Here is a 57,671-nt window from a genome sequence, read left to right as displayed (position 1 = left end):
GAACGCGGCCGCTTCGCTGACGGTCAGGTCGAGTACATCGGCGATGTTCAGCGCGCGGCCCGCGCGCTCGATGCGCACTTCGAGAATCTCGGCGCGGTAGCGGCTGCCGTCGCAGTCCGGGCAACGCAGGTAGACGTCGCTCAGGAACTGCATTTCGATGTGTTCGAAGCCCGAGCCGCCGCAGGTCGGGCAACGGCCGTCGCCCGAGTTGAAGCTGAACGTGCCGGCGCCGTAGCCGCGCTGCAGCGCGAGCGGCGCCTTCGCGAACAGCTTGCGGATTTCGTCGAACGCGCCGACGTAGCTCGCCGGGTTCGAACGCGTGGTCTTGCCGATCGGCGACTGGTCGACGAACACGACGTCGCCGACCTGGTCGGCGCCCGTGAGGCTGCGAAACGCACCCGGCGACTCGGTCGCCTTGCCATGATGGCGCGCCATCGCCGGGTACAGCACGTCCTGCAGCAGCGTGGATTTGCCGGAACCGGATACGCCCGTTACGCACACGAGCCGCTGCAGCGGAATCTCGACCGTGACGTCGCGCAGGTTGTGCTCGGTCGCGCCTTCGAGCACGATGCGCGGCGTGTTCGCATCGACCGGACGGCGCGCCCAGTTCGACGCATGCGCGACCTGCTTGCGGCCGCCGAGATACTCGCCCGTCAGCGTGTGCGCCGAACGGATGTCGGCCGGCGTGCCGTCGTACACGATCGTGCCGCCGCGTTCGCCCGGGCCAGGGCCCATGTCGATCAATCGATCGGCCGCGAGCATCACCGACGGATCGTGCTCGACCACGACCAGCGTGTTGCCCGCGTCGCGCAGCCGGTGCATCGCCTCGACGATCCGCGTGAGATCGCGCGGATGCAGCCCGATGCTCGGCTCGTCGAGCACGAACAGGGTTTTCGTGAGCGACGTGCCGAGCGCCGTCGTCAGGTTGATCCGCTGCACCTCGCCGCCCGAGAGCGTGCGGCTCTGCCGATCCAGCGTCAGGTAGCCGAGCCCGACGTCGCACAGGTATTTCAGGCGTGTGCGCACTTCGGCGAGCAGCAGCTTCAAGGCATCGTCGAGCAGCGCGCTCGGCAGGACGATGTCGTCGAAGAAGCGCCGGATGCGCTCGATCGGCAGCAGCATCAGGTCGTGCACGGTCAGGCCCGGCAGCGCTTCGAGCTGCGCGCGGCTCCAGTCGACGCCGCGCGGCATGAAGCGATCGGCCGGGGCTAGCACGCCGTCGGCATTGTCTTTCGAGCCGAGCCGCCATTGCAGCGATTCCGTCTTCAGGCGCGCGCCGCCGCACACGTCGCACGGCGTGTAGCTGCGGTATTTCGACAGCAGCACGCGGATGTGCATCTTGTACGCTTTCGATTCGAGGTAGCCGAAGAAGCGCTTCACGCCGTACCACTGGCTCTGCCACTTGCCGTTCCAGTCCGGCGAACCGTCGACGACCCAGTCGCGCTCGGCCTCCGTCAGCTCGGACCACGGCACGTCGCGCCGGATGCCGGCCTTCGCCGCGTAGCGCATCAGGTCGTCCTGGCACTCTTTCCACGCGGGCGTCTGCATCGGCTTGATCGCACCGCCGCGCAGCGTCTTGCGCGCATCGGGGATCACGAGGCCGAGATCGACGCCGATCACGCGGCCGAAGCCGCGACAGGTTTCGCACGCGCCGTACGCCGAGTTGAACGAGAACAGCGCCGCTTGCGGCTCCGCGTAGCGCAGGTCGCTATCGGGATCGTGCAACCCGGTGGAGAAGCGCCACACCTGCGGCTCGGCCACCGCGTTCTCCGCCTCCGGCGCCAGCACGTACACGTTCGCGCGGCCACCGCCGCGCTTCAGCGACGCCTCGATCGCCTCGACCACGCGCACCTTGTCGGCCTGCTGCACGCGGAAACGGTCGGCCACCACGTCGAGCACCTTGCGCGGCCCGGTGGGCGACGCGACTTCGCGCTGCGCCTGCACGCGCGTGTAGCCGCTCGCCGACAGCCACTGCGCGATTTCCTCGTCGGACACCGCCTCCGGCAATTCGACCGGGAACGTGACGACGACGCGCGGATCGTCCGCCTGCGTGCGCGCGACGAGTTCCGCGTAGATCGTCTCCGGCGTGTCGTGCCGCACCCGCCGCGCGGTCTTGCGGTCGAACAGCTCGGCCGCGCGCGCGTACAGCAGCTTCAGGTGATCGTTCAGCTCGGTCATCGTGCCGACGGTCGAGCGCGAGCTGCGAACCGGGTTGGTCTGGTCGATCGCGATCGCGGGCGGCACGCCGTCGACGCGCTCGACCTGCGGGCGATCCATCCGGTCGAGGAACTGCCGCGCGTACGCGCTGAAGGTTTCGACGTAGCGCCGCTGGCCTTCCGCGTACAGCGTGTCGAACACGAGACTCGACTTGCCGGAGCCCGACGGGCCGGTCACGACCGTCATTTCACCGGTACGCAGGTCGAGATCGAGATTCTTGAGGTTGTGCTGACGTGCTCCGCGAATGCGGATCAGATTGCTGGATGACAATTTGCCTGCCCGTCTGAATGAGTTAGCCAGAGTTCACGGTGCCGGAACGCTGCGGCGGATGCCCGCAGGCGCGGCGCGGGCCGCGACAAGTGATGCCCGCGCGGCCCGAGTTCGACGGATACTATACTGTATATTCATACAGTTTTCCATGAACCGGCGAACGCACTAAAGCGCTCCAGATCATTCCTGGCATCGGGGCGGCAAAACGGGTTTGTCGTCCGCGCCCCGGCGACGTCCGCCCCGAACGCCAACCGGCTCAGCCGCCGCCCCCCGTCGCATACGCAATGCACGTGCGGGCGAGCACGTCGGTCGGGTCGACGAGCGTGGCCCGACTGCCGTCGCGCGCGACGTACTCTCCGCCCGGAAGCAGGAGCGGCAGCTCCGTACACCCGAGCACGATCACGCTCACGCCGTCGGCCATCAACGCCTCGACGGCGGCGCCGATATCTTCCTCGCACCGTCCGGTCGTGAAACCGGCCTTGACGCCGTGCTTGCCGTAGATCGCCTCCATCACGCGCGCCTGCAACGCCGACGTCGGCGCGACTTGCCGGAGCCCTTGCGATTCCAGCGCCTTGTCGTAAACGCCGCTTTCGATCGTGCCGGACGTCGCCAGCACGCCGACCTCGCGCAGCGTCGGCCAGGTTTCGCGCAAGTGGGCGACCGTCACGGTCAGCATGTTGACGATCGGAATCCCGAGGTACGGCTGAATCCGTTCGACGAACGCGTGCGCGGTATTGCACGGAATCGCGACGACGTCCGCACCGCCTTCCTCGAGCTTCTTGCAGGTTGCGTACAGCGAGATCGTCGGGTCCGCGCCGGTACCCACCAGATTCTCGGTCCGATCGGGAATCTGCGGATTCTGTTCGACCAGCAGTTTGATATGGTCCTGATCGCGCGACGCCGGCGTGTTGCGCACGATCTTGTCCAGAAAATCGACCGTCGCGGCCGGGCCGACGCCGCCGACCACGCCGATCTTGAACGCCGCCGCGCGCGAATCCGGCTGTCCGGTCAGCGCGTACCGCGCATAGGCCAGATTCGAATCCACGAGCGGCACGCGCCGCGGACCGATTTCATCGGCGACCAGCGCGATCTCGGTCAGGCCGGGCACGATCACCTGCACGCCCCGATCGATCAGATCGTCGCACGCGCGGCGCAACAGTTCGACCGGACGCCCTCGAAGATTGCCGCGTTTGATGCCGTCGGCGCCGTAGATGGCTTCGGTCACGAGGTCGATCCCGCCGTGCGGCCGCGGATAGACGACTTCGAACCGCGGCGACGGAAAATACGCATCGAAAAGCCGCTTGTCCCGCACGTAGTCGGACGCCAGCACGCCGATACGCGTCGCGGCCGGGTACGTGCACCGCACGTGGCTCCGAACCGCTTCGACGATATCGACGATCGGCAGGCTGGTATTCGCCTTCAGCTCGTCGATGAACGTGTGGCTCAGGAAGCATGGCAGCACGACGGTCGTCACGCCGCGCTTCTCGAACTGCCGGATCATGTCGAACACGTACAGCTTGCGTTCGATGGTCGCGGCACTCCCCGCTCCCGCGCCCTTGAACGGGTATTGCTCGAAGATCACTTCGGGGTGTGCTTCGTCCGACGACGCAGGCGTCGCCTTCACCATCTTGAAGAACACGTCGGCACCGCCCAGCGGCCCCAGGCCGCCAACCACGCCGAATTTGCGCCGCGCGTTCACGTGGTCCGTGCGCATCATGCTTTCAGCTCAGGTTGATCGAACCCGGCATCCCGCGGCTTCGCGGCGCGCCGCTCCTCCCACTTCGCGATCACCGCCGTCGCCACGCTGTTGCCGATCACGTTCGTCACCGTACGGCCCATGTCGAGAATCTGGTCGATTGCGAGGACCAGCGCGACGCCCGCCGCCGGCAGATGGAACATCGGCGCGACCGCCGCGACCACGACCACCGACCCGCGCGGCACGCTGGCCATCCCCTTGCTGCTCAGCATCAGCACCAGCAGCATGAACACCTGCTCCGACAACGGCATGTGCACGCCGAATGCCTGCGCGATGAAGAGGGCGGCAAACGCCTGATACATCATCGAGCCGTCGAGGTTGAACGCGTAACCCAGCGGCAGCGTGAAGCCCACCACCTTCTTGTCGACGCCGAACTGCTCGAGCTGCTCGGTCAGGCGCGGATACGCGGCCTCGCTGCTCGCGGTCGAGAACGCGATCAGCGCGGGTTCGCGCACGGCCTTCAGCAGGTGCCCGATGCGCCGCCCGAGAAACAGGTAGCCCACGCCGATCAGGATCGCCCAGAGAACGAACAGCCCGAGATAGAACGCGCCGATCAGCTTCCCGTACGTATGGATCACGTCGAGGCCGCGCAGCGTGACCGACGAAGCAATTGCACCGAACACACCGAGCGGCGCCGCACGCATCACGTAGTTCGTCAGGCGCAGCATCACCGGCACCATCCCGTCGATCGACTGGATCACGACGGCCACGCGCTTGTCGCGCTTCAACGCACTCAGTGCGATGCCGAGAAACACCGAGAACACCAGGATCTGCAGGATGTCGTTGCGCGCCATCGCGTCGAGCAGGCTGGTCGGGAACGCGTGCGTGATCACGTCCCGCGCGTTCAGCGCCGCGGTATTCAGCCCGGTGTCGACCTCGCCGGCGGCCGGCGTGAGGTTCAGGCCGGCGCCCGGCTGCAGCACGTTCGCCATCGCGAGGCCGAGACTCAACGAAATCAGCGACGCGCAGACGAACCATCCGATCGAGCGCAGGCCGATGCGCCCGACGTCGTCGCCGCCGTCCATGCCGGCCAGCCCGGACACGAGCGTCACGAACACCAGCGGCGCGATGATCATCTTGATCAGCCGCAGGAAGATGTCGGTGACGATCGAGAAGTAGCCGGCGATCGTTTTCAGCGTGGCCGGGTCCGCGATATTCGCGTGACACGCATAGCCGGCGACGACACCGGCGATCATGCCGACTGCGATGCTCAAGGTAAGGCGATTTTTCATGTCCATTCGTCCCTGGATGGCGCCGTGCCGCCGAAAGGCGGACGAGCGCGGCGAAGAAGGCCGCGCGACGCCGGTCATGCGTCGCATTTGCCGTTGGAACGAATGGTAGGGACGGTCGATAAAACGGTGATGCCGGTACGACATGGCGGTATGCGAGCCCCGCATAACGCGGGGAAACCCTGTCTCACGCGAGCCGTGAAGGTGTCGTGTGCAGGTGCTGCCAGAGCGTGTCGAGGAATTCGCTGCGGTTGGACACGTCGCGATACACGCGCAGCTCGACTTCCAGATTCCACGCCGCCGGCCCGGCCGGCACGAGTTCGCCGGCCGCCAGTTCGGCGGCGATCGCGCTGCGGGGCAGCCATGCGACGCCCTCGCCTTCCATCACGAGTTTCTTCAGCACTTCGGCCATGTCGGACTCGTAGTGCAGTTGCAATGCCGGCGCATCCGATGCGCGGCCGAGCAGTAGCGCGAGGCAGCGGCCGAAGTAGCTGGTTTCCGTATAGGAAATCAGCGGCAGCGGGTTCTGCTTCGTGCCGGGAAGACGAAAAGCCGGCGCCGAGCGGCGGTTCGGCCGGCATGCCGGCATCAACGTGTCGAGCCCGACGGTCAGGTGCGCATACTTCGCGGGATCGAGATGAAGCGGCAACTCCGGATGGTGGTACGCAAACATCAGCTCGCAGTTGCCGTTGACGAGCATCAGGATCGAATCGTGGACATTGGTCGGAATGACGCGCGCCCGCACTTCGCCGAAATGCGGTGCGAGCGCCTTGAGCCAGCCCGGCAGGAAACTCAGTGCGATCGTGTGGCCCGCGGCGATCTGCAGGCTCTTGCCGGCGATCCGCTGCTCGGTGCGGATGATGGCGCGGGTGTCGAACAGGCGGCTGAGCACGTCCTCGGCCGTCTCGCGAAACAGGCGCCCCGCCGGCGTCAGCACCGGCGGAAAGCTGCTGCGATCGATCAGCTCGGCGCCGATCCACTGCTCGAGCGACTGGATGCGACGGCTGAAGCCCGACTGCGTGACGTTACGGAACTCCGCCGCCCGGGAAAAGCTTTGATATTGAGCGAGGGCGAGGAAGTCCTCGATCCATTTGATTTCCATGTCGGCCCTGGAGAGGTGCGCGGGAGGAATCGGCCTGCGCGCGGCGCTCGGGTCATGGTGGCGCGCCGGCCGACGAACGCTCACATTGTATGTGCTCGTCGCGGCCGTCCGCGCTCTGAAGCCAGTGCCCGCAGCCGAGGGACATGCATGCGGCGAGGCGGACGAGCGCGCCCGTCGCGCGGCGGCCGTGACGCCGCGTTCGAGCGTGCACGACATCGCCGCCTCGCGGTCAACGCTTCGGGCGACCGGTCGGGCGTGATGTCGTGCTATGCGGGTTTGCGCAGCGGCTTCAGCAAGTGCCGCAAGCCGTTATGGTCGATCTCGTGCATGAGCGCGAGCTGGCGGCCGAGTTCGCCGCGCGGGAACCCTTCGCGAGCCATCCAGTTGAGGTAAGGTCCGGGCAGGTCGGCAATGAGTCGGCCCTGGTATTTTCCGAAGGGCATGGTGACGGCGACAAGGCGCTCAAGATCGGGGGCTCGCATGCGCGTATTGTGCACGGCTTTCCGCTCGCCCGCGCGTCGCGGCCCCGCCGCGCGCCCGCCGGGCCACGCGGCGGGCGCGCGGCCGCGAATCCGGCCCTTCATGGCAGGCCGAATCGACGGGCCGGCGCCGGTTGACAGCCGTGATTCGCGTCGGCCGCCGACTTCCTTCATGCCTGCTAGACTGGAATTTCCCCCTGCCAACCATGGAGGGAATCATGATGTCCACCTACGTCGTGAAGACCGGCGAGCAGTTTCTGTGCACCGCCGAGGACGGCGATATCGGCATGGCGCCCGCCATCGAAGATGCCGCATCGTTTGGTTCGTATGATGAAGCGGAGAAAGTCGCGAGCGCGCATGCCGACCCGGGATACGAGATCGTGGCCGTCTGCGTGATCAGGCACTGAGCGCCGCCTTACGGCCCGGTGCGGATGGCGATCCGCGTGCCGGACGCAAGTCGTCGTGCGGCGGCGGCGTCCATGCGACGAGCACCGCTTGCACACACCGCGACGGGCCTTTCCCGCCGCGGTCGTCCGCGCCGAGCATCATTGCCGCAAGCGAGCCGTCCGGCTTCGACGGCCACGCTTGCGGCAAACTGGTCGCAGCGTCCTACTTCTGCAGCGAGATTTCCACGCGACGATTGCGCGCGCGCCCTTCGGCGGTATCGTTCGATGCCGCCGGATTGGCTTCCCCGTGACCGGCCGCGGCAAACGAATCCGCCTTCAGCCCGTGTTCGCGCAAGTAGGCGGCGACGGCATCCGCCCGGCGCTTCGAGAGCGCCTGATTGTGCGTATCCGAACCGGTCGCGTCGGTATAGCCGTCCACTTCCACGCGGGAGAAATGCCGGTCGGCCTGCTGGTTCAGCAGCTTGTCGAGCGCGGCGGTGGCCGCAGCCGTCAGCACGGCCGAGTCGGTCGCGAAATACGCATCGCCGGTCAGGCTCACCTTCTCGACCGGCGCGGGCGTCGGCGCAACGGCCGCGGCAGCCGGCGCGGGTGCCGCACCGCACTGGAACACGATCGAATGCGGATCGGCGCCGTCGCGGTACGGCGTGGTGGTGTCGACGAGACGTACGGGCTCGTTGCCGCACATGCGTGTCGCGACCTTCATGCAGGTCTTCGCGGTCGACAGGATGCCGTGGCAGTCGACCTGGAACGTCCGGATGCCGTTTCGCGCCTGCAGTTCGTAGGCGTTGTACGTCGGCCCCGATGCACTCGAACAGGCCGTGAGGGAAACGACGGACGCCAGCAGGGCAAGATGGATGTTTTTCACTTGATTACTCCGAGAATGCGATGGGCGCAGCGTGCGGCGCGGCCGCACGCGCATGCGTTTGCGTTCGGCGCGGTCCGCTCCGGCAATGCGTGCCGGAACGAACCGCTGCGCGCGATCACTTCCACTGATACAGCATGCCCGCGCCGACGACGCGCTGGCTGCCGGCGAAACCGCCGTTCACCGTCGCCTTCAGGTTCTCCGTGATGCGCGCCTGCACGCCGACCGCCATGGCCTTCTGGCCCTGGAACGTCGCCGTGCCGACCCCCATCGCGAAGTTCGAATCGCGGTCCATGTGCGGGATCGACGCCATCGCGGCGGTCGCGGCGATCCCCTCGCGGGCCATCGAATCGGTCTGCTGGATCTGCTGCTGCATCTGCGTGAGCTGATTGTTGACCGTGTTCAGCGACTGCGTGAACTGGTTCGATACCGCATTCAGCTGGTTCACGTTCACGGCGTCGGTGCCCTGCGTACCGGCCGCGACATTCACGACCTGCCGCGCCGAATCCGCCGAGCCGACCGCGACGACGTTCGAGCGACCGCCGTCGTTGCTGCCCGTGCCGAGCGCGGTCGAGTTGTTGCCCGATGCGGTCGAACCCACGCCGATGGCTGTCGAGCCGTTGCCCGACGCCGTCGAGCTGTTGCCCACCGCCGTGCTGTTCGAGCCCGATGCGACCGCCCCCGAGCCGCCCGCCGACGAATTCGAACCGCTCGCCCCCGGCGGCACGTTGCCGCCCGGCGGGTTCGTCGTGTACTGCCCGCCGAGGTTGGTCGTGCGCTGGTCGATCAGTGTCGTCAACTGGTTCGCGACCGAATCGAGCTGCGACACGTTCACCGCGTCCGTGCCGCTCTTGCCGGCGGCCAGGCCCGTGATCTGGCGATTGCCGACGTTGATTTCGCCGGCCGACGACTGCGGGCTGCTCAAGCCGTACGCGACGTAGTTCGTCAGCGCGCCGACCGTGGTCAGCGAACCGGCGCCGAGCGCCACGCTGTTCGCGAACGTCGCGGATGCGCCGGCGCCGAGCGCGAGCGCATCGGTCGCCGTGCTGCGCGCGCCCGAGCCGAGCGCGACGCTGCCGACACTGACCGCCACCGCATTCGCACCCTGCGCGACCGACTGCGCACCGGTTGCCGTCGCGCCGCTGCCCAGCGCGATCGCATCGGCCTGCGCGGAACTCGCCGCCTGCCCGATCGCGATCCCGCCCGGCGCCGTCTGGTCGACGATCGCGCCGTTGCCGATGCCCACGCCGTTGTCGCCGTTGACGACCGTCGTCGGACCGACCGCGATCGATTCGGCGCCGACGGCCAGCGAATCGCCCGCCGTCGAATTCGCGTGGAAGTACTTCTGCCCCGTGACCGCGAACGACTGCAATGCGCCGGTCAGCTGCCGCACGGTTACCGCGTCCTGCTGGCCGGTGCCGTCCGCGACGTTGGTGATCTGGCGGTACGTCCTGTTCGTCGCATCGCCGACCGACACTGCGCCGAGCAGCGTCTGGTCGGTCGTGTCGTACGGAATCGACGCGCTGCCGTTGCGGATGATGCCCGACGACGGCACGGTTGCGCGATCGGCGACCGAACCCGAACCGAGCGCGATGCTGCCGTTCACGCGCGAGATCGCGTTCGGGCCGATCGCGACGCTGTCCGTGCCGAGCGCCTGGCTGTCGGGCGCGGTCGAGTTCGCGTGGAAATACTTGATGCCGTTGGCGTTGATGTTGTCGATCGCGGAGCCGACGTTGTTGTTGATCGTCGTGGAGCCGTCGCTGTTGTACGTCACGTACGACGGCGCGGAGATCGTGCCGGTCGTCGGATCGTAGGTGGCGCCGCCGCCGATCGCGCCGGCCGTGCTGTTGCCGAGGTTCGTGTTGTTGTTCGCGATCGAGCTCAGGCCCGTCGACAGCGAACTGATCCCGGTCGACGTGGCGGTCGACAGCGAGGTCAGGTTGCTGTTCGTCGAGCTCAGGCCGGTGGACAGCGAACCGACGACCGTCGAGGTCGACGTGGACAGCGACGTGATCGAACTGTTGGTCGAGCTCAAGCCGGTGGACAGCGAGCCGACGACGGTCGAGGTCGACGTGGACAGCGACGTCAGATTGCTGTTGGTCGAGCTCAGGCCGGTGGACAACGAGCCGACGACCGTCGACGTCGACGTGGACAGCGACGTCAGGTTGCTGTTCGTCGAGCTCAGGCCGGTGGATAGCGAGCTGATGCCCGTCGACGTGGACGTCGACAGCGACGTCACCGTGCTGTTGGTCGAACTGAGGCCGGTGGACAGGGAGCTGATGCCCGTCGACGTGGACGTGGACAACGACGTGATGCTCGACGCCGTCGACGTCGACAGCGAATTGACTGCCGTGTTCGTCGCGGCGAGTTGCGACCCGTTGATCGCATCCGTGCTCGACGAATCGATGCGCCCGGCCGCGACGTTGGTGATCTGGCGCTCGCTGCCCACCGCACCGACGCTGACGACGCTGGTTGGGTTGATGCCGTTGAAGTTGTACGTGACGCCGCCGATGACCGCGCTGGCCGTCGGGTTCGGCGCGGCCGTGGTCGAGCCCGAGCCGAGCGCGACATCGTTTGCGTTGTTGGCCACGGCCGACGCGCCGAACGCGACCGCTCCCGCCGCCGCCGCCGTCGACGTATTGCCGAGCGCCAGCGACCCCGTGCCCTGCGCGTTGTTGGTATTGCCGATCGCCACCGCGCCGTCGCCGTTCGCGGTGTTGTTCGAACCCATCGTGACCGCGCCGGTGCCGATCGCGCTGCTCGGATCGCCGATCGCGACCGCGCCATTGCCGCTCACCGTCTGGCCGAAGCCCAGCGCGACGGCGCCGACACCGCCCAGCACCTTCGAGCCGTAGCCGCCCGCGACCGAACCCGTGCCTGCTGCCGCGGCGACCGAGTTGGAATCGCCGATCGCGACGGTCGAACTCGCCGCCGCGACGCTGTTGATACCGACCGCCGTCGCATTCGTGGCCGACGCCGTCGCCCCCGGCCCCAGCGCGGTCGCGGATACGCCGCTGCCGAGCGCAAGATTGCCGAGCGCCACCGAAAACTGCTGCGTCGCGGTCGACTGCACGCCCATCGCGATCGAACTGAGACCCGACGCATTGGCGTTCAGGCCGAATGCCTGTGCATTGTCCGCACTGGCCGCCGTACCCGAGCCCATCGCGATCGAACTGGTGCCGAGTGACTGGGTGCCCGAGCCCGGCACGCCGGCGATACCGCCCCAACCGATGGCAATCGACGACGTACCTTTCGCACCGCTGTTCACGCCCATTGCGACGGCCGAATTCCCCGAAGCCAGTGCGCCGCTGCCCAAGGCGACGGCGGCCGAGCCTGAACTCGTCGACTGGTTACCGAGCGCAACGGCACCGGTGTCCGTGGCATGCGCCGAAAAGCCGAGCGCGATACTTTGCGCGCCGGAAGCGAGGGACCCGAGCGCGAGCGCAGCCGCATACTGGCCGGAGGCCGATGCATTGTTCCCGAGCGCGACGCCTGCCAGGCCGTTCGCGGTCGCGCCGCTGCCGATCGACACCGCGCCGCTTTGCGTGGCCTGCGACAGATTCCCGATCGCGACCGCAAAGGGACCCGAACCGATCGCCTGCACGCCCATTGCCACGCTGTTGACACCGTTCGCTTGCGCGTTGATGCCGACGGCCGTCGAACCGTCGGCCATCGCATGCGCGCCCGGGCCCAGCGCCGTGGCCGACACGCCCTGCGCCGTCGACAGATTGCCGACGGCGGTGGAATTCACCTGCGCGGCGGTCGATCCGTTACCGATGGATATCGAGCTGACTCCCCCGGTGGCCGTGCCACCATCCGGCGCGTACTGTGCATGCGCATTCGCATGGAACAAGCCGAGGCAGGCGGTCGCCGTCAGCACGGCCAGACTCAGCACCGAAGGTGCCGGCGGCTTGCCCGCGTGCATCGCGGTTTCTCCGTGTGCGGCGCATTCCGGCGCGCGCTTCGACGACGCAACACGCTTGCCGCGTGCCCGGTCAAGCTCCGAAGCCGCAACCCAGGCCCCCAGTGCTTCGTTCCAGATCGACTTGAACGACTTGTTCATCTTGTGTTCCCTCGGTTCTCATGTGCTGGATGACGCAACAGCGAACGCGGCGTCAGGCGAAATGCGGACCCTCTCCGCTTTTGTCTGCCTCGCGACGCTCCGCCTCTTACTTCGCATTACTAATAAAGACTACGAACAGCGCTGCACGAAACGCTCGACCCACATCGCGATGGCACGATCGATCGGCGCGCATGCCCGTTCGGCATGATGCGCGATGGCGATCGCCGGTTATCGATTCACGGAAGTCGAGATCGCCTGCCCGGCGGCGACATGGCGCACGACGCGTCGCGAATCCGCACACGCGTACACCGTCGCACCCGCCGAAGGGCGACTTCGAATCTCATCGGAAAAACGTCGCTCGGACGCTGGACGAACGGACCCCGGCCCGCATCGCGGGCGGCCCGTCATCTTTCATTCAGGCGGCGAAAGGCGCCATCCTGTCCCCGGGTCTGCGGCATGCGCCGCCGGATCGCTGACGCTGACAGCCGGCACCGGATCGATCGACCCGACGCCCTGACCTGCCATGCTTGTCGTATTCATATTTTTCGTATCCGCCTGATTCGACAGAGCACCGCGCGCCGCCGCCGGATCGATCAAACCGCCCGGCGACTCACGCGAAGTCGCTCACCCCTTTCCGTCCGGCCGGCGACGGTTATTCCGGATTTCCGGAAAAACCGGCCACTCACCGAACGACCCCGGCATCGAATTAATCGATCGAATTTACTTGACGATTTCTTCTCGCCCGATGCCTCAAACCCAGCCCCGTCCCGTCATTTCGCGACTCATCTTGTATATCGAAAATTCTCGCGAATTATGACGTTTGCATTACCCTCGTGCCCTCTATTCTTTTGTTACCGCCTTCTCATTATCCGGGAATACCATCATTCAATGTGACATTGAAAATTGGCTACCCGGAAAGCAACGGCGACAGCAATCTTTACGGCAGCCGGAAGCATCCAGAGAACCGATTCCAGCCGCGCTGGAGCTAGTGTGCCGACATTCGTCCAAACAAACCTTTTCCTGAGCGGACAAATACTTTTCCGGAGCGGACGGTATTTACATTCATACACATTTGCAGGAAATCCGATTTTCCGGAAACATGAATGCACGCCGGGATTACATCGAATTTAGTCGACCGGCAAGTAATCGGAGAATTCGATTTACATCCTCGTCATCGGATTTCGAAACCGAGAGCATAAATTCATCATCCGGGCCATTTCCATTCTTGAAATCATTTAACCGGAAATAAAGACCGTAATTTCACAAATCGATTCGGCATATTTTTCCGACTTGTTTTCCGGAAGAACGGACCAGACCTCCGCGCACCCGCGATGCCGATGCGACAAGCCCACACGCGCCGCACGGAATCCCACCTTCGACACTATTGTCGGCATATAATTTTTTGCAACAATCGTTCAGATTGCGATGCCTCCGACCTGACAGGCCACTCCCCTCCAACGCGTTCGCAACCATGTCATCCCGCTTGTCCAGTTCGGCGTCGCCACGCACCACGCCGGATCTCGCCGGCGCCCATATTCTTATCGTCGACGACCGCCCGAACGACCTGCGACTCCTGACCGAGATCCTGCGCACCGCCCAGTGCCGGATCAGCGTCGCGTTCGACGGGCTGCAGGCCTATCACCGTGCGCAGGCCATCGCGCCCGATCTGATCCTGATGGACGTCCGCATGCCGCGCATGGACGGTTTCGCCGCGAGCCGGCTGCTGGCGTCCACCCCATCGACGCAATCCATTCCGGTGATCATCCTGACGGCCGCCGGCGATCTCGAGGATCGCATCGCGGGGCTCGAAACGGGCGCGATCGACTACATCGTCAAGCCGTTCGAACCGGCGGAAGTCATCGCGCGAATCCGCAATCACCTGAAGCGCGTGCGACGCAGCCAGCCGTTCGCGCACCTGCCCGAACTGCCCGACAACCGCGACGCGGCGCTGGTGCGCGCGGCAAGCGACGTGCTGCTGCGCGACTTGCGCCATCCACCGGCCCTCGAGGATCTCGCGAAGCAGGTCGGCACGCACGAAAAACGGCTGTCGCGCGCATTCCGCGACCATCTCGGCCAGACCGTATTCGAGTACCTGCGCGACACGCGGCTGCGCGCCGCGATGCACTTCCTGTCGGAAACGTCGATGGGGATCGGCGACATCGCGGAGGAAATCGGCTTTTCCACACCCGGCAATTTCGCGACGGCGTTCCGCGAACGCTTCGGCATCACGCCGTCCGACTGGCGGCGCCAGCGCCACGCGGTCGACTCACCGGCCGCACCGGAGGGGCGCCACGGCGATGCGTAGGCACTACGCGGCATGGGCGGCGGGATGTCGCACGTTGCTCCTGCTTCTGGCGGCGCTGGCCGTCACGTGCGCGACGGCCCGTGCCGCGACGACGCCGAATCCCGCGCAACTCGAAGCCGTAGCGGTTTTCGAAGACACCGGCACGACGCTGTCCGTCGACGAGGTCGCCGCCCGGCTCGCCGAGCCGTCGCTTCACCCGGCCGCCACGGCCCGCACTGCATTCAACGTGACGTTTTCGCGCTCGGCCTGGTGGGTCCGCGCGACGCTGATCAACCGCGACAGCGACACGCGCCCGCTGGTGCTGGCGATTCGCGATGCGCGCGTCGACCGGGCCGACTTCTATGTCGACCGGCACGGCCAATGGATGCTCGAGCGCAGCTTCCCGACCGACCGCGGCGACGCGCGCGACGCGCCGTCGCGCTACCCGACCCTCGACGTCACGCTGCGTGCGGGCGAACAGCTCCCCGTGCTGATCCGCATCACGTCGCGCAAGGAAATGCGCCTTGCGCCGGTCGCGTTCACCCGCGACGCGTGGATCGCGCAGGAACTGCACGCGTCGATGTGGAACTTCGGGTTCTTCGGCGGGCTGCTTGCACTCGTCTGGTGCGCGCTGCTGATCGGCTTTTTCTCGCGCAGCGGCGTGTTCCACACGCTGGCCGCACTGACCCTGAACACCGCGCTGTTCGAAGCCGCGTACCGCGGCTATCTCGCGATGCTCCTGGCGCCGGGCGCGCGCGAGTGGTCGACGCGCGGCGAAACGATCTTCGCGTATCTGTCGGTCGCGTGCTTCATCGTCTTCATCCTGATGGTCTCGCATCGCGAAAAGGCGAAGATGCCGATGCGCGCGGTGTACGTGGTGTTTCTCGCGCTCGAATGCGCGGGGATAACCGGCGCGGCGTTCGGCGATCTGGCGACGTTCGCCTGGTTCTGCCTGTGGCTGAACACCGTGCTCGCGATCGTGAACATCAGCATGGCGCTGATGCTCGTGATCCGGCGCACGCCGACGGCGCGCGTGATGCTGATCGCGGTCGCGTTCGCGACGTTCAACATCCTGATCCGCATGCTCGACGGCCGCGATGCATTGCCACCCGTGCTGTCGTGGATCCGGTCCGACGTCTATCCGAACCCGGTCATCGCGATCATCGGGCTCGCGACGCACCTGCTCGTGCTGGCCGCGTGGATTCACCACGTGGGCCGTCAGCGCACCGAGGCACGCAAGCGGCTCGAACACTGGCAGCTCACCGAGCAGGATCGGCTGCGCGACGAGGTCGCGCGGCGCACGGTCGCGCTCAACGACGCATTGCAGCAGTCGAAAACGCACATGCAGCAGAAGATCGAGACGCTCGGCTACGTCAGTCACGACCTGCGCGCGCCGCTGTCGACGATCAACGGCTATGCGAAGCTGCTGCTGCAAGGCGCGACGCGCAGCCAGGCGCGGCTGATCCGGTCGATCGACCGCAGCATCCGCTACCAGCTCGCGCTGATCGACGAATTGCTCGCGTTCACGAAGGCCGAACTCCACCCGCTCGGCGTCGCGCCCGACCGCACCGACCTGCCCGGGCTGCTGGACGACATCGGCCACTACGCGCTCGCGCTGTGCGCGCAGCAGGACAACCGGTTCATCTATCGGCCCGTCACGCCGCTGCCGCGCACGGTGCTGATCGACGGCATCCGGCTGCAACAGGTGCTGCTGAACCTGCTGTCCAACGCATCGAAATTCACGCGCAACGGCACGGTCACGCTGTCGGTTCACGCATCGCGCGAAGGCCATGCATGGCGCCTGCTGTTCGAGGTCGCCGATACGGGCATCGGCATCGACATCACCGAGACCACCGACATCTTCCGCGCGTACCAGCAGGTGCAGGCGGTGAACGGCGGCACCGGGCTGGGCCTGTTCATCGCGCAGCGCATCGTCGCCGCGATGGACGGCGAGCTGGCCGTCGCGAGCCAGCCGGGGAGCGGCACGACGTTCTCGTTCGCGGTCGCCGCGCCGGCCCTCGGTCATGCGCTCGCGCCGGTGTCGGGGCTCATCAGGCGGTTTCGTTCCGACGACGAAGCGGAACCGGCCAGCGCCCCGCTTGCGATGCGCAGCCCGCCCGCCGATGCGCTCGCCGAGCTGATCGTGCTCGCCGGCGAAGGCCGGCTGACCGATATCGAGGAATGGCTCGGCCAGTATGCGGACGAGCCCGACCATGCGCCGTTCGTGCAGGAAATGCGCGAGCACCTCGATGCGCTGGATCTGCCCGCGATCGAAAAACTGGCCGGCTCGCTGAAACGCACGCGCGTCGCGGATACGTCGTTCGACACCGAGGCGGACGCCGCCGGCCCGGCCTGACGGCGCCGCGCCGCATGCGGCCGGCATGCGGCCGCGTGCATCATTCCACCGCGGTTCGCCCGCGCTGTCGGTCGCGCAAGGGGGAAGGAATCCCCTACGACCGCCGCATCGTCGATACCAGCGCGATGTCCTCTTCGGGCGGCGCCGGCCGCGCGGGCGCGGCGGCATGCGTCGGCCGCTGCGCGCCGAGCCCCGTGCCGCCGGTGCGGCGCCGCGTCGCGTGCCGCTCGATGACCCGCTGCAGCACGCAGAACACGCACAGCAGCGCGCCGATCACGATCCGCGTCCACCACGAACTCAGCGTGCCGTCGAACGTGATCAGCACCTGGATCGTGCCGAGGATGCCGACCCCGAACACCGAGCCGATCACGTAGCCCACGCCGCCCGTGAGCAGCGTCCCGCCGATCACGGTCGCGGCGATCGCGTCGAGCTCCATCCCCTGCGCCTGCAGCCCGTAACCCGACAGCACGTAGAGCGTAAACACCACGCCGCCGAGCGCCGAACAGAAGCCGCTCAGCGCGTAGACGCCGATCTTCGTGCGCGCGACCGGCAAGCCCATCAGCAGCGCCGAGCGTTCGTTGCCGCCGACCGCATACACGTTGCGGCCGAAGCGCGTGAAATGCGCGACGTAGATCGCGACGGCCAGCGTCGCGAGCGCGATCAGCGCACCGGCGCTCAGCATGCCGCCGCCGACCGGCACGCTGATGCCCGCGATCGCATGGAACGCCGGCTCGTTGATCGTGATCGACTGCGTCGTGATCAGGAAGCACGCGCCGCGCGCGAGAAACATCCCGGCGAGCGTGACGATGAACGGCTGCAACCGGAAATAATGGATCAGCGCGCCCATCGCCGCGCCGTACAGCGCGCCGAACGCGAGCACGAGCGGCACGATCACCCACACGGGCCAGTGCAGCCGTTCGGCGCCGACCGCGCAGAAGATCGTCGTCAGCGCAACGACCGAGCCGACCGACAGGTCGATCCCGCCCGACACGATCACGAACGTCATCCCGATCGCGACGATCAGCAGGAACGCATTGTCGACGAGCAGCCCGGTCAGCACCTGCATCGAGAAAAAGCCCGTGTACATCACGGACCCGAAGCCGAACAGCACGACGAACAGCACGATCGTCACGACGATCGGCAGAGTGCGCGGATCGGCGAGCCGGCCAAGGAAACGGTTCATCGCGGCGTCGCTCCGGTGGTGGTGGCGCGCGATCGCGCGGAAGGCAGCAGCCGCGACGCGTGCCGGACGAGCAGCGCACGCGCCGCGTCGGACTGGATCAGCGTCACGACGATCACGACGACCGCCTTGACGACGAGCGTCGCCTCCGGCGGCACGCCGATCGAATAGGTCGTGTAGGTGAGCGTCTGGATGATCAGCGCACCGAGCACCGAGCCGGCGAGACTGAAGCGGCCGCCGAGCAGCGACGTGCCGCCGAGCGTGACGGCGAGAATCGCGTCGAGTTCGAGCAGCAGCCCCGCGTTGTTGCCGTCGGCGCTGCGCACGTTCGAGCTCGCGAGGATGCCCGCGAGCGCCGACATCACGCCCGAGCACAGATACACGCCGAACACGACCGCGCCCGAGCGCAGCCCGACGAGCCGCGTCGCCACCGGATTCACGCCGATCGCGCGAATGAACAGCCCGAGCGCCGTGCGGTTCACCAGCAGCGCGGTCGCGCCGATCGTCGCAAGCGCGATCCACACCGCGCACGGCACGGTCGCGAGGTAGCCGCCGCCGAGCGCGAGGTAGCCCGGCGCGCCGATCGGGATGATCTGGCCGCCCGTCAGCAGTTGCGCGACGCCGCGCCCGGCCACCATCAGGATCAGCGTCGCGATGATCGGCTGCATCCCGACGAAGGCGACGAGCAGCCCGTTCCACGCACCGGCCAGCAGCCCGACGCCGAGCGCGGCGGCCAGCGCCGTGCCGACCCGCGACGGGTCCGCCTCGAGCACGATCGCCGCGGCCGCGCCGGCGATCGCGACGATCGCGCCGACCGAGATGTCGATCCCGCGCGTCGCGATCACGAGCGTCATCCCGAGCGACACGATCACGAGCGGCGCCGCGCGGTTCAGGATGTCGATCGGCGCGCCGAACAGGTGGCCGTCGAGCAGCACGATCGACAGGAAGCCGGGACGATGCGCGACGTCCAGCGCGAACAGCAGCGCGAGCGTCAGCACCGGCCACGCGAGCGAATGACGAAACAGCGTGCGCAACCACGTCATGACTGGCCTCCCGCGATCAGCCGGTAAACCTGCTCCTCGGACGCATCGGCGCCGGTCAGCTCCGCGACCTTGCGCCGGTCGCGCAGCACCGCGATCCGGTGGCTCACGCGTACGACCTCGCCGATCTCCGACGAAATGAACAGGATCGCCAGCCCCTGCGCGCACAGCGCGAGCACGCGCTCCATGATGTCGAACTTCGCGGCGACGTCGATGCCGCGCGTCGGCTCGTCGAGAATCAGCAGCTTCGGGTCCGTCGCGAGCCAGCGCGCGAGCAGCACCTTCTGCTGGTTGCCGCCCGACAGCAGCCCGATCGGCTGCTCGGCGTCGCGTGCCTTGATGCCGAGCCGGGCGATATACGTGTCGGCGATCTCGCGCTGGCGCGCGCGCCCGATCAGCCGCCACCAGCCGCGCCGCGCCTGGAGCGCGAGGACGATGTTCTCGCGGATCGACAGCGCGGCGACGATGCCTTCCTTCTTGCGGTCTTCCGGGCAGTACGCGATGCCGTTGCGGACCGCATCGTGCGGCGACGCGAGCCGCCTGCGCGCGCCGTCGATCTCGATCGCGCCGGTATCCGGGCGCGCCGCGGCGAACGCCAGCTGCGCGGTTTCGGTGCGGCCCGAGCCGAGCAGCCCGGCCAGCCCGACGATCTCGCCGGGGCGCACGTCGAGATCGAGCGCGCTCATCATTCCGCGCCGGCCGACCCGCTGCATCGACAGGAACGGCGCGGCGGCCGCGGCGGTACGCTCGACCGCCGCGGCGCCGGCCTGCAGCGTGTCGGACATGCGCTCGCGGCCGGTCATCTTCGCGACCAGCACGTCGACCGGCAGGTCGCGCGCCAGGTACTCGCCTTCGCGCTCGCCGTTGCGCATCACGGTGATCCGGTCGGACACCGCATAGGTCTGCTCGAGAAAATGCGTGACGAACAGGATCGCGATGCCCGACGCCTTCAGCCGGCGCAACACGTCGAACAGCCGCGCGACCTCGCCGTCGTCGAGGCTCGAGGTCGGTTCGTCGAGAATCAGCACGCGTGCGTCGACCGACACCGCACGCGCGATCGCGACCATCTGCTGCACCGCGATCGGATACGCGTCGAGCGAGCGCGTGACGTCGAGCGACAGGTCGAGATCGGCCAGCGCCGCCCGCGCGCGCGCATGGATCGTGTTCCAGTCGATCACGCCGCGCCGCATCGGCTGCCGGCCCGCGAAGATGTTCTCCGCGACCGACAGGTTCGCGCAGAGGTTCACTTCCTGATACAGCGTCTGAATCCCGGCCGCCTCGGCCTCGCGCGGCGCGGCAAAGCGCACGGGCTGGCCGCCGACGCGAATCTCGCCCGCATCGTGCGCATGCACGCCGGTGAGCACGTTGATCAGCGTCGACTTGCCGGCGCCGTTCTGGCCCATCAGCGCGTGGATCTCGCCCGGAAACAGCCGGAAATCCACGCGCTGCAGCGCGCTGACACCCGGAAACGACTTGTCGATGCCGATCATCTCGACCACCGGCGCACGCTCCATGCATCCTCCTCGAAACGTCGCCGGGCGGTGGCCGGCAGGCCGCCGCCCGTGCGGACAGGTCAGTACTTCCGGGTCGGCAGCACCTGCGCCGCGACGTTCATCGGGAACACCGTTTCGTTGGTCACGATGCGCTTGGGCAGCGGCTTGCCGGCGACGACGTCCTTCACCGCGCTCATCAGTTGCGGGCCGAGCAGCGGGCTGCATTCGACGTCGACGTTGATCTTGCCCGCGATCATCGCCTGGAAGCCGCCCTTGGTCGCGTCGAACGACACGACGCTCACGTCCTTGCCGGGCTTGATTCCGGCCTCTTCCATCGCCTGGATCGCGCCGAGCGCCATGTCGTCGTTGTGCGCGTAGACGACGTTGATCTGCTTGCCGTAGGTCTTCGCGAACGCTTCCATCACCTGCTTGCCGCCGGCGAGCGTGAAGTCGCCGCTCTGCGACGCGATCACCTTGAATTTCGGATTGTTCTTGATCACTTCGAGCAGGCCCGCGCGGCGGTCGTTGGCCGGCGCGGAGCCGACCGTGCCCTGCAGCTCGACGATGTTGATCGGACCCGGGTCGTTCTTGTAATGCTCTTCCATCCAGTGGCCGGCGCGCCGCCCTTCCTCGAGGAAGTCGGAGCCGATCATCGTCACGAACAGCGACGGATCCTTCACGTCGACCGCGCGGTCGGTCAGGATCACCGGGATATGCGCGGCCTTCGCTTCGGTCAGCACGGGCTCCCAGCCCGATTCCACGACCGGCGAGAACGCGATCACGTCGACCTTCTGCGCGATGAACGAGCGGATCGCGCGAATCTGGTTCTCCTGCTTCTGCTGCGCGTCGGAAAACTTCAGGTTGATGCCGGCGTCCTTCGCCGCGCCCTTCACCGATACGGTGTTCGCGGTGCGCCATGCGCTTTCCGCACCGACCTGCGAGAACCCGAGCGTGATCGGCTTTTGCTGCGCGTGCGCGCCGGTGGCCAACACCGCCGTCGCCGCGACGATCGCGGTGGCCGCCAGCTTCCTGATGAATGTCATGGTCCGTCTCCGATGATGTCGTTGTGTGCCGCGGCGCTGTTGTGTTTCTGCGTGGCGCTGGCGCGGATCGGGCTGCGCCGGCCGGCATGTCCGGTCGGCGCGGCATACATGCCCCGCATCAGTCTAGGAACAAGTCCGATAACCTTCCAATGAAATATTGGATTGAGGCGATACCGGAATCGGCATACGTATAAACACCTAACCACGGAATCGCCCGCGCGGAGGCGGCGCACGGTTCTTGCTCCGTCGCAATGGCGGTTCGCACCCCATGCCGGGCGGCCGCCCTTCACGCGAACCCAAAGGAGACAAACATGATCGCTGCCCGTGAACGTGGGTCGCCGCGCGCCGACGTCGCCGCCGGCCGGCGCCTTCCGACATGAAGCAGCCCGCTTCGGGCGCCGCCGGGCCGCTGCGCCATGTCGACGACCGTCGCCCGGGCTATACGCGCCGGCGGCTGCGCAACGGCTTCGCGTATTACGGGCCGGACGGTGCGCGGGTTCGCGATGCCGACGAAATCGCCCGCATCGACGCGCTTGCGATTCCGCCCGCGTACACCGACGTCTGGATCTGCATGGACCCGCGCGGTCATCTTCAGGCAACGGGCCGCGATGCGCGCGGCCGCAAGCAGTATCGCTATCACCCGCAGTGGCGCGCGACCCGCGATGCGAACAAGTACGCGCGGATGGCCGCGTTCGCGCGGGCGCTGCCGCGCATCCGCGCGCGCGTCACCCGCGATCTGGCGTTGCCGGGCATGCCGCGCGACAAGGTCGTGGCAACCATCGTCCGCTTGCTCGACACGACGCTCGCGCGGATCGGCAACGCCGAATATGCGCGCGAAAACGGCTCGTACGGGCTGACGACGCTGCGCAAGCGCCATCTGAAGATCCAGCCCGGCCAGGTGCGGCTGCGCTTCGCCGGCAAGAGCGGGATCGAGCACGACGTGACGGTCGACGATGCGCGGGTCGCGCGCATCGTGCGACGGTGCGCGGAACTGCCCGGTCACGAGCTGTTCCAGTATGTGGACGACGACGGCGCACGCCATCCGGTCGGGTCGTCCGACGTGAACGACTACCTGCGCGAGGCCGGCGGCGCCGATTTCACCGCGAAGGATTACCGGACCTGGGCCGGCAGCGTGCATGCGCTCGGGTTGTTGCGGCGCGTGGAGCATCGCGGCGTCACGCACGCCCGCAAGCAGATCGTCGAGACCGTGCGCGCGGTGGCCGAGCTGCTGCGCAACACGCCGGCCGTGTGCCGGCGCTGCTACATCCATCCGGCGGTGCTCGACGCGTTCGAGGCCGGTACGCTCGCCGCGCTGGCGGTCCGACGCACGCCGCGCGGCCTGCGTGCGGACGAAGCGGCGTTCGTGGCGTTGCTGGTGTCCGCGAGCCGGCGAATGGCGAGATGAGCGTCCACGCCGCGCCGCGGCCCGACGGGGCGCAATCGGGGCCGCTTCCCCGGCGTGTCGTTTACCACCGGTTTCCAGGCGCATGACCGATAGCCGCTCGCCCCCGTTTCTCTAAACTGGTTCGCACAACACACCTGCCCGGTGTCGTCCGCTGCGCGCGCCACGCCACCGGCATCGAGGCACCCCCGAGACATCCGCCTTCGCTGTCCGTCGGTCCGCACGCCCCCGCTTCATTCCCGCCGGCCGGCTGCCAAGGCAATTCCAGGAGAGTTCATTGAGCCCGTCGCAAGCGCACCCCGCGAAAGCCCGGTCTTCGCGCAAGTCCGTCAAGCTGGATGACATCACGATCGTCGACCCTGCCGTCGTCAAGCGCGCGGTCGGCGCCATGGCGTTCGGCAATGCGATGGAATGGTTCGACTTCGGCGTCTACAGCTATATCGCCGTCACGCTCGGCAAGGTGTTCTTCCCGTCCAGCAGCCCGTCCGCGCAGTTGCTCGCCACCTTCGGCACGTTCGCGGCCGCGTTCCTCGTGCGCCCGCTCGGCGGCATGGTGTTCGGCCCGCTCGGCGACCGTATCGGCCGCCAGCGCGTGCTCGCCGCCACGATGATCATGATGGCCGCCGGCACCTTCGCGATCGGCCTGATCCCGAGCTATGCGTCGATCGGCATCATGGCGCCCGTGTTGCTGCTCGTCGCCCGCCTCGTGCAGGGCTTCTCGACCGGCGGCGAATACGGCGGCGCCGCCACCTTCATCGCCGAGTTCTCGACCGACAAGCGCCGCGGCTTCATGGGCAGCTTCCTCGAGTTCGGCACGCTGATCGGCTATACGCTCGGCGCGGCCACGGTCGCGCTGTTGACGGCCACGCTGTCGCAGGACGCGCTGTTGTCGTGGGGCTGGCGCGTACCGTTCTTCATCGCCGGCCCGCTCGGCCTCGTGGGCCTCTACGTGCGGCTCAAGCTCGAGGAAACCCCGGCGTTCAGGAAAGAGGCCGAAGCACGCGAAGCGGACGAACGCGCGCGGCCGAAGCAGCGCTTCGCGACGCTGCTCGTCGAACAGTGGAGGCCGCTGCTGCAATGCGTCGGCCTCGTGCTGATCTTCAACGTGACCGACTACATGGCGCTGTCGTACCTGCCGAGCTACCTGTCGGCGACGCTGCACGTTCGCGAATCGCACGGGCTCTTCATGGTGCTGCTCGTGATGGTGCTGATGATGCCGATGACGCTGTACGCCGGGCACCTGTCGGACAAGGTCGGCCGCAAGCCGGTGATGATGGCCGGCTGCGTGGGCCTGCTCGCGCTCTCGGTGCCGGCGCTGATGCTGATCCGCACCGGCGGCATGCTGCCGATCTTCGGCGGGATGCTGATCTACGGCATCCTGCTGTCGACGTTCACGGGCGTGATGCCGTCGGCGCTGCCTGCCCTCTTCCCTACGCGCATCCGCTACGGCGCGCTCGCGATCGGCTTCAACGTGTCGGTGTCGCTGTTCGGCGGCACGACGCCGCTCGTCGCCGCATGGCTGGTCGATCGCACCGGCGACCTGATGATGCCCGCGTACTACCTGATGGGCGCGTCGTTCATCGGCATCGTGTCGGTGCTTGCGCTGCGCGAGACCGCGCGCCAGCCGCTGCCCGGCTCCGGGCCGTGCGTGGCGAGCCGCGCGGAAGCGCTGAGCCTCGTGCGCGGCGGTGCCGACGGAGCGCGTGTGCGCGACCGGGAGTTCACGCCGGTCAGCGAGCGTGCGTGACGCGGGTCGATGCGGCGCCGCGCGGCCTGCGCGCGTGTCGCCGTTCGCGTGACCGTCAGTTCGACGGCAGTTGCTGCGTGTCGAACCAGTCGAGCAGCGTGCGCGTGACGAACGCGGGATTTTCCAGGTTCGAGATATGGCCTGCGTCCGGCACCAGCACATGCTCGCAGCCGATCACGCTCGCCGTCTTCACGGTTTCCGACGGCGGGCGCGCCATGTCGCCCGCGCCGCACATCAGCAATGTGCGTGCGGCATCGAGTTCGGCCAGTGCCGGCAGCGTGTCGGGGCGGCCGAAGATCAGCCGGCCGAGCGGCGCGATCGATTGCCGCAGCCGGTCGGCGGGCAGGTTCGCGAGCGCATGGCGAAACGCCGTCGGCACCGGATCGTCGAGATTGACATCCGGCCGGAAGAACAACGGCACGATCGCGTCGAGCAGCGGCGGCGCGATGCGGCCCGCGGCCTCGATCGCATCGAGCATCGCGAAATAGCGCATGCGCGTCGCATCGGGTTCGGCCTCGAGCGACGCGTCCATGATCACGAGCGAGCGCACGCGCTGCGGCTCGCGCAGCGCGAGCCGTGCGCCCCACATGCCGCCGACGCTGAGCCCGACGATCGCGCACCGTTCGATTTCCAGCGCGTCGAGCAGCGCGCTCGCATGCGCGGCGAGATCGTCGAGCGTGTGCGTGCCGTCCGGCAGCACGCCCGATTCGCCATGCCCCCACAGGTCCGGCACGATCACGCGATACCGGCGCGACAATGCGTCGATCTGCGGCGCCCACATCGTCGCGTCCCACAGATAGCTGTGCCCGAGCAGCACCGGAAAACCGGCGCCGTGATCGTGGTAATGCAGGGTACTGCCTTGGATGCTGTGTGCGGGCATGCTGTCTCCGGAATGTCAGGACTCGGCGGTGACCCGGAAACGGGTGCCGCGGTCGGCGGCGTTCTGCGACGAACGCGAAGCGGCGCATCATCGCACAGGTTGCAGGTATCGCGCATGACGGCGCGCATGACGCTCTCGCCGCGCCGCGTTACCCGACGCGTCATCCGACGCGATACATCGGCAGCACGTTGCTGCCGGGCGTGTCCGGCTCCGTCGCGAGCGGATGACACGCTTGTTCGAGCAGCCAGTTGGTCAGCACCGCGATGTCGAATTCGTTGCACGCATCGGGGTTCTGCACGAGCACGTAGCTGCCCGATGCTACGGTGCAGTGCGGGAACAGCTCGACGAGCCGCCCCTGCTTCAACAGCCCGTCGACCAGCGGCCGCCTGCCGATCGCGATGCCGTGCCCGTCGACCGCGGCCTGGACCAGTTGATCGTACTGGCTGAAGTGCAGCGCGCCGGCCGGCCGCAGCCGCGGCACGCCCAGCTCCTTCAGCAAATGGCTCCACCCGTGCCAGGGCCATTCGCCGCGCGGATCGTCGAGATGCAGCAGCACGTGCTTGTCGAGGTCGGCCGGCTTCATCGACGCGGCGTCGCCCACCGCCGTCATCAAACTCGGGCTGCACACCGCCACGACACGCTCGCGAAACAGCACGTCCGTATCGTCGGTCGACGTATACGGGCCGGCATAACGCACGGCCAGGTGCAAACGTTTGCGTTTAAGATCTTCAATTTCGCTCGTTGCGGACACGCGCACGTCGATGTCCGGATAGCTGGCGCGGAACGAACCGAGGCGCGGAATCAGCCACAGCGCGGCGAACGAAACGGTGGTCGACAACGAAATGGCGCGCTGGCCGACACTCGACGACAGCTTGCCGACCACCGATTCCAGGTCGGACAACGCGAACGAAATCGCGTCGTACAGCTCGCGTCCCTTGTCGGTCAGCGTCAGCGAACGAATGTGCCGATGAAAAAGCTCGATCCGAAGCTGCTCCTCGAGCGCCTTGACCTGCCGACTCACGGCCGATTGCGTGACGTTGAGCTCCTGCCCCGCACGCGTGAAGCTCAAATGGCGCGCCGCGCATTCGAAGCCTCTCAGGAAATCCAGCGAAGGCAAACTTCTCAATCGCTTTGCCAATCTCACATTAGCCATACCGCCGCCTCAAAGTTGCACCCATCGACAGGCAAGTTGCCTTTCGTCTCCCCTGATTCGTTTCTCCCATTTGGATTCGGAAACGATTTTATATTGAAGCATGGATGCATATCATTCTTATTTTCAATCGTGACACTTGTATTTATCTATCAATTTTCGTCGTGTCGATATTCTTACACCAACATTATCAAGTAGTGATTTTGTAAATTAATATGCGAACGAATCGAGCGTACCAGGATGGTTGTTAAATTCTCGTAAAAACAGTCGATTACGGGCCAAATTCGGCGTCATTGCGACGATTACGCCGCCATGGCAGAGGCAGCGCCCGAGGCCTACAATTCGATTTCAATCAGCCGACTTTTTCATTTTATTTTCCGGATTGCGAAACACAAACAGTCTGCAACATACACGCAAAATGCCATTTAAATCCGGAATTCCGTGTTTATTAAAAAATACTAAACGGATGAAATTCGTTCTTGCCATGCGGTTCGAGTAATTGATGAACGGATTATGTCCGGAAATGAATAATCCGCCGGCCGGCAGTGCCGGTCAGCGTGCAGCGGGTTCGCCTGTCGGCCGGAATCCGGCCCGAAACGCGCGACGGCAATACGTGTCGATCGCTACGGACCGTCCGCCGCGCCATTCGTCCGCGGCGTCACTTCGCGGCGGTAGCGGTTCAGCTCCTGCGCGGTCGCGAACGTGCGCTCGAACAGGATCGACAGGTTGTGCAGAATCCGCTCGACGACCTTCTTCTCCCACTCGCCGTCGAACCGGATCTGCTCGTCGAGCCAGCGCTCGAGCCATTCCGGATCCGGCAGGCGCGACTGCACCGTGTCGCGCGGGAACAGCGCCTGGTTCACGTGCAGGTTGGTCGGGTGCAGCGGCTTCTCGGTGCGGCGCGCCGAGGCCATCAGCACGCCGATCTTCGCGAATGCGGCGCGTGCGACGTCACCGCAGTTGTTCAGCGCTTTCTTCATGTAGCGCAGGTACGCGCCGCCATGACGCGCCTCGTCGCGCGAAATCGTTTCGTAGATCTGCTTGATGACGGGCTCGGTATGCCAGTCGGCCGCGCAGCGGTACCAGTGGTTCAGGCGGATTTCGCCGCAGAAGTGCAGCATCAGCGTCTCGAGCGGCGGCGCCGGATCGAACTGGAAGCGCACCGCGTGCAGCTCCTCTTCGGTCGGCACCATCTCCGGCTTGAAGCGGCGCAGGTATTCCATCAGCACGAGCGAATGCTTCTGCTCCTCGAAGAACCACACGCTCATGAACGCGGAAAAGTCGCTGTCGTGCTGGTTGTCGCGCAGGAACATTTCCGTCGCGGGCAGCGCCGACCATTCGGTGATCGCGTTCATCTTGATCGTCTTCGCCTGCTCGTCGGTGAGCAACGAAGCGTCGAACCTGTCCCACGGAATGTCCTTCTCCATGTCCCAGCGGACAGCTTCGAGCGACCTGTAAAGTTCGGGATAGAGCATCGCGGTCACCGTCGTCGCAAGGCATTCGGCGCCGGTGGTCATGCCGATTGCGTGGACGCCGGCGCGACCGATTCGGCATCGGGCTCGCGATCGTCCCGATCGTCCTCCACCGAGCGCGGCGACAGCCGGCCGCGCAGCAACGCGTAGTAGAACTGCCGATAGGTGCGGTGGTAATAGCGGATGCGCGGCGCGATCGCGCCATGCAGGTCGTGCAACCGCTCGATCGGCAGGCTCGGCATCATGTGATGCTCGACGTGATAGTTGTTGCCGTTCGTGAACCATGTCATGAATGCGTTGCTCTCGATCGTCCGCGTGTTGCGGAACGGGTCGGTGCTCGTCAGGTCGCAGCGGTAGTGCTCGGGCATCTCGACCAGCGCATGCACGGGCGCCGCCACGCATACGAGCGGCACGACCCACACCCAGACGGCGAACCAGGTGTGCAGCGCGAACGACAGCGCGGCGAGCAGCGCGATCGCCGCGGCCATCAGCAGGTAGTCGCGGCGGATCGCGCGCGACACGAGCGCGTTGTCGCCGAAGCGCGCGCCCGGCACGACGAGCTTCACGACGTTCTTCGCGAACTGGATATAGTGCGCGGCCATCGACAGCCGCCACGCCCACAGCCCGACATTGACGACGGGGCTCGCGCCGTACTGATCGCCGTAGTCGAAGAACTCCTTGTTCTCCGGCGTGCCGAGCAGCCGGTGATGGCGCAGGTGGCTGTCCTGGTATGCGTGGAACGACACGAGCATCGGCATGCCGAGCAGCACGCCGAACACCATGTTCAGGCGCTTGCTGCGGAACCCCTGGTAATGCAGCGCCTGGTGCTGCAGCTCGACGCCGTGCGCATACATCGCGCCGAGCAGCAGGATGCCGACGACCTTCAGGATCACGAGCGCCGACAGCGCGAACATCATCCCGTGCGCGATGAGCGCGACGTACACCGCCAGCTTCAGCGAGAAGACCACGCCGCTCGGGCGGCTCTTCATGTCTGCAACCGGTTTCGAGCGGGCGACAAGCGATGAGGTGACGGACAAGACGCTCTCCTTGAGCCGGACCCTGCCCGGCACGATGACGCGGCGACGCTGGCGCGCTGCCGGGATGCAATTCTTCTGTGAGTCGATGTTTCGGACAAACGAATTTTCCGAACGCATTGCATGACGCCTGCGCATGAGCGAACCACATCGTGAACTAGACGACCGGTCGAATGAGACCGACCAGTCACCTAGCGTCCCGTCACGCTAATAATGAATTTGCGCGGGTCTTCGTGGATGCGCTCCGCTCATGCATAGCCTGCATAGATTCCGTTTGTCGCAACGGATCGATCCGGCAAGAATCCTCCTCACTCGACGAACGGCGCCGCCGGCACCGTGGCGCGAGCGGCCGTGTTCCTCAAGGGGAGAATCCTCGTGACGAAGTACGCATCCACCATTCATCGCCTGATCGAATCGCTCGAGGACGTCGCGGGTGCCATGCATCGCATGACGTTCGTCGACGATGCGGGCCGCGAAGCGGGCATCACGTACCGGCACTTCGCGGAAGAGGTGTTTCGCCAGGCCGGCGCGCTGCGCGAGCTCGGTGTGCGCGAGAACGATCTGGTGATGCTCGCGCTGCCCGCGTCGGTCGAGCATGCGGTCGCGATGATGGCCTGCGTGATGACGGGCGCGCTGCCCTGTACCGTGCCCGTTCCCGCACGGCGTGCGGCGGCCGGACGGCAGGTGATCGACGTCGCGTGCGAGTTGTACCGGCCGCGCATCGTCGTTGCCGCGGATGCGCAGGCCGCGGCCTGGCACGACGATGCGTTTCCCGCGGGCGCCACGCGCGTCGTCGATCTCGCGACGCTGTCGAGCGCCGCGGATGCCGGCGCGCGCGCGCTGATCAGCGCGAAGAGCGGCCGCGATCCGCATCATGTCCAGCTCACGTCGGGTTCGACGTCGCATCCGAAGGCCGCGGTGCTCAGCCACGAGAACGTGATCGCGAACGTGCTCGGCATCGGCGGATCGGTGCGCTTCGATGTCGCGGCCGGCGACGGCACCGTGTCGTGGCTGCCGCTCTATCACGACATGGGGCTGCTCACGCTGCTGTCGAACCTCCACTACCGCGCACCGCTGCTGATGATGCAGCCGAACAGCTTCATCCGGAATCCGCTCGGCTGGCTGAAGCGCATCGCATCGGCACGCGCGACGACGACGTCGGTGCCGACCTTCGCGCTGCGCTATTGCGTGCGCCGCTTCAATGCCGCCGCGATGGACGGCGTCGATCTGTCCGCGTGCCGCAACATCTTCATCGGCGGCGAACGCGTCGACGACGCGACGCTGCGCGATTTCGCCGCGACGTTCGCGCCGTACGGCCTGGCGGCGTCGGCGCTGCAACCGTGCTACGGGATGGCCGAATCGACGCTCGCGGTATCGATGCATCGTGCATGGCACGAAGGCAAGGTCGACGGCGCACCGTACGTGATCGCCGACACGCTCGACCGGCGCGCGCTGATCGAGCGCCGCGAGGCGCGGCCCGTCGCCGCGAACGAAGGCCACGATACGGAAACCGATACGGATACCGAAACAGTGCTCGCGATGGGCACGCCGATCGACGGGATGGCGTTCCGCATCCTCGACGACGGCGACCACGCGCTGGCAAACCGCGCGGTCGGCGAAGTCGCGATCCGCGGCACGTCGGTGATGCTCGGCTACCTGAACCCCGACGACGGCACGGTCGCCGCGCCGCTGACGGCCGACGGCTGGTTCCGCACCGGCGACATCGGCTACGTCGCGGACGGCCAGCTGCATATCCTCGGCCGCAAGAAGGAAGTGATCATCATTCGCGGCAGCAACTATTTCCCGCACGAGATCGAGGAAGCGCTCGCGTCGCACGGCGCGCTGCGCAAGAGCACATGCATCGCGTTCGGTCTTCCCGATCCGGAAACCGGCACCGAGCGGCTGGTCGTCGCGATCGAGGCGCGGCCCGTCGACGCGACGCCGCAAACGCGGTCCGAATGCCAGCAGCTGCTCGCCTCGCGCATCGGGTTCGCCGCGCAGGATCTGTGTTTCGTCGAACCCGGCTCGCTGCCGCGCACGACGAGCGGCAAGCTGCAGCGCCTGAAGTGCCGCGATCTCTATGCGAACGGCGCGTTGCCCGTGATTCCCGCGTCGGCCGCCGTCGAAGCGGGCCAGGGAGCGTTCGCATGACGGCCGCGTCGCTTGATCCCGTGCTCGAGCTGCGCGACGTCACACGCGTGTACGAGGGCGCGGGCCGCGTCGTCGCGGTGCGCGGCGCGACGATCTCGATCGGCCGGCGCGACGTCGTCGCGCTCGTCGGGCCGTCGGGCAGCGGCAAAAGCACGCTGCTCAACCTCGCCGGCTTTCTCGACGTGCCGAGCAGCGGCGAACGCTGGCTCGAAGGCCGCCGTATCGACGACGCACCGGACACGCTCGAACGGATTCGCCGCGAACGCATCGGCTTCGTGTTCCAGCAATTCAATCTGATTCCGGTGATGTCGGCGCTCGAGAACGTCGAGCTCGGCTGCTTCGCGTGGGGCACGCCGCGCACGCGGCGCGAACGCGCCCGCGCGATGCTCGACGCGGTGGGGCTCGCCGCGCGCGAACGGCACCGCCCCGGCGAGCTGTCGGGCGGCGAACAGCAGCGCGTCGCGCTGGCCCGCGCGCTCGCCAAGGAGCCGGCGATCGTGATCGCGGACGAGCCGACCGCGAGCCTCGACAGCACCAACGCGCGGGCGGTCGCCGAGCTGATCCTCGACACCAACCGCACGCTGGGCACCGCCTTTTTGATTGCGTCGCACGACGATCGTCTGTGCGCGCACCTGCCGCGTCGCATCGAGATGCGCGACGGCGTACCGGGAGTGAATCGTGAACTGGTCGACGTTTGCGTGGCGTAACCTCTGGCGCAACCGGCGCCGCACCGTGCTGACGATGGCGATGATCGGCGTCGCCGCGTTCGCGTCGAGCCTCGCGCTCGGCTACGTGATCGCGACGTTCGACGCGGTGCGCGAAGGGTCGATCGACAGCGGCGTCGGTCATGTGCAGGTATTGCACCACGGCTATCTCGACCTGATCGGCGAACGGCCGCTGCAGTATGGGCTGACCGCCGACGAGCAGGCTGCCGCGACGCGCGCGATCGCCGCGCTGCCCGGCGTCGCGACGACCGCGCGCGGCATCGACTTCGACGGGCTCGTGTCGAACGGCGATCTGAGCTACGGCTTCGTCGGCGAAGGGATCGAGCCGAACCGCGAGCCGCCCGGCTTCTTCGACTATCACACGGTGCTGTCGGGCCGCTATCTGTCGCCGACGCAGGCGGGCACCGAAGTCGTCGTCGGCGCCGAACTCGCGCGCAAGCTCGGCGTGCACGTCGGCTCGGTCGTGCAACTGATGGCGTCGACCGCGCACGGCGGCATCAACGCGACCGACGCGCAGATCGTCGGCGTGATGAGCACCGGCAACAAGGACGTCGACGAACGGATCGTCAACGTGACGTTCACGGCCGCACAGGCGCTGCTGCGCACCGACCGCGCGTCGCGCATCGCGGTGTTCCTGTCGAATACCGCGCACGCGCCGGCCGCCGCCGCGACGCTGCGCGCCGCGCTGCCGACGCTCGACGTGCGGACCTGGGACCAGCTCGTGTCGCTCTATCACCAGGTCGTCGCGCTGTACAAGAACCAGTTCTCGGTATTCGGCGCGATCCTCTGCGTGACGATCCTGCTGTCGATGAGCAACTGGATCCTGATGAGCATCGTCGAGCGGCGCCGCGAGATCTCGACGCTGCGCGCGCTCGGCGTGCCGGCCGCCACGGTGCGCGGCGTGCTGATCCAGGAAACCGCGCTGCTCGGCCTGCTCGGTGCGGCCGCCGGCATCGCGCTCGCGCTGCTGACGATGGTCGCGCTCAATCACGCGCAGATCCACCTGCCCGCGCCGCCCGGCCGCGTGAAACCGATCCTGCTCGAATTCACCGTGTCGCCCGTCGCCGTGGCCGCCGTCGAAGCCGCGTTCGTCGTGCTCGGCGTGGCCGCGGCGCTGCTCGCGACGCTCGGGCTCGCGAAACGCAACATCCTCGAAGGACTCGCCCCATGAATCGCATTCGCGTTACGTTCGCCGCGCTCGTCGCGTGCGCGCCGCTCGCCGCTCACGCGGCCGACGTGCCGACGGCCCAGACCATGCTCGCCCGTGCCGACGCCTACCGCAGCACGGCAGCCGATACACAGACGAACATCCGGATCACCAACGAGGTCGCCGGGCAATCCGGCGACGCGACCCGCTATCTCGTCTACACGCGCGGCAACGGCGACACGCTCGCGCTCACGCGCAGCGGCGAGAACGACGGCCAGAAATACCTCGCGACCACGCGCGGGCACTGGTTCTACGTGCCGAATACGCGCAGCGCGGTGCGCATCAACGGGATGCAGCGGCTGCAAGGCGAAGTCGTGATCAGCGACATCACGCGCACGCACTGGGCGGACAGCTATCGCGCGACGGCCGCGCCGGGCACGACGCCGATCGCCGGCAAGCCGGCCACCGAGCTCGACCTGACCGCGACCGACCCCGACAACGTCTACCCGACGATCAAGCTGTGGGTCACGCCCGATACCGACGTGCCGGTGCGCGCGCAGTTCTTCCTGGCAAGCGGCCTGCTGTTTCGCAGCGCCGATTTTTCCGCGCCGGTCGACGCGAACGGCCGCAAGGTGATTCGCAAGATCACGTATCGCAACGAGGTCGAGAAGCAGCGTGCGAGCGTCGTCGACATCCTCGACGGCCAGCCGCACAAGATTCCGTCGGGCTGGTTCAACCCCGACACGCTCGCCGATGGTCAGTGAGTACGACGCCGATGCCGACGCTCGTCGTGACCGCCTCCGTTCGTCGTCCGGCCGGGCCAGCCGCGGCTGGCCGGGTATCGCGCTCGCCGTCCCGCTCGCGCTCGGCTGCACGCTCGCGCATGGAGAATCGCTGATGGACCAGCTCGGCACGCTCAACGGTATCGGCTACGCGCGCTCCGTCGACAGCATGGACGGCCGCGCGCTGCTCGGCCGCCTGATCGGCGACTCGCCGCGCGATCGGCAGGAAGCCGGCGTGCTCGCGCGCATCGACGGCGAGAACCTGTTCGTGAATGCACGCGTCGTCGCCAGCAACCATTCGCTCGGCGCACAGGCGAGCCGCTTCAACGAAGCCGGCGTGCGCTATGCGTTCGACAACGGCATCACGCTGACGGCCGGCAAGCGAATCGATACGCTCGATACGTCGCAGGCGTTCTTCCCGCTCGGCTTCTTCCAGAAACGGGCCGCGACGGCCGACATCTACGACCGCTACGGCGACGTCGAGGGCACGCCGCTCGTCGAAGCGAAATGGGCCGGCGAGCAGACCACGCTGCAGTTCATCGCCGGCGAGAACCGCACGCTGCGCAACGACGTCGACAACCGCGACGTCGAAGGCGCGACGCAGCTCGTGCGCGGCGCATACAACTGGTCGGGCGGCTCGGCCGCTCTGCTCGCCGGCCGTCACGCGGGCCGCGGCGGCGCCGGCGCGACGCTGTCGTTCGACGTCGCGCGCTCGAACACCGTCTATGCGAGTGCGTGGCTCGAGCGCGGCACGACACGGCCGCTGCCGGCCTTCATCGCGAACGGCACGTCGCTCGATTCGGCGGCCGCGTACGACGCCGTGGATCGCCGCAACGATCGCCAATACATGTGGCGCAGCGCGGTCGGCATGCAGAGCGCGCTGCCCGGCAATCTGTCGCTGATCGTCGAGTGGTCGCACGACGAAGCGCGTTACGACGCCAGCCAGTGGCGCCGGATGGTCGGCGCGGTGCAGGCGAACAACGCGCTGCTGCCCGTCGCGCCCGGCGCCGCGCTGGCCGGCCTCGGAGGCACGGCCGCTTTCGTGAGCGCCGACGGCAGCCTGCGCGACTACCTGTTCGCGCGGCTCGGCAAGAAAATCGGCCGCGTCGAATATTCGTTGCGCGGCGTCTATTCGCCGCAGGACAAGGGCCTGCTCGCGATCGCGCAGATCGTCGCCGACGTGAACAAACGCGTGAGCGTCGACGTCGCGCTCACCCGCGCCTTCTCCGACAGCCAGTCCGAGTACCGGATGGTCGGTCTCGGCACCCGTATCGACGCCGCCGTGCGCGTGCGTTTCTGACAGGAACCCTGCCATGTCCACGCTTTCCGTTCTCGCTTCGACCGCCACGCCGCCCTCGCCGCCGCTGCTGCTGCGCGTGGCCGACCAGGCCGCGTATCCGGTGCTGCGCCACCTCGACGCGATCGGCACGCCGCCGCGCGCGGCGGCCCGGCTCGTCGAAGCCGCCGCCGTGCGGCTGCTCGACAGCGAGATGGTGATCGCGCTGCGCGCGTCCACACCGGACGTGCTGCCCGACGCGGCCGCATCGACACCGCTTCGGCACGACGAGGCGCCGCTCACCGAAGCGCTGCTCGAACAGATCGGCCGCGAAGGGTTTCATCACCTGTTCAAGCCGTTCATGCGCGCGTTCATCCGCATCATGTTCGGGCTGTTCTTTTCGGACGACCAGAACCGCCGCGCATGCGAGTGCATCGACAGCGGCCACAACTTCGCGTTCCTGATGAGCGACGGCGGCGGCCCGTCGCTCGCCGCATGGCGCACGGTCGTACGCAGCGACGACGGCGGGCTCGCGTTGACCGTCGACAAGGTGTGGGGCATCGAGGCACACCGCGACTGCATGGCCGTCGTCGCGGCGCGCTTGCCGGGCGTGATGTTCCCGGCCGCGTACCTCGTGTGGCCCGACGAATACCGGAAGCTCAAGCGCGCGACCTGCGGCGCGCCGTTCCTCGCGGGCAACCTGCAGCTCGCGAACGTCGGCGGCCAGGTGCGCGTCGCCGCCGAGGATCGCCTGCGGATCGGCGGCCCGACCGTGTTCAACAAATACCTGACCGTCGTGCGGCCGTACTTCGTCCGCGCGCTGATGGCGCACGTCGGCTGGCTCGAACGAGCCGGCCGCGTCGAGCTCGACGCCGACGCACGCGCGGTGCACCGCTTCATCGCGGACGCCGCGTGCAGCCAGACCGACGACGCGCACTACAGCTTCGGCAAGGTGCAGCGCGTGCTCGCGATCAAGCTGCTGTCGAACGAGTTCCTGAGCGCGCTCGTCCGCGACGGCAAGGTGCCGCTGTTCGACGACCAGCGCGACCTGCTCGCGTTTTCGAAGATGGAAGGCAGTTCGTACCGTTGTTATCACGAGCTTCGCAAGAGCCTGCGCTGCGAAGCCGGCAGTTGACCCACGCGACAGGCCGATCGATCCCGATCAATCCAACTCAACTCCAGGAGCTCTCCTCATGACGACCCAGAACGTTCCGGCCGACGCGCTCGACATCCTGTCACGCGAAGTCGCGAAGATCCTCAACGTCGAAACCGTCGACACGGACGCCGGCATCGGCGAACTCGGCATCGATTCGCTGAACATCGTCGAGCTGATCGTGTTCTGCGAACAGCTTTACGGTTCGATCGACCCGGAAGCGCTGAACATCACGCAATACACGACGCTGCAGCAGCTCGACGCGCAACTGCGCAGCCAGCAGCACGCGGCCTGATACGACGATGCTCGCGCCCCTTGCCCCCGTGGCGGCCGCCGTCGTCCAGCCGGCCCCGGCGACCGCGCTGACCGTGCAGGCGCTCGCGTACCGGCGCGTCGCGCCGTCGCGCGACGGCGTGGCCGCGCCGCTCGACGACACGGCCCGCGCGATCGGCACGCTGGCGTGCGCCGAACGCGAGCGGCTGTGCGGCGCGATCGGCGCGGACGACTACGTGGTCAGCTCGACGATCCTGTCGATGCTGCTGATGAACGATTCGCCGCAGCATCGCGTGTTCGCGCAGGCACTCGCCGGCGCGAACGACTACACGCCCGACTGGATGACGTGCTCGTACGAATGCGCGGGCTGGGGCTACGTGCTGCGCCGCACGCTCGCGACCGCGGCCGAGACCGGGCCGCGCACGCTGCTGCTGCAGATCGTCGACATCGACGTGCACGGCTATACGTACTGGCACGGCAATCCCGCATGGGGGCGCTCGGGCTTCGGCGTCTGCACGCTGCTCGTCGACGTCGGCCGCGAACCGGCGCAGTCGGTCATCGCGGATGCCGCGCCGCCGGCCAGCGCGGTCGTGCGGCTCGGTCGCGACATCCGTACGTTCTGCACGGCACGCCCCGGGCTGCACGCGGCGCTGCCGTTCTTTCCGGCCACGTCGCGCCGCGCGCTGCTCGCGTCGGTCGGCAAGACGCCGCTGCTGCCGGACGGTCACGGCGTGTTCGGTCATGCGTTCGGCAGCGATCCGTGGCTGTCGGTGCTGCTCGCGCACCGCGACGGCGACACGCCGCGCCGCGGGGCCGTCTGCTCGCTCGCGCTGAACGGCTATTACGCGATCGCCGACGTCGCGTTCGCGCCGGACGCGACGTTCTCTCTCGACGGCGAGGCGTGACATGGTGCGACCCGTTCACTTCACCTACCGGATCGCGCGCGACGCGCGGCAGCCGGTCGCGGTCGCGGCCAGCGCGTACCGGATGCCGCTCGACACGCCGGCCGATTATGCGCGCGCCGCACTCGCGGAAGCGGCCGGCGATGCGTACGACGCGGGCAATACGTACGACGTGGCCGGCGGCGAACGCCGCGTGCTGCTCGATCACGTCCAGTATTTCGCATTCCTCGCGGAAATCACGGCGCGGATTCGCGAGGCCGTTCATCCGGAGGCGCGCCTGTTCATCGAAGTCTGTGCGCCGTATTTCGGCGCGCTGCCGGCCGAACTGCTCGCCCCGCACGTGCTGCTCGGCGTGCACCTGTACGACGAAGCATTGCGCGACGCCGCGCGCGGCGCGCCGGTCGTCTGGATCGGCGACCGCATCCTGCGCGATGCGGAATTCGCCGGCGACAACCGCGTGTGCTGCGCGATCTGGCCCGCGCGGCTCGCCGATGCGTTCGACGCGCAACTGCGCGGCGCGTGGCCGGCCTATGCGATCCGGCTCGAACCGCACCCGGGCGCGTCGCGCGCCGCCGCCCCGTTCACCGATTCCGCCCAACATTCCGGCGCCGCCGCGCGGCCGGGGAGACCCTGACATGAATGACACGCTTACCGTGATGCAGGACACGGCCGATATCCGCTGGTCGATGCCCGTCGACGCGCTGATGTCGAACGACTACGCGCTGCGCGAAGAGGCGCTGAACCGGCTGTACGAGAAGGCGAAGGCCGCGCAGTGGGACGTCGCGACCGACGTCGACTGGAGCCACGACCTCGACCCGGCGAATCCGCTCGGCATGCCCGATCCGACGCTCCTGATCTACGGCACCGAGCTGTGGGGCAAGCTCGCCGACGCCGACAAGCGCGAGGTGCGCCATCACGCGCAGGGCTGGCTGCTGTCGCAGATCCTGCACGGCGAGCAGGCCGCGCTGATCTGCGCGTCGAAGCTCGCATCGGCCGAGAGCGGCCTGAGCGCGCGGCTGTGCGCGGCCGCGCAGATGATGGACGAAGCGCGCCACGTCGAGGCGTACGCGAAGCTCGTCAACGAGAAGCTCGACGTCAGCTACCCGATGAGCCGCTCGCTGAAGGGGCTGCTGCACGACACGATCACGAGCAGCGCGCTCGACATGACGAACCTCGGGATGCAGGTGCTGGTGGAGGGCATCGCGCTGTCGATCTTCCAGAGCGTCGTCGCGTACAGCACCGATCCGTTCATCAAGGACCTGTTCGTGCGGATCCAGCGCGACGAGGCGCGTCACTTCGCGGTCGGCCGGATCACGCTGTGCCGCGTGTACGCGGAGATGAGTTCGCACGAACTGCGCGAGCGCGAGGAATTCGTCTGCGAAGGCGCGGCCGTGCTGTACGAGCACCTGTGCGCGGACGACATCTGGGAACCGATGGGGCTGTCGAAGCGCGAATGCAGCGCGATGGTGCGCGAATCGCCGGTGTCGAGTTCGATCCGCCGCTCGATCTTCCGGCGCCTCGTGCCGACGATCCGCGAGATGGGCCTGCTCACGCCGACCGTGCAGACGACCTTCGAAAAGCTCGACGTCCTCGACTACGCGGCGATGCCGCTCAACTGACATGACGATGCCCTCCTCACACGCATCCCGCGACGCCGGCTTCTGGATCGGCATCGACGCGGTGGCCTACGAGCTGCCGGGCCTGCCCGTCGATATCGAGGCCTGGGCCGCCGAACGCGACTATCCGGCGCAGCGGGCGGCCGCGATCGCGCAGTCGGGCAGCCGCTATTTCCATATGGCGCTCGACACGAGCGAGACCGATCTCGCGATCGCGGCGGTCGGCCGGCTGCTCGACACCGCGCGCGTGCATCCGTCCGAGGTCGGCGCGATCGTGCACGTGCACACGCAGCAGTTCAGCGTGCCGCCGGCGCCGCGCAGCCTGCCGCATGAAGTGGCCGCGCGGTTCGGCATCGAACCGTTGTGGCTCGGCTCCGTCGCGCAACTGAACTGCGTGTCGGTCGCGGCCGGCATCGAAACCGTGCGCGCGCTGATGCGCCGCCATCCGCAGCTCGACGCGGCGCTCGTCGTGTCGTCCGACCGCGTGTACGGCGAGGATTACCGGATGCGGCAGATGACGGGCGTGCAGTGCGACGGCGCGGCCGCGATGCTGATCGCGCGCAACAGCACGAAGAACCGGCTCGGCGGCATCGCGATCGAGACGCACGCGAAATGGCATCGCGGGTCGGACACCGTCGCCGCGAACGAGGCCGACCTAATCATGATGGAGTGGCCGTACACGCGCCGCGCGATCGACGCGGCCGTCGCGCTCGAGCCGCATGCGCTCGACGCGTACGATCTCGTGCTGCCGCACAACGCCGACCTGCCCGGCTGGAACGCGCTGTGCCGCGCGATGCGCGTGCCGGCCGAGCGGCTGTACGCGGAAAACATCCACGCGCGCGGCCACGCGTGCTGTTCGGATTTTCCGATCAACCTGGCCGACGTCGGGCTCGATGCGGTCGCGCACGGCCGGCGCGTGCTCGGCGTGATGCAGTCGAACTGCGGCGCGTATGCGGCCGCCACGCTTCATCCGGTGGGCCGCCATGACGCCTGAGCGCCCGCTTCCCGTCACCGGCGATCATGCATGGATCGCCGACCTGCGCACGCCGTGCTACGTGTACGAGCCGGACGTCGCGATCGCCCGCTACCGGTCGCTGAAGGCGCGGCTCGGCACGCGGCTGATCGTGTCGCTGAAGGCGAACCCGAACCAGGACATGCTCGCGCGCTGCGCGCATGCGTACGAGGACGGCGTCGAACTCGCGAGCCGCGGCGAACTCGACGCGGTGATCGGCCGGATCAAGACGCCGCGCTACCTGAACAATCCGTCGATGGACGAGATGTTCATGCGTGCGGGGCTCGCGTCGCGCTGCCATTTCGTGCTCGACAACCCGGACGCGGTCGCGCGTTTCGTGCCGCTCGCGCGTGAAGCGGCGGCCGGCGGCGGCACGCCCGGCGCGGTGCTGCTGCGCGTGAACGCCGGCGCGCTGGCAGGCGCTCACGCGCGGCCCCTGTGGCACGACCACTTCGGGATGACGCCGAACGAAGCGCACGACGCGGTGCGCACGCTCGCGGCCGCCGGTCTGCCCGTGGCCGGGCTGCACGTGTTCTCCGGCCCGCATTCGTTCATCCGCCAGGACGCGACGCAGCCCGACACGCTCGTGTTGCCCGAGCTGCTCGCGGCGCTGGCCCGCGATCTCGCACCGGCCAACGGTGCGCCGCTCGGCTCGCTGAGCCTCGGCGGCGGCTTTGCCGACGATCATCCGGGCGACGCCGCGTTCGAACGCTATGCCGCCGCGCTCGCGCCGCTGGCCGGCCGGTATTCGCTCGCCCACGAATCCGGCCGCGCGATCTTCGCCGATGCGGGCGTGTTCGCGACGCGCGTCGTCGCGGTGAAGGCGTGGCAGGACCGCACGATTGCCGTCTGCGACGGCGGCCTGTCGCATGCGTTCCTGCTCGCGCAGACCGAATCGGTGATGCGCCGCCTGGCCGCGCCGTCGCTCGTGCGCCGCGCACCCGCGCCGCCGCCTCGCGGCGTGCCGACGCTCTACGTCGGCAGTACCTGCAGCCGCGCGGACGTGATCGGCCGCGACGACACGGGCGCGCCGCCCCAGGTCGGCGACATCGCCGTGTTCGCACGCTGCGGCGCGTATCACCGCACGTACTCGATGCCGCATTTTCTGTCCCACGAAGCCGCGCACGTGTACGTGCGGCCTGCCTAGACCATCCAGAGGAGCCGATCATGAACGCATTGATCAGCGTCGCCGACCTGCTCGAACATGGCGCGCAGCGCTGGCCGCAGCGTCCGGCGTATGCCGATGGCGGCGGCACACTGACTTACGATCAGCTCGCCCGCGCGGTCCGGCGCGCCGCCGCCGCGCTGGCGGATCGCGGCGTGCAGCCCGGCGAACGCGTCGCGATCTATGCGCCCAAGCGCATCGAAACCGTGGTCGCGATGCTCGCGGCCAACGCACTCGGCGCGATCTTCGTGCCGGTCAATCCGCAGTTGAAGGAAGCGCAGATCGAACACATCGTCGCCGACAGCGGCGCCGCGCTGTTCGTGACCGGCGCGCAGCGGCTCAAGCGCCTGCCGGCGCTCGCCGCGCTCGTCGGCGAACGCGTGATGCTGATCGAGGCACTGGCCGAGGCGATCGACTCGCCGGGCGCCGACACGCCGGCATCGGCAGCGGCCCCGGCCGGCCGGCCGGTCGACGACGATCCGGCCGCGCTGCTCTACACGTCCGGCTCGACCGGCAAGCCGAAAGGCGTCGTCGTGTCGCACCGCAACCTGGTGTCGGGCGCGTTCAGCGTCGCCGCGTACCAGGGGCTCGCCGAAGACGACGTCGTGCTCGGCGTGCTGCCGCTCAGCTTCGATGCGGGCCTGAGCCAGCTCACGACCGCGCTGGCGTCCGGCGCGTGCTACACGCCGCTCGACTTCCTGCAGCCGGCCGAAGTGCCGCGCCATTGCGACGCGTTCGGCGTCACGTCGATCACCGGCGTGCCGCCGCTGTGGATGCAGCTCGCCTCCGCCGGCTGGAGCGACACCGCGCGCACGCGGATCCGCCGCTTCGCGAATACCGGCGGCCATCTCGCGACGCCGCTGCTGCATCGTCTGCAGGCGCTGTTCACGCAGGCGTCGCCCTACCTGATGTACGGGCTGACCGAGGCATTCCGCTCGACCTACCTCGCGCCGGCCGACGCGGCGCTGCGCCCGACGTCGATCGGCAAGGCCGTGCCGAACGCGGAGATCCTCGTGCTGCGCGCGGACGGCAGCGAGTGCGCGGCCGACGAACCCGGCGAACTCGTGCATCGCGGCGCGTTCGTCACGCTCGGCTACTGGAACCGGCCCGAGCTGACCGCGCAGCGCTTTCGTCCGCTGCCGCGCCGGCACGGCGAGATCCCGCGCCCGGACGTCGCCGTGTGGTCGGGCGACATCGTGCGGCGCGACGCGGACGGCTACCTGTATTTCGTCGCACGCGGCGACGACATGATCAAGACGTCCGGCTATCGCGTGAGCCCGACCGAGGTCGAGGACGTGCTGTTCGCGTTGCCGCACATCCGCGAGGCCGCCGTGTTCGGCGTGCCGCACCCGGCGCTCGGCGAGGCGATCGCCGCGTGCGTCGTGTCGACGCTCGACGCCGCCGCCTGCCGCGCCGACATCGCACGCGCGTGCCGCGACGCGTTGCCCACCTACATGAACCCGCTCGTCGTCGAGCCGCTGCCGGCGTTGCCGCGCAACCCGAACGGCAAGATCGACCGACCGGCGCTGAAAACGCAGTATCGCGACGCGTTCGCGCGCCCGAATCTCGAGGAGACCGCCGCATGACCCTGTCGACGCTCGATGAAACCTGTCTCGGCGCGCCCCGCGTCGCCGCACCCGGCACGCTCGCGTTGTCCGGCGGCGTCGTGGTGCTGCCGCCCGCCGTCGTGTTCAGCGCGATCCAGGCGCAGGAGCGCCATCCCGGCTACCGGCACCTGCTGCTGCCGCAGGCGCGCTTTGCGCGGCCGCGCGGCATGGGCGCGCTGACGCCCGACGAAGGCACGCGCCTCGCGCCGGGCGGCCGACCCGCGCTGCGCGTCGCGCCGCCCGGGCGCAGCCTCGCCGATCTGGCCGCCGACGCGGCGCTCGACCTGCGCGACCAGCTCGGCTCCGGCGCGCTTGCGCGCACGACGCACGTGATCGTCGCGAGCAGCGCACTCAACGAAGGCATCGGCGACTCGGTCGTCGGCCGCATGCAGTACGAACTCGGGCTGCAGCGCGTGACGCCGTTCGCGCTCGGCCAGAACGGCACGCTCGGCTGGTATTCGGCGCTGATGCTGCTCGACGGGCTGCTCGACGACGGCGACCAGGCGCTCGTGATCCTCAGCGACAAGTGGCTCTACCCGTTCTTCCGCCAGTTCGGCGACCTGGTCGGCTACGGCGACGCGGCCGCCGCCCTGCTCGTGTCGCGCGCGGGCCCGGCGCCGGAGCCGGCCGCGTGGGGCGGCGTGCGGGCCGTCGCGCTCGAATTCGGGCCGTCGATCGCCGATCCGTGGGCCGATGCGCCGGCCACGCTGCGCGACACGCTCGCGCCGGTCGCCGCCCGCGCGATCCGCCGTGCGCTCGAGCAGGCCAGCCTGCGCGCGAGCCAGATCGACTGGTGCGTGCCGCCCGGCTTCGATCCCGGCTTCGCGGCGCGCGTCGCCGACGCCGCGTCGATTCCGGTCGCCGCGCGCATCCAGCACGACGGGTCGGGCCATCTGTCGTCCGCCGAATCGGCCGCCGCGCTGATCCGGCTCGCGGGCGCACTGGACGAAGGCGAACGCCGCACGGTGCTCGTCTGGGATGCAGCGCTGCACGGCGCGGCCGCCGCCGCCGTCGTCGATCTGGCCGGCGGCCTCGACGCCGCGCTCGATATCGAAGGAGACGCATGATGAGCGCGTACAAGGTCAGCCTGCGCGAACTGCGCTTCTTTCTGTGGGAACTGTTCGAGGCCGACCGGCACTTTCTCGAACATGGGCCGTACAGCACGCACGATCGCGCGTCGGTCGATGCGCTGCTCGAACGCGCCCGCGATTTCGCGCTCGACCTCGGCCGCAGCTACCAGCAGGCCGACGTCGAGGGCTGCGCGCTGCTCGACGACGGTCAGGTACGGATTCCTTCACATTTCCACGCGCTGTGGGCGCGCTTTCGCGACGAGTGGTCGAACACGCTGTTCGGCACCGCGCACGGGCTGCCGCCGATCGTCACGCAGATGATCTACGAGATGTTCATGGGCGCGAATCCGTCGTTCATGACCTACGGCGGTTTCACGCGCCCCGCGATCAAGTTGCTGCAGATGCACGGCACGCCGCACCAGAAAGCGCTCGTCGCACCGCTCGAAGCGTACCGCTGGGATGCGTGCTTCTGCGCGACCGAGCCGCAGGCCGGCACCGACCTCACCGCGGTCGCGCTGCGCGCGACGCCGCTCGAACGCGACGTCTACGCGATCGACGGCGAGAAGGTCTATATCTCGGCCGGCATGCACGAACTGACCGAAAACACGCTGTACTTCGTGCTCGGCCGCATCGATACGGCGTCGCCGGATTCGTTTTCGCTGTCGTGCCTCGTCGTGCCGCGCTTCTGGCCCGACGAGGAAACCGGCGAGCTGCGGCCGAACCATGTCGACTGCATCGGCCTGCCGCGCAAGATGGGGCTGAAAGGCTGCGCGAACACGCACCTCGTGTTCGGCGCGAACGGCACGACCAAGGGCTGGCTGCTCGGCGGCCGGCGCAACGTCGGGTTGCTGCAACTGATGCCGCTGATGAACCAGGCGCGGATGAGCACCGGGATGTTCGGCGTCGGCGTCGCGTCGAGCGCGTACCTGCACGCGGTCGAGTATGCGGGCCGCCGGTTGCAGGGCCGGCCGATCGAGAGCGCGTCGAACACGAACGCCGCGCGCGTCGCGATCGTCGAGCATGCGGACGTGCAGCGCATGCTCGTCGACATGAAAAGCCGCGTCGACGGCTGCCGCGGGCTGCTCGGCAAGCTCGCCGCGACCGCGACGCGCGCGGCGATGCTCGAAGCGACGCCCGACGCCGACCCGGCCGAGATCGAACGCCATCGCAAGCTGCAACTGCTGCTGACGCCGATCTGCAAGGCGTTCATCTCCGACCAGGCGTGGCGCATCTGCGAGACGGCGATCCAGGTGCACGGCGGGCTCGGCTACACCGACGCGAGCCCCGTCGAGCAGAACGCGCGCGACGTGAAGATCCTGTCGATCTGGGAAGGCACGAACTACATCCAGGCGCAGGACCTCGTGCGCGACAAGCTCGGCTTCGGCCGTCATTCGCGGCTGATCCAGTATTACCGCGACGAACTCGACGCGTTCCTCGCCCATCAGCATCAATCCGGCACGCATGCGGAGCTGCGGCCGCTGTTCGATGCGCTGCGCGCGGGCGCCGACCGGATCGCCGCCGCGCTCGACGACATCGCGCGCGACGTGCAGGACGGCCACACGCATCGCAGCAGCCAGTTCTACACGCGCTTCCTGGAGATGTTCGGCGTGGTCACGTCGGCGTGGGTGCTGCTCGAATCGGCGACGATCGCCGCACGCCGGCTCGACGCGCCCGATACCGCCGACGTGCCGGCCGAGCTCGCGTTCTATCGCGGCAAGCTGAAAAGCGCGCGCTACTACTTCGCGAACGTGCTGCCCGTCGTCGACCAGCACGCGGCCGTGATCGCCGCGATGGCGCACGCGGCGATCAGCGTCAGCAGCGACGAACTCGCCGCGGTGGAATGACATGGACACGACACTCGATTCCGGCACCTCCGTCAGCGCGGCCGGCGATGCGCCGCGCAACCTGCTCGGCCGCCCGGCGACGCGCCATCGCGGCTCCGACATCGACGGCGCGACGCTCGACCCCGAAGCGCTGCGCGTGCGCGACCTCGACCTGAACGTGCTGATCGGCGCGACGACGTTCGAAGGCGCGCTCGCGCATCTGTGGTTCGACGTCGCGCCCGGCAGCGCCGAGCACCGCGCGCACGAGGCGGCGCTCGGTGCGCGACTCGCGGCGTTCGCCGACGCGCTGGCGCCGGGCTCGGTCGCCCAGTCGGTCGCGGCCGACCTCGGCGCGGCGGGCGTCGCGCCGGTGTTCGCGGCCGCGGCCGGCCTGCTGCGCGGCCTCGACGACGTGATCGGGCGCGTGCGCGGCCCGGCGCCGGACGATGCCGATCTCGACACGATGCTGCTGTGCGCGGCCGCCGCGCCGTTCCTGCTGCACGCGGCGATCGAGGGCCGGCCGTTCGCCGCCGGCACGGCCGGCCGCGCATCGCTCGATGCGGCCGCGACGCAAGCGCAACGCATGCTCGTGCTGACCGGCGCGACGCGCGGCGATGCGCCGGCGCAAGCGGCAATGGACATGCTGCTCGTCGCCTGGCACGCCGGCTTCGGCTACATCACGCCGACCGTGCTCGCGCCGCGCGTCGCGATCGGCACCGGCGTCACGCTGGTGCAGGCAATCGCGTCCGGCTTCCTCGCCAGCGGGCCGTCGCACGTCGGCGCGGCGCTCGAAGCGATGCAGTGGCTCGCGGCGCTCGCGCGGTCGGTGCCGGGCGGCGCCGGCGCACCGCCGGCCGCGCTCGATGCGGCCGGGGGCGCGGCGATCGATGCGGCGCTCGACGCGAAACGCACGCTGTACGGCTTCGGCCATCCGCTGTTCGTCGCCGATCCGCGTCCGCCGCACATGCGCGGCCGGTTCGCGGCATGCGGCTTCGACGGCGCATACGTGACGCTGTTCGACGCGTGCTGCGCGCAGGCCGACGCGCGCCGCGCGCTGCGGCCGAACATCGATTTTCTGACCGCCGCGACGCTGCTCGAACTCGGCGTCGCCGCGCCGTCGTGGGGCGTCGGCGTCGGGCTCGGCGCGCGCATCGCGGCGATGGCCGCGCATGCGGTCGAACGGCGCCGCCGCCCCGCGTTCGGCGTCAACAGCGCGACCGCGCGACGGCTGCTGGCCGCCGTGCCGGTCGGCTGGCTGTGAACCCTCACCCTTTCGCACAAGGAACGTCATGCTGCTCAAGAACCTGCGCCCAGCGAACGACTACGATCGCTTCGCCACCGAAACGCTCGAACCCTGGGACCTGCTGTTCATCAGTCGCATCCGCCAGCTGGCGCGCGGGATGACGCCCGGCACGATCGCCGACATCGGTACGGCCACCGGCGTCGTGCCGGTGCGGCTCGCGACCGATCCGGCGATGCGCGGCTGGCGTTACGTCGGCATCGACCTCGATCCGGCGATGCTCGACGAAGGCCGCCCGCGCATCCGCGAACTCGGGCTCGACGACACGATCGAGATGCGCGTCGGCGACGCGCTCGCGCTGCCGTTCGACGACGGCACGCTGACGATGGCGGTCGGCCGCGCGACGCTGCATCATCTGCCCGACAAGGCGCTCAGCCTGACCGAGATGTACCGCGTGCTGGAGCCGGGCGGCATCGCGCTCGTGCACGACATGCGCCGCGACGCGCCGCAGCACCTGCTCGACCGCTTCACCGAGATGCGCGCGGCCGCCGACTATCCGCCAACCCACGTCGAGGAAAAGATCACGCTCGACGAAGCGCATGCGCTCGTCGCCGCGGCCGGCCTCGCGGCGGTTGCATCGATCTACAGCCCGAGCGCGGGGCTCGGCGCGCTCGGCTTCGAAATCCTGCTGAAGAAACCGGCGCTGGCCTGAGCGATGACCGATCTCGCCTTCCTCGCCGCCCATGCCGCCGCGCGGCTCGGCGCCGACGACGTGCACTGCGCGGCGCTCGCGCCCGGCGCGACGCTGCCGCTGTGCGTAACGCCGCGCAGCGCCGAACTCGCGACGTCGCCGGAGATGTTCGTCGCGTGGTACCGCTCGCGGCTCGACACGATCGACACGCTGCTCGACGCATGCGGCGCGCTGCTGTGGCGCGGCTTCGCGGTGCCCGACACCGCCGCATTCGGCCAACTCGGCGCGCTGTATCCGGCGCACGCGAACGGCTATACGGCCGGCGCCGCCCCGCGCCGGCAGATCGACGGCCAGGTCTACGAGTCGACCCGCATGCCGCCGCCGTTCAGGATCGGGCTGCACCAGGAGATGGCCTACATGCCCACCTTTCCGCGCCTCGTCGCGTTCTACTGCCGGCAGCCGGCCGACGCGGGCGGCGAAACACCGATCTGCGACATGCGCCGCGTGACCGCGCGCGTGCCGGCCGCGCTGCGCGAGCGGTTCGCCGAACGCGGCGTGATGTACCTGCGCAATTTCGCGGCGCCCGGCGACCGCGCGGACGGCCTCGCCGCCAATCCGAACCTGCCGTTCGCCGCCTACCACCGCCCGTGGGACGACGCATTCGGCACGACGAAGCGCGACGAAGTCGAGCGGCTGTGTGCGGAACGCGGCGTCGGCTGCCGCTGGCTCGACGACGGCAGCGTGACCGTGTCGCACGTCGGCAGCGCGCTGCGCACGCATCCGCGCACCGGCGAGACGGTGTGGTTCAACCAGGCGAGCGCGCAGCACCCGAACCCGCGCTCGATGGGCGACCTCAGCTATCGCTACCTGCAGCGCATGTACGGCGCGCGCGCCGCATTCCCGTACGAGATCCGCTACGGCGACGGCGCGCCGATGCCGTTCGACGATCTGGTGGCGATCTACGACGCGCTCGACGACGAGGAGCGGGCGTTCCCGTGGCAGGCCGGCGACGTGCTCGTCGTCGACAACATGCTGGTCGCGCACGGCCGCAACCCGTACCGGGGCGCGCGCGACACGCAGGTCATGCTGTTCGACTGAGGATGCCGACGATGAGCGTTTCGTTTCTTGGGTCCGTGCGTGCGATGTTCGGCCCGCCCGCCGCGTTCGACCGGCCGCAACGCGCGGGCACGCCGCCGCTGCCCGACGCGCATGCGCCGGGCGCGGCGCTCGGGGCGCGCGCGATCGACGTCACGGCCGGCGATTTCCGCTTTTCCGCGCGCCACGTGCGGTTCCGGCTCGGCGCGATCACCGCGATCGTCGGGCCGAACGGCTCGGGCAAGACCACGCTGCTCGAAACGCTGCTCGGCTTCCGGCGCGGCGGCAGCGACGTGCGCGTGCTCGACGTGCCGGCCGAACGCTTCATGCGCGATTCGCGCTCGCTGCAGCGGATCGGCGCGCAATTGCAGAAGGTCGAGTATCCCGATCACCTGCGCGTCTCGGAAATCGTCGCGCTGCACCGCGCGATGTACGCGCACACCGATGCGGCGATCGCCGACGCGCTCGGCATTGCCGAACTGCTCGACAAGCCGTGCCGCGCGCTGTCGAAGGGGCAGCGCCAGCGCGTGGACCTCCACGTCGCGCTCGCGCACCGGCCCGAGCTGGCCGTGCTCGACGAACCGTTCACTGGCCTCGACCGCCGCTATGCGGGCGTCGTGATCGACCTGCTGCGCCACCGCGCGCGCGGCACGAGCGTCGCGATGATCTGCCATTCCGAGGAAGAACTGAGCGTGGTCGACGATCTCGTCTGGGTGCGCGACGGCGGCGTGCGCTACCAGGGCGAGCGGGACACGCTGCGCGCCGAGCTCGTCGGCGAGGCGCGCGCGGTCCTGCATTGCCGCGACGAAGCCGATGCGCGCGCGCTGCGCAAGCGGCTCGCGGCGCTGCCGGGCGTGACCGGCGTACGCGTGTCGGCCGCGCACGTGGTCGAGGCGTTCGGCGATGCGACGCTGCATCCGAACGTGCACCGGATCGTCGGCGAACGCGGCATCCAGCATCTCGCGCTCGCGCCGAGCACGCTGGGCGACCTGCTGCGCCTGTGCACCGAGGGCCCGACCCATGACTAAGGTGTTCCTGATCCTCGTGCGCAACGAGCTGCTCGGCTATCTGCGCAGCCGCTCGTCGCTGTTCTGGACGCTCGTGTTCCCGGTGTTCCTGCTGAGCGTGATGCTGTTCGCGTTCGGCGGATCGGGCTCGCTCGGCACGGCGGACATCGCGTTCGACGTGCCCGGCGGCACGACGCCGTACAGCCGCGCATGCGAAGCGCAGATCGTCGACAGCCTGTCGCACAGCGACACGGTGAAGGCGACGTTCGGCGGCCGTGGTGCGCCGGCCGATCACGTGACCGTCGTGCTCGGCGCGGACGAACGCACGCCGGCGACGATCCGCTACGACTTCAACGGCCCGCTCGCGGTCAAGGCCGCGTCGCGGGTCGTCGAGATCGCGCTCGCGCGCTGCGCAGCGCAGCGGCTCGGGCTGCCGGCCGCGCAGGCGCGCTTCGAGAATGCCGCGCCGACGCGCCGGCCGTTCGACTACGGCGCGTTCTTCGCGACGGGCATCCTGGTGATGGCGTTCATGGCGATCGGCCTGAACTCGACGACCACCGCGATCGCCGCGCTGCGCGAGCGCAATACGTTCAAGCTGTACGTGTGCTTCCCGGTCTCGCGCGGCGTGTTCCTCGCCGCGCTGATCGTCGCGCGGATGGCGATGATGGCGCTGTCGGCGCTCGTGCTGTTGATGGTCGCACGCGTCGCGTTCGGCATCGCGCTGCCGATTGCGACGCCGGACGGGCTGCGCGCGTTGCCGATCGTGCTGCTCGGCGCTGCGATGGTGCTGAGCATCGGCGTGCTGCTGGCCAGCCGCACGCGCTCGCTCGCGGCGGCCGAACTCGCGTGCAACGTCACCTACTACCCGCTGCTGTTCTTCAGCGACCTGACGATCCCGATGCACGACGCGCCGGCCTGGCTGAAGGCCGGGCTCGCGTTCCTGCCGACCAACCAGTTCGCCGTCGCGCTGCGCGGCGCGCTGGTCGACGGCGCGCCGTACGCGCAGCTCGCGCCGCAACTGCTCGGCATGACCGCGTGCACCGCGCTGTTCCTGTTCGCCGCCGCGCGGCTGTTCCGCTGGCACGACGCTTGACGCGTCGCCCCGCTGTTTCGACGAAGGAGAGACACCGATGAAATCGACCCATCCCATAACCGGCTACCTGCTGCACGCGAGCAACTTCCTGCCGGCGATCGTGTTCCTGTTCTACGGCCGGCTCGGCCCGGAGCAGCCGGACCTGCGCTGGACCCACGCGTTCCTGATCGGCGGCGTGCTCGCGCTCGTGCACGGCGCGTGGCTGATCCGCCGCGCGGAGCGCAACAGCATCGCGATCGGCGTCGACCTGTTCCTCGTGATCGGCGCGGTGCTCGCGCTCGTCTCGCCGACAGGTAGCCGTCTGTGGGGCGAGGAACTCGGGCCGGCCGCGATGCTCGTCTGCGTGCTGGTGGTCGGCATCGTGCATACCGCGTGGTCGGACGGCGGCTTCGTCGACGGCGCGTTGGTCGACCACGCGCGTGTGCGCTCGCTGTCGCTCGTGCTGCTCGCCGTCACCGTCGTCGCGCTCGCGGTGTCGATCGCGATGCGCCACAGCCCGCTGTGGGGCGGCGTCGTGCCGCTGATCGCGCTGGTCGTCGTGCGCGGCCGGCTGCGCAAGCAACTGGTGCGGGCGAACTGACGATGAGCGCGCTGCCCGAACGCGCCGCGCAGCGGCACGCGCTCGCCGCGGCACTCGGCGACGGCTGGCTCGACGGCGCGGCATGCGAGCCGTATGCGACCGACGTCGCGCGATACGGCGGCGTGCCGCTCGGCGTCGCGCGGCCGGCATCGACCGCCGACACGCGCGCGCTCGTTCGCATCGCCGCCGCGCACCGGATCGCGCTCGTCGCGCAGGGCGCGCGCACCGGGCTCGTCGGCGCCGCCGTGCCCGATCGCAGCGGCACGCAATGCGTGGTGTCGTTCGAGCGGATGCGCGCCGTTCGCGCGTTCGATCCGGCCAATCGCAGCATCACGGTCGAGGCCGGCGTGCGGCTGTCCGACCTCAATCGCGTGGCGGCCGAAGCCGGACTCTGCCTGCCGATCGACCTCGGCAGCGATCCGGCGGCCGGCGGCCTCGTCGGCGCCAACGCGGGCGGCAGCCGCCTGATCAAATACGGCGACGTGCGCCGCAACGTGCTCGGCGTCGAAGTCGTGCTGGCGGACGAAGCCGGCACCGTGATCGACGCGCTCGCACCGCTGCGCAAGCGCAACGCGGGCTTCGACGTCGCGCAGTGCTTCATCGGCGCGAACGGCGCGAACGGGCTCGTGACGGCCGTGTCGTTCGCGCTCGCGCCGCTCGAACGATCGTCGTGCGCGGCGTTCGTCGCGTTCGCGTCGTACGACGCGGCGCTCGCCGGCCTGCTCGCGTTCGAGCGCGCATTCGGCGAGATGCTGTCGGCGTTCGAGTTCATGTCGGCGGCGGCGGTCGGTTGCGTCGCCGCGGCGTTTCCGGCGTTGCGGGTGCCGTTCGACGCCAACGCCGCCGCGTGCCACGCGCTCGTCGAGATCGCGACCGGCATGCCCGGGCTCGATGCGCTGCTCGAGGAACGCGCCGTCGCGACGCTCGACGTGCTCGCGAACGAGCGTGTGGTGCTCGATGCTGCCTGTGCGCCGGCCGAACGGTTCTGGCGGATCCGCGACGCGCTGCCAGTCGCAGTCGCGCAAGAAGGCATGCCGCTGTCGTTCGACGTGTCGTTGCCGCGCGGTGCGCTGGCCGGATTCGTCGCCAATGCCGAGCAATGGCTCGCCGCCGCGCATCCGTCGCTGCGTTGTCATGCGTTCGGCCATTTCGGCGATGGCGGCTGCCATCTCGTCGTGTCGATCCCGCACGCCGATGCGCACCGCTACGGGCCGCTGCAGCAGGTGGCGCTGCGCGGCGCGCTGTACGACCGCGTCGTGCGCGCGGGCGGCTGCTTCAGCGCGGAGCACGGCGTCGGGCCGGTCAATATCGCGTACTACCGCAAGCACGTGCCGGCCGCGCAACGACAGGTCGCCGCCGCCATCCAGCACGCCGTCGACCCGCTGGGCCTGATCGGGCGGGTCCGCTACTGACGCGCCGATGCGCGGCGCCACGGAGATTTCGCATGATGTTTCGACACCCGCCCGGCCCGGACTCCATGGCCGAACCCGACACCGACGACCGTTCGTTCTCCGGCATCCCGGGCACGCTGCCCGACTCGGGTGTCGTGGTCAACGTGGGCGGCGTCGCTTATGTGATCGAGCTGCCGCCGCAGGATCACGCGCGCCCGGCGCTGTGGCGCGAGCTCGTGCATTGGCGCGACGATCGGTCGGCCGATGACGCATCGGGCGGCGGCATCGCGCCGGGCACGCGGCAGGATTGATCGTTTACCGTGCAGCCATGCTCGCGGGCCCGCCCGCGATACCGTTTTTGCTGTTCAGGCTTCGGCCTTGTCGCGGACGTTCCGGGCAATGCCGATTCGGCACCGGCTCAGCCCGCGTGCGCAATCCGAAAGACCGACATCGCGGCCTGCATCGCGCTGGCCTGATTCTCGAGCGCCGTCGCGGCAGCACTCGCCTGTTCGACGAGTGCCGCGTTCTGCTGCGTCATCTGATCCATCTGGCTGACCGCCTGGCCGACCTGGTCGATGCCGGCACTCTGTTCGACCGTCGCCGTCGTGATGTCGGTCATGATCGTCGCCACGCGTCGCACCGACGACACGATCTCGCCCATTGCATGGCCCGCCTGCGCGACGAGTTCGTTGCCGCTGCGGACGTCGTCGATCGACGTGCCGATCAGTTGCCCGATCTCCCGCGCGGCGCTCGCGCTGCGCTGCGCGAGCGTGCGCACCTCGCCCGCAACCACTGCAAAGCCGCGCCCGTGTTCGCCCGCGCGCGCCGATTCGACCGCCGCATTCAGCGCGAGGATATTGGTCTGGAATGCGATCCCGTCGATCATCCCGGTGATCTCCGCGATCTTCTTCGAGCTCGCATTGATCACGCCCATCATGTCGACCGCCCGGCCAACCAGTTCGCCGCCATGCTGCGCGAGGTCCGCCGCGCTCGCGGCAAGCGTACTCGCCTGCTGCGCATGGTCCGCGCTCTGGCGAACCGTCGACGTCAGTTGCTCCATGCTTGCGGCCGTTTCCTCGAGCGACGCGGACTGCTGCTCGGTGCGGCTCGACAAATCGAGGTTGCCCGCGGCGATCTCGCGTGCGGCCGTGTGGATCGCGTCGCTGCTGTCGCGCACGCCGGCGACGGTGGCGACGAGACCGCCCTGCATCCGCTTCATCGCCGCGAACAATTGGCCGATTTCATTGCGGCCCGCGTCCGGTACGGTCACGGTCAGGTCGTTCGATGCGATCCGGTCGAGCAGCGCGGCTGCGTTCGCGAGCGGCCGCGACACGATCCGGCGCAACGCGAAGTGCGTCGCGACGATCAGTGCGAGCGCAAGCGCCACGCCGATGCCGACCATCGCGATGATGCGCGTGTAGGCGGCGTTGCCGTCATCGATCGTTTGTTCCGACAGCCGGTTTGCGAGGCGCTGGAATTTCTCGACGTTCGCCGAGTAGACCTGGCCGGCCGTGGTGATCTCCTTGTCGTTGATCGTTGCGTACGCGGCGGTGTCGCCGTTGCGAAGCGCGTCGGTCGCGCGTGCGAGGACGGTCGCGAGATGCGTCGACGATTCGACAAGTGCCCGCTTCAGGTCGGTGTCGATGCCGGCGGCTGACGGGGCGCTCTGAAACGCCTGCGTTTCCTTCGCGGACAGATCGAACGTCCGCTGCGCGCTTTGCAGCGCCGCATCGCGCTGCGCCGGATCGTCGTGCTCCTTCAGCGCCGCGTAGGCACGCACGAGTGCCGAGCGGGTACGGGTGCTGTCCTTGTATGCGTCGTTGACGAGCAACGTCTGGGCGGCGATTTCATGCAGGCGCTTCGCGTTCGTGTTCGCGTTTCCGAGTGCGGCGATCCCGACGATGCCACCGACCACGATCATCGCGGCAAAAGCAGCCAGCACGGCGAGCAAACTGTTCTTTACCTTCAGGTCGCGCATGATGAACCGGTTCTTGAAGTTTTACTGTATGGGTTAACGGCCTGCGTCTCGCCGACTTGATTCGATTAAAGGCATTTCCGCGTGTGGTCCTGCTGGCGAGTGTCGGAAACGAGCGGCACGTGACGCATGCCGCCCGTTTCGGCCACTCAGTTCGTCCCGTCGTACGTGACGATCTCGACCCAGTTCGCGCCCTTGCCGACCGGATACTTGCCGATCGCGTCGAGGTGCCCGGTGCGGCCGTCGATCCGGTACACGGCCAGCGTCGGCGACAATTGCCCGGCCGCGAGCAGATACCTGCCCGACGGATCGATCGCAAAGCCGCGCGGCTGCTGCTCCGTCGCGAACGTGCCGATCCGCGCGAGCGTGCCCGACTTCGCGTCGACGCGATACGCGGCGAGCGTGCTCGACGTGCGCTCCGATGCGTACAGGAAGCGCCCGTCCGGCGTCAGATGCAGGTCGGCGCCCCACGGCTTGTCGCCGTGAAAATCGGACGGCAGGATCGATACGGTCTGGATCGGCCGCGCATCGGCGTCGCCGTGCGACAGCGCGATCACGTGCAGCTTGCCGTCGAGTTCATCGATCAGGTAGGCGAACCGCCCGTTCGACGAAAACACGAAATGGCGCGGACCCGACTTCTCCGGCAGCCGATACGCGGGCTCGCCCGTGTCGGTCAGCTTGCCGGTCGACGCATCGAACGGCAACCGCAGCCACGCATCGGCGCCGAGCACCGACGCGAACGCGTAGCGGCCGTCCGGCGACTGGCGGATCGCATGCGCCATCGGGCCGGTCTTCACCGTCTGCTGCACGTCGCCGGCCACGCCGTCCGCGCCGATCCGGTTCACCGCGAGCAGGTTGCCGCCGTACGACGCGGAGAACAGATAACGCCCCGACGCATCGGTCGACACGTACGCCATGCTGTCCGCGAGCGGCGCGCGGCCCAGCTCGATCAGCCGCCCGTCGAGCGGATTGATCGCGAAGCTGACGACGCGATACGGCGTCGAGCGCAATGCCGCGTAGAGGCGACGATGATCGGGCGACAGCGCCATCGGCATCACGGCGCCGCCGACCGGCACGGTTTCGATCGCGGTCAGCGCACCGTTTGACGGGTCGACGCCGAACACCGAGATGTCGCGGCTGTCGCTGTTCGACACGTACGCATACGTCGCCGCGTGCGCGAGCGAGGCCGCCATCGTCAACGCAGCCGCCGCAACGGCGCGCCGCAGGAGAGTCGTTTTCATGGGAGTGACGGGAAGTGGGGAAAGGGAACCGCGGATGCGAGCGCGGCGCCGGACAACCTCGGTCGTCCGGCGCCGCGACGGGCGAAGCGTGCGGTCAGAACACCGCGTGCCCGCTGATCAGGCTCGGCAGCCACGTCGAGAAGAACGGCAGGTACGTGACGATGTTGATCGCGCTGAAGATCGCCAGGTAGTACGGCCACGCCATCTTCGTCGTCTCGCCGATCGACACGTTGCCGATCGCGCAGCCGACGAACTGCACCGACCCGATCGGCGGGTGCACCAGGCCGAGCGAGCAATTCAGCAGCAGCATGATCCCGAACTGCACCGGCCCGACGCCGCACGCCATCGCGATCGGCAGAAACAGCGGCGTCGTGATCAGGATGTGCGCGGCCATGTCGACGAACGTACCGAGGAACACCTGGATGATGTTGATGTACAGCAGCATCAGCCAGGGCGCCGCGGTCGACTGCTTCAGCAGCCCTTCGATCGCATCCGGAATCTCCAGGTACGACATCTGGAAGCGCAGCATGTTGGACACCGCGATCAGCAGCAGCACGACGCCCGTCGTGCGCGCCGCATGCGACAGCGCGCGGCGCAGCTTCGCGGCCGTCAGCGTCCGGTAGACCACCGCGGTCAGCACGAGCGAGTAGACGACGGCGATCGCGGCCGCTTCGGTCGCGGTGGCAATGCCCTTCGCGACGCACACGAGGATGATCGCGATCACCATCAGCCCGGGCACCGCGCCGACGAAGCTGCGCAGCACCGCATACCAGCCGGGAAACCGCGGCAGCGCGGACGAGCCGTCCTCGCGGCGCGGATAACCGTGACGCACGGCCTGCCAGTACGCGGCGGCGAGCACGAAGCCCATCACCCACAACACCGGCAGGAGTCCCGAGAACAGCAGGTCGCCGATCGACACGCCGCTCACCGGCTGGCCGTGCAGCATCCCGGTGATGCCCTGCGCGGCGAACGCGTAGATGATCATGTTGGTCGACGTCGGCATCAGCGCGCCGGCGAGCGACGCATGCGTCGTCACGTTGACCGCGTACGCGGCGCTGTAGCCTTCGCGCTTCATCAGCGGAATCACCACGCCGCCCATCGCCGACGTATCGGCGGTCGGCGAGCCCGACACGCCGCCGAACAGCGTGCACGCGACGACGTTCGCCATCCCGAGGCCGCCTCGGAAGTGG

46 protein-coding genes (2 of these 46 running past the window's edge) are annotated in these 57,671 nt (G+C 68.5%); 28 read left to right on the top strand and 18 right to left on the bottom strand.

Going from position 1 to position 57,671, the window contains the following annotated elements; translation table 11 throughout:
- The 5 genes from uvrA to CFB46_RS33285 all read right to left on the bottom strand — a co-directional run.
- On the bottom strand, positions 1-2,487 hold the start of the coding sequence (gene uvrA / locus CFB46_RS33305) for an excinuclease ABC subunit UvrA (protein ID WP_027786475.1). 3,408 nt of this gene lie to the left of the window's left edge; the window shows 2,487 of its 5,895 coding nt (coding positions 1-2,487); the start codon lies at positions 2,485-2,487; its stop codon lies off the left edge, out of view.
- Positions 2,488-2,743: 256 nt separating this feature from the next.
- Positions 2,744-4,204, bottom strand: a complete 1,461-nt coding sequence (locus CFB46_RS33300) for an amino acid racemase (protein WP_175888566.1) — start codon at positions 4,202-4,204, stop codon at positions 2,744-2,746.
- Complete coding sequence (locus CFB46_RS33295) at positions 4,201-5,475, bottom strand: dicarboxylate/amino acid:cation symporter (protein ID WP_027786473.1); 1,275 nt, start codon at positions 5,473-5,475, stop codon at positions 4,201-4,203. The genes CFB46_RS33300 and CFB46_RS33295 overlap by 4 nt, the downstream gene beginning before the upstream one ends.
- A 184-nt stretch (positions 5,476-5,659) precedes the next feature.
- A complete protein-coding gene (locus CFB46_RS33290) occupies positions 5,660-6,574 on the bottom strand; it encodes a LysR substrate-binding domain-containing protein (protein ID WP_027786472.1) in 915 nt (304 codons plus the stop codon).
- A 266-nt stretch (positions 6,575-6,840) separates the two neighbouring features.
- A complete protein-coding gene (locus CFB46_RS33285) occupies positions 6,841-7,056 on the bottom strand; it encodes a DUF3820 family protein (RefSeq protein WP_027786471.1) in 216 nt (71 codons plus the stop codon).
- Between the two features lie 215 nt (positions 7,057-7,271).
- On the opposite strand from CFB46_RS33285, the gene CFB46_RS33280 reads away from it, so the two are divergent.
- Positions 7,272-7,460, top strand: a complete 189-nt coding sequence (locus tag CFB46_RS33280; protein ID WP_027786470.1) for a hypothetical protein — start codon at positions 7,272-7,274, stop codon at positions 7,458-7,460.
- Between the two features lie 202 nt (positions 7,461-7,662).
- On the opposite strand, the gene CFB46_RS33270 is transcribed toward CFB46_RS33280, so the two are convergent.
- Together CFB46_RS33270 and CFB46_RS35680 are read right to left on the bottom strand one after the other, a co-directional pair.
- Positions 7,663-8,325, bottom strand: a complete 663-nt coding sequence (locus CFB46_RS33270; RefSeq protein WP_027786468.1) for an OmpA family protein — start codon at positions 8,323-8,325, stop codon at positions 7,663-7,665.
- Positions 8,326-8,440: 115 nt separating this feature from the next.
- Entirely contained in the window at positions 8,441-12,385 is a 3,945-nt protein-coding gene (locus tag CFB46_RS35680; protein ID WP_027786467.1) for a YadA-like family protein, read from the bottom strand.
- Positions 12,386-13,856: 1,471 nt separating this feature from the next.
- Between CFB46_RS35680 and CFB46_RS33230 the strand changes: the two genes are divergently transcribed.
- Together CFB46_RS33230 and CFB46_RS33225 are read left to right on the top strand one after the other, a co-directional pair.
- A complete protein-coding gene (locus CFB46_RS33230) occupies positions 13,857-14,690 on the top strand; it encodes a response regulator transcription factor (RefSeq protein ID WP_027786466.1) in 834 nt (277 codons plus the stop codon).
- The gene (locus CFB46_RS33225; RefSeq protein WP_027786465.1) at positions 14,683-17,025 is read left to right on the top strand and encodes a sensor histidine kinase; all 2,343 of its coding nucleotides are present in this window, start codon (positions 14,683-14,685) and stop codon (positions 17,023-17,025) included. Before CFB46_RS33230 ends, CFB46_RS33225 begins: the two co-directional genes overlap by 8 nt.
- 94 nt (positions 17,026-17,119) lie before the next feature.
- On the opposite strand, the gene yjfF is transcribed toward CFB46_RS33225, so the two are convergent.
- From yjfF to CFB46_RS33205, 4 genes are read right to left on the bottom strand one after another with little or no spacing between them, the layout of a single operon-like run.
- The gene (gene yjfF / locus CFB46_RS33220) at positions 17,120-18,208 is read right to left on the bottom strand and encodes a galactofuranose ABC transporter, permease protein YjfF (protein ID WP_027786464.1); all 1,089 of its coding nucleotides are present in this window, start codon (positions 18,206-18,208) and stop codon (positions 17,120-17,122) included.
- Positions 18,205-19,248 carry an ABC transporter permease gene (locus CFB46_RS33215; protein WP_027786463.1) on the bottom strand — a complete coding sequence of 348 codons (1,044 nt, stop codon included), beginning with the start codon at positions 19,246-19,248 and terminating at the stop codon, positions 18,205-18,207. Before CFB46_RS33215 ends, yjfF begins: the two co-directional genes overlap by 4 nt.
- Complete coding sequence (locus CFB46_RS33210; protein ID WP_027786462.1) at positions 19,245-20,759, bottom strand: sugar ABC transporter ATP-binding protein; 1,515 nt, start codon at positions 20,757-20,759, stop codon at positions 19,245-19,247. The genes CFB46_RS33215 and CFB46_RS33210 overlap by 4 nt, the downstream gene beginning before the upstream one ends.
- Positions 20,760-20,818: 59 nt before the next feature.
- Positions 20,819-21,781: an ABC transporter substrate-binding protein gene (locus tag CFB46_RS33205; RefSeq protein WP_027786461.1), complete on the bottom strand. Its 963-nt coding sequence runs from the start codon at positions 21,779-21,781 to the stop codon at positions 20,819-20,821.
- Positions 21,782-22,157: 376 nt separating this feature from the next.
- Between CFB46_RS33205 and CFB46_RS33200 the strand changes: the two genes are divergently transcribed.
- Positions 22,158-23,186, top strand: coding sequence for a DNA topoisomerase IB (locus tag CFB46_RS33200; RefSeq protein ID WP_027786460.1), 1,029 nt, complete (start codon positions 22,158-22,160; stop codon positions 23,184-23,186).
- A 274-nt stretch (positions 23,187-23,460) separates the two neighbouring features.
- Positions 23,461-24,930, top strand: a complete 1,470-nt coding sequence (proP, locus tag CFB46_RS33195) for a glycine betaine/L-proline transporter ProP (RefSeq protein ID WP_027786459.1) — start codon at positions 23,461-23,463, stop codon at positions 24,928-24,930.
- Between the two features lie 55 nt (positions 24,931-24,985).
- Here the strand turns inward: proP and CFB46_RS33190 are convergent, their stop codons facing one another.
- From CFB46_RS33190 to CFB46_RS33175, 4 genes are all read right to left on the bottom strand, one after another.
- Entirely contained in the window at positions 24,986-25,810 is an 825-nt protein-coding gene (locus CFB46_RS33190; RefSeq protein WP_027786458.1) for an alpha/beta fold hydrolase, read from the bottom strand.
- A gap of 160 nt (positions 25,811-25,970) precedes the next feature.
- Positions 25,971-26,963 carry a LysR substrate-binding domain-containing protein gene (locus CFB46_RS33185; protein ID WP_027786457.1) on the bottom strand — a complete coding sequence of 331 codons (993 nt, stop codon included), beginning with the start codon at positions 26,961-26,963 and terminating at the stop codon, positions 25,971-25,973.
- A 620-nt stretch (positions 26,964-27,583) separates the two neighbouring features.
- On the bottom strand, positions 27,584-28,444 hold the full coding sequence (locus tag CFB46_RS33180) for a diiron oxygenase (protein ID WP_089502478.1): 861 nt from the start codon (positions 28,442-28,444) through the stop codon (positions 27,584-27,586).
- 29 nt (positions 28,445-28,473) lie between these two features.
- Positions 28,474-29,421 (bottom strand): fatty acid desaturase family protein, encoded by a 948-nt coding sequence (locus CFB46_RS33175; RefSeq protein WP_027786455.1) that lies wholly within the window; start codon positions 29,419-29,421, stop codon positions 28,474-28,476.
- A gap of 420 nt (positions 29,422-29,841) precedes the next feature.
- Between CFB46_RS33175 and CFB46_RS33165 the strand changes: the two genes are divergently transcribed.
- From CFB46_RS33165 to CFB46_RS33055, 23 genes are read left to right on the top strand one after another with little or no spacing between them, the layout of a single operon-like run.
- Positions 29,842-31,617: a fatty acyl-AMP ligase gene (locus CFB46_RS33165; protein ID WP_027786454.1), complete on the top strand. Its 1,776-nt coding sequence runs from the start codon at positions 29,842-29,844 to the stop codon at positions 31,615-31,617.
- Positions 31,614-32,324: an ABC transporter ATP-binding protein gene (locus CFB46_RS33160; protein WP_027786453.1), complete on the top strand. Its 711-nt coding sequence runs from the start codon at positions 31,614-31,616 to the stop codon at positions 32,322-32,324. Before CFB46_RS33165 ends, CFB46_RS33160 begins: the two co-directional genes overlap by 4 nt.
- Entirely contained in the window at positions 32,296-33,513 is a 1,218-nt protein-coding gene (locus tag CFB46_RS33155; protein WP_027786452.1) for an ABC transporter permease, read from the top strand. Before CFB46_RS33160 ends, CFB46_RS33155 begins: the two co-directional genes overlap by 29 nt.
- Positions 33,510-34,253 (top strand): outer membrane lipoprotein-sorting protein, encoded by a 744-nt coding sequence (locus CFB46_RS33150; protein WP_027786451.1) that lies wholly within the window; start codon positions 33,510-33,512, stop codon positions 34,251-34,253. Before CFB46_RS33155 ends, CFB46_RS33150 begins: the two co-directional genes overlap by 4 nt.
- Positions 34,243-35,571: a hypothetical protein gene (locus CFB46_RS33145; protein ID WP_027786450.1), complete on the top strand. Its 1,329-nt coding sequence runs from the start codon at positions 34,243-34,245 to the stop codon at positions 35,569-35,571. The genes CFB46_RS33150 and CFB46_RS33145 overlap by 11 nt, the downstream gene beginning before the upstream one ends.
- Positions 35,572-35,584: 13 nt before the next feature.
- Positions 35,585-36,682 (top strand): hypothetical protein, encoded by a 1,098-nt coding sequence (locus tag CFB46_RS33140; RefSeq protein WP_027786449.1) that lies wholly within the window; start codon positions 35,585-35,587, stop codon positions 36,680-36,682.
- 58 nt (positions 36,683-36,740) lie between these two features.
- Positions 36,741-36,995 carry an acyl carrier protein gene (locus CFB46_RS33135; protein WP_006481176.1) on the top strand — a complete coding sequence of 85 codons (255 nt, stop codon included), beginning with the start codon at positions 36,741-36,743 and terminating at the stop codon, positions 36,993-36,995.
- Positions 36,996-37,002: 7 nt separating this feature from the next.
- Positions 37,003-37,878: a hypothetical protein gene (locus CFB46_RS33130; RefSeq protein WP_027786448.1), complete on the top strand. Its 876-nt coding sequence runs from the start codon at positions 37,003-37,005 to the stop codon at positions 37,876-37,878.
- 1 nt (position 37,879) lies between these two features.
- Entirely contained in the window at positions 37,880-38,509 is a 630-nt protein-coding gene (locus CFB46_RS33125; RefSeq protein WP_027786447.1) for a hypothetical protein, read from the top strand.
- Between the two features lies 1 nt (position 38,510).
- The gene (locus CFB46_RS33120) at positions 38,511-39,494 is read left to right on the top strand and encodes a ferritin-like domain-containing protein (protein ID WP_179235145.1); all 984 of its coding nucleotides are present in this window, start codon (positions 38,511-38,513) and stop codon (positions 39,492-39,494) included.
- A gap of 1 nt (position 39,495) precedes the next feature.
- On the top strand, positions 39,496-40,485 hold the full coding sequence (locus tag CFB46_RS33115; RefSeq protein ID WP_034185521.1) for a 3-oxoacyl-ACP synthase: 990 nt from the start codon (positions 39,496-39,498) through the stop codon (positions 40,483-40,485).
- Entirely contained in the window at positions 40,475-41,650 is a 1,176-nt protein-coding gene (locus CFB46_RS33110) for a PLP-dependent decarboxylase (RefSeq protein ID WP_027786444.1), read from the top strand. Before CFB46_RS33115 ends, CFB46_RS33110 begins: the two co-directional genes overlap by 11 nt.
- Before the next feature lie 20 nt (positions 41,651-41,670).
- Positions 41,671-43,254, top strand: coding sequence for an acyl-CoA ligase (AMP-forming), exosortase A system-associated (locus tag CFB46_RS33105; protein WP_027786443.1), 1,584 nt, complete (start codon positions 41,671-41,673; stop codon positions 43,252-43,254).
- Positions 43,251-44,342 carry a hypothetical protein gene (locus CFB46_RS33100; protein ID WP_027786442.1) on the top strand — a complete coding sequence of 364 codons (1,092 nt, stop codon included), beginning with the start codon at positions 43,251-43,253 and terminating at the stop codon, positions 44,340-44,342. The genes CFB46_RS33105 and CFB46_RS33100 overlap by 4 nt, the downstream gene beginning before the upstream one ends.
- Positions 44,342-46,189 (top strand): acyl-CoA dehydrogenase, encoded by a 1,848-nt coding sequence (locus CFB46_RS33095; RefSeq protein WP_027786441.1) that lies wholly within the window; start codon positions 44,342-44,344, stop codon positions 46,187-46,189. The genes CFB46_RS33100 and CFB46_RS33095 overlap by 1 nt, the downstream gene beginning before the upstream one ends.
- Before the next feature lies 1 nt (position 46,190).
- Positions 46,191-47,429, top strand: a complete 1,239-nt coding sequence (locus CFB46_RS33090; RefSeq protein WP_034185520.1) for a citrate/2-methylcitrate synthase — start codon at positions 46,191-46,193, stop codon at positions 47,427-47,429.
- Between the two features lie 28 nt (positions 47,430-47,457).
- Positions 47,458-48,120 carry a class I SAM-dependent methyltransferase gene (locus CFB46_RS33085; RefSeq protein WP_027786439.1) on the top strand — a complete coding sequence of 221 codons (663 nt, stop codon included), beginning with the start codon at positions 47,458-47,460 and terminating at the stop codon, positions 48,118-48,120.
- Between the two features lie 3 nt (positions 48,121-48,123).
- On the top strand, positions 48,124-49,197 hold the full coding sequence (locus CFB46_RS33080) for a TauD/TfdA family dioxygenase (RefSeq protein WP_089502462.1): 1,074 nt from the start codon (positions 48,124-48,126) through the stop codon (positions 49,195-49,197).
- 11 nt (positions 49,198-49,208) lie between these two features.
- A complete protein-coding gene (locus tag CFB46_RS33075; protein ID WP_027786437.1) occupies positions 49,209-50,222 on the top strand; it encodes an ATP-binding cassette domain-containing protein in 1,014 nt (337 codons plus the stop codon).
- Positions 50,215-51,294: an ABC transporter permease gene (locus CFB46_RS33070; protein WP_027786436.1), complete on the top strand. Its 1,080-nt coding sequence runs from the start codon at positions 50,215-50,217 to the stop codon at positions 51,292-51,294. Before CFB46_RS33075 ends, CFB46_RS33070 begins: the two co-directional genes overlap by 8 nt.
- Positions 51,295-51,331: 37 nt before the next feature.
- Entirely contained in the window at positions 51,332-51,874 is a 543-nt protein-coding gene (locus CFB46_RS33065; RefSeq protein WP_027786435.1) for a hypothetical protein, read from the top strand.
- Positions 51,875-51,876: 2 nt separating this feature from the next.
- The gene (locus CFB46_RS33060; RefSeq protein WP_027786434.1) at positions 51,877-53,286 is read left to right on the top strand and encodes an FAD-binding oxidoreductase; all 1,410 of its coding nucleotides are present in this window, start codon (positions 51,877-51,879) and stop codon (positions 53,284-53,286) included.
- Positions 53,287-53,318: 32 nt separating this feature from the next.
- Positions 53,319-53,576, top strand: coding sequence for a hypothetical protein (locus tag CFB46_RS33055; RefSeq protein ID WP_027786433.1), 258 nt, complete (start codon positions 53,319-53,321; stop codon positions 53,574-53,576).
- Positions 53,577-53,683: 107 nt separating this feature from the next.
- Here the strand turns inward: CFB46_RS33055 and CFB46_RS33050 are convergent, their stop codons facing one another.
- The 3 genes from CFB46_RS33050 to CFB46_RS33040 form a co-directional block, all read right to left on the bottom strand.
- A complete protein-coding gene (locus CFB46_RS33050) occupies positions 53,684-55,243 on the bottom strand; it encodes a methyl-accepting chemotaxis protein (protein ID WP_027786432.1) in 1,560 nt (519 codons plus the stop codon).
- A 146-nt stretch (positions 55,244-55,389) separates the two neighbouring features.
- Positions 55,390-56,481, bottom strand: a complete 1,092-nt coding sequence (locus CFB46_RS33045) for a lactonase family protein (RefSeq protein ID WP_027786431.1) — start codon at positions 56,479-56,481, stop codon at positions 55,390-55,392.
- Positions 56,482-56,575: 94 nt separating this feature from the next.
- Positions 56,576-57,671: the 3' portion of a TRAP transporter large permease gene (locus CFB46_RS33040; protein WP_027786430.1), read on the bottom strand. The gene runs 257 nt beyond the window's last position; only the last 1,096 of its 1,353 coding nucleotides appear in the window; the start codon falls outside the window, past its right edge — the gene reads right to left on this strand; it ends in the stop codon at positions 56,576-56,578.

It is taken from the genome of Burkholderia sp. HI2761, from assembly GCF_002223355.1.
In the GTDB taxonomy this organism is placed as follows: domain Bacteria; phylum Pseudomonadota; class Gammaproteobacteria; order Burkholderiales; family Burkholderiaceae; genus Burkholderia.
The sequence above is the reverse complement of the archived record's forward strand: the minus strand, read 5'-3'. Positions and strand labels throughout refer to the sequence as shown.

Bases quoted from the DNA above. Each gene is read 5' to 3' on its own strand.
- CFB46_RS33300 (WP_175888566.1), bottom strand. From the start codon at position 4,204: ATGATGCGCACGGACCACGTGAACGCGCGGCGCAAATTCGGCGTGGTT.
- CFB46_RS33295 (WP_027786473.1), bottom strand. From the start codon at position 5,475: ATGAAAAATCGCCTTACCTTGAGCATCGCAGTCGGCATGATCGCCGGT.
- CFB46_RS33290 (WP_027786472.1), bottom strand. From the start codon at position 6,574: ATGGAAATCAAATGGATCGAGGACTTCCTCGCCCTCGCTCAATATCAA.
- CFB46_RS33285 (WP_027786471.1), bottom strand. From the start codon at position 7,056: ATGCGAGCCCCCGATCTTGAGCGCCTTGTCGCCGTCACCATGCCCTTC.
- CFB46_RS33280 (WP_027786470.1), top strand. From the start codon at position 7,272: ATGATGTCCACCTACGTCGTGAAGACCGGCGAGCAGTTTCTGTGCACC.
- CFB46_RS35680 (WP_027786467.1), bottom strand. From the start codon at position 12,385: ATGAACAAGTCGTTCAAGTCGATCTGGAACGAAGCACTGGGGGCCTGG.
- CFB46_RS33230 (WP_027786466.1), top strand. From the start codon at position 13,857: ATGTCATCCCGCTTGTCCAGTTCGGCGTCGCCACGCACCACGCCGGAT.
- CFB46_RS33225 (WP_027786465.1), top strand. From the start codon at position 14,683: ATGCGTAGGCACTACGCGGCATGGGCGGCGGGATGTCGCACGTTGCTC.
- yjfF (WP_027786464.1), bottom strand. From the start codon at position 18,208: ATGAACCGTTTCCTTGGCCGGCTCGCCGATCCGCGCACTCTGCCGATC.
- CFB46_RS33215 (WP_027786463.1), bottom strand. From the start codon at position 19,248: ATGACGTGGTTGCGCACGCTGTTTCGTCATTCGCTCGCGTGGCCGGTG.
- CFB46_RS33210 (WP_027786462.1), bottom strand. From the start codon at position 20,759: ATGGAGCGTGCGCCGGTGGTCGAGATGATCGGCATCGACAAGTCGTTT.
- CFB46_RS33205 (WP_027786461.1), bottom strand. From the start codon at position 21,781: ATGACATTCATCAGGAAGCTGGCGGCCACCGCGATCGTCGCGGCGACG.
- CFB46_RS33200 (WP_027786460.1), top strand. From the start codon at position 22,158: ATGAAGCAGCCCGCTTCGGGCGCCGCCGGGCCGCTGCGCCATGTCGAC.
- CFB46_RS33190 (WP_027786458.1), bottom strand. From the start codon at position 25,810: ATGCCCGCACACAGCATCCAAGGCAGTACCCTGCATTACCACGATCAC.
- CFB46_RS33185 (WP_027786457.1), bottom strand. From the start codon at position 26,963: ATGGCTAATGTGAGATTGGCAAAGCGATTGAGAAGTTTGCCTTCGCTG.
- CFB46_RS33175 (WP_027786455.1), bottom strand. From the start codon at position 29,421: ATGAAGAGCCGCCCGAGCGGCGTGGTCTTCTCGCTGAAGCTGGCGGTG.
- CFB46_RS33160 (WP_027786453.1), top strand. From the start codon at position 31,614: ATGACGGCCGCGTCGCTTGATCCCGTGCTCGAGCTGCGCGACGTCACA.
- CFB46_RS33150 (WP_027786451.1), top strand. From the start codon at position 33,510: ATGAATCGCATTCGCGTTACGTTCGCCGCGCTCGTCGCGTGCGCGCCG.
- CFB46_RS33145 (WP_027786450.1), top strand. From the start codon at position 34,243: ATGGTCAGTGAGTACGACGCCGATGCCGACGCTCGTCGTGACCGCCTC.
- CFB46_RS33140 (WP_027786449.1), top strand. From the start codon at position 35,585: ATGTCCACGCTTTCCGTTCTCGCTTCGACCGCCACGCCGCCCTCGCCG.
- CFB46_RS33135 (WP_006481176.1), top strand. From the start codon at position 36,741: ATGACGACCCAGAACGTTCCGGCCGACGCGCTCGACATCCTGTCACGC.
- CFB46_RS33130 (WP_027786448.1), top strand. From the start codon at position 37,003: ATGCTCGCGCCCCTTGCCCCCGTGGCGGCCGCCGTCGTCCAGCCGGCC.
- CFB46_RS33125 (WP_027786447.1), top strand. From the start codon at position 37,880: ATGGTGCGACCCGTTCACTTCACCTACCGGATCGCGCGCGACGCGCGG.
- CFB46_RS33120 (WP_179235145.1), top strand. From the start codon at position 38,511: ATGAATGACACGCTTACCGTGATGCAGGACACGGCCGATATCCGCTGG.
- CFB46_RS33115 (WP_034185521.1), top strand. From the start codon at position 39,496: ATGACGATGCCCTCCTCACACGCATCCCGCGACGCCGGCTTCTGGATC.
- CFB46_RS33110 (WP_027786444.1), top strand. From the start codon at position 40,475: ATGACGCCTGAGCGCCCGCTTCCCGTCACCGGCGATCATGCATGGATC.
- CFB46_RS33105 (WP_027786443.1), top strand. From the start codon at position 41,671: ATGAACGCATTGATCAGCGTCGCCGACCTGCTCGAACATGGCGCGCAG.
- CFB46_RS33100 (WP_027786442.1), top strand. From the start codon at position 43,251: ATGACCCTGTCGACGCTCGATGAAACCTGTCTCGGCGCGCCCCGCGTC.
- CFB46_RS33095 (WP_027786441.1), top strand. From the start codon at position 44,342: ATGAGCGCGTACAAGGTCAGCCTGCGCGAACTGCGCTTCTTTCTGTGG.
- CFB46_RS33090 (WP_034185520.1), top strand. From the start codon at position 46,191: ATGGACACGACACTCGATTCCGGCACCTCCGTCAGCGCGGCCGGCGAT.
- CFB46_RS33085 (WP_027786439.1), top strand. From the start codon at position 47,458: ATGCTGCTCAAGAACCTGCGCCCAGCGAACGACTACGATCGCTTCGCC.
- CFB46_RS33080 (WP_089502462.1), top strand. From the start codon at position 48,124: ATGACCGATCTCGCCTTCCTCGCCGCCCATGCCGCCGCGCGGCTCGGC.
- CFB46_RS33075 (WP_027786437.1), top strand. From the start codon at position 49,209: ATGAGCGTTTCGTTTCTTGGGTCCGTGCGTGCGATGTTCGGCCCGCCC.
- CFB46_RS33070 (WP_027786436.1), top strand. From the start codon at position 50,215: ATGACTAAGGTGTTCCTGATCCTCGTGCGCAACGAGCTGCTCGGCTAT.
- CFB46_RS33065 (WP_027786435.1), top strand. From the start codon at position 51,332: ATGAAATCGACCCATCCCATAACCGGCTACCTGCTGCACGCGAGCAAC.
- CFB46_RS33060 (WP_027786434.1), top strand. From the start codon at position 51,877: ATGAGCGCGCTGCCCGAACGCGCCGCGCAGCGGCACGCGCTCGCCGCG.
- CFB46_RS33055 (WP_027786433.1), top strand. From the start codon at position 53,319: ATGATGTTTCGACACCCGCCCGGCCCGGACTCCATGGCCGAACCCGAC.
- CFB46_RS33050 (WP_027786432.1), bottom strand. From the start codon at position 55,243: ATGCGCGACCTGAAGGTAAAGAACAGTTTGCTCGCCGTGCTGGCTGCT.
- CFB46_RS33045 (WP_027786431.1), bottom strand. From the start codon at position 56,481: ATGAAAACGACTCTCCTGCGGCGCGCCGTTGCGGCGGCTGCGTTGACG.